The sequence below is a fragment of the Vreelandella titanicae BH1 genome, from assembly GCF_000336575.1.
Classification (GTDB): Bacteria; Pseudomonadota; Gammaproteobacteria; order Pseudomonadales; family Halomonadaceae; genus Vreelandella; species Vreelandella titanicae.
The window spans coordinates 57,672-114,236 of the sequence record NZ_AOPO01000004.1; the positions used below are offsets into that span (position 1 = coordinate 57,672).

Consider the following 56,565-nt stretch of genomic DNA (forward strand, 5'->3'; position numbering starts at 1 on the left):
TCTGCCCGGCCACGGTAATCGCGGTATCCAGGCCAATAACCTGTGCAGCGGCCTGGGCGGCTGACTCAGGAATAACAGGATTAACCTTCCCAGGCATAATTGAGCTACCGGGCTGTAACGCCTCGAGCTCAATCTCGCCCAGCCCCGCCAGCGGCCCCGAATTCATCCAGCGCAGGTCGTTGGCTATTTTCATAATCACGCAGGCTAAGCCTTTCAACTGCCCCGAGAGCTCTACCGCCGCATCCTGAGACGAGAGGCTGGCAAAGAAGCTGTCATTAGGGGTAAACATCAACCCGGTCTGTTCGCTCAGCTCTTGGGCGACCTGCTCAGCAAAACCGATAGGAGCGTTAATGCCGGTCCCCACGGCCGTGCCACCTTGAGCTAATCGGCACAGCCGTTTCATGGCACTATCAAAGCGCTCAATGGCCTGACCTAGTTGGCTAGACCAAGCACCCAGCTCTTGATCCATACGCAGCGGCATGGCGTCCATGAGGTGAGTACGACCGGTTTTTACCACATGGCTCAGCTCACTGGCCCGCTTGTCGATAGTGTCACGCAGGTGGACAAGGGCTGGGCGCAACGATTCGTGCACCGCGATGGCAGCCGACAGGTGAATGGCCGTGGGAATCACATCATTGCTGGACTGCCCCATATTGACGTGATCGTTCGGGGTTACCTCAACGCCTTCACGGCTTGCCAATGTAGCCAACACCTCGTTGACATTCATATTGGTGGAGGTACCTGAGCCAGTTTGAAACACATCGATAGGAAAGTGCTGGTCATGCTTGCCCGTTAACACTTCCCGCGCCGCTTTTTGAATCGCTTCCCCCCGCGCACTATCAAGCCCTCCTAGCGATTGATTAACCCGGGCTGCCGCTAGCTTGATACGCGTGACAGCGTGAATAAAGGCCGGGGGCATGGGCGAATGAGAGACAGGGAAGTTATTGATTGCCCGCTGGGTTTGTGCCCCATAAAGAGCCTCAGAAGGCACTTCCAACTCGCCCATGCTATCGCGTTCCATCCGTGTTGCCATTGCTCTTTCTCCCATCAGTAAGATTAATGGTGATGCTTATCTGAGCGCATAGCCGACCTATCGTTCACTCGCTAAAGCCACATCCACTGCCTTCAAGCTAGCTGGTTAGACCATAGGGGTAAACAGGCTCTTGCCCCGTGCACTTTAAAATGCCAAAAACCAAATGTTGCACTGCACAAAAACAGTTGCTATGCTGCACTGCAAGATAGCTTATAAATAAAGCTACCCAATTAAATAAGCAGCGCCAACCTCTGGATAGCTGCTTTTGGTAAGACTAACCCCAGGAGGGTATGACGATGCGTACATTAAATACTAACGAAATGACTCAGCAGTTTGACAACATGTTCATGGCGCCAGTACGCGCTTACATGGCGCTGAGCATCGATTACAGCGAAAAAATGATTAACGCTCAGATGGACGCCAGCAAAGCTTATGCCGACACCGGCATTGCGCAAATGCGCCAAATGATGGAAGTAAAAGACGCAGAGGGCCTGCGTAGTTACATGGAAGGCCAGCAAAAGGTAGCTAAAGAGTTGGCTGAGCGTGTTAAAGGCGATACCGATAAAGTCGTATCTCTGCAGCAGGACTTTATCCAGAAAAGCCAGAAAATTACCGAAGACAACGTTAAGCAGGCGCAAACCGCTGCTAGCAAGTTGAACAAAACCGCTTAATCGCTTATTGAAACAGTAAGCTAGCAAGCATGTTTTATAAAACGCCCCTCGTCGGCTCTTGCTGACAGGGGCGTTTTAGTCGTTGCCTTTAGCATTTCTGTACCAGCCGTTTCACCAACCGAGGGCGGATTTCACAAAGGGAATAGTAAGCTTGCGCTTGGCTGAGAGCGATGCTTTATCCAGAGTCTCCACCGCGCGACACAGCTCACCTAACTCGCGGGGGCCACGATGCAAGATATAGCGCCCAACATCATCGGGGAGCTGCATCCCTCTCACACTGGCGCGCAGCTTTAGCGCTGCCAAACGCTCTTCGTCATCCTCCAAAGGGTGAACATGAAACGTTACCCCCCAGGTCAGGCGCGAAGCCAAATCCGGTAGCACCACGTTTAATTGACGCGGTGAAGCACTGGCGGCAATCACTAATTTCTTGCCAGCATCTCTTAGCCGGTTAAAAGCATGGAACAGCGCTTCCTCCCAGCGCTTGCGACCAATCACACACTCCAGGTCATCAATGGCGACCAGATCCAGGCGCTCGATGTCTTCCAGCATTAATGGCGGAAAGTGGCCCAAGTCATCCAGGGGGAGATACAGTGCTCGTTTATCTGCATCGGACGCCGCATGACACGCCGCCTGTAAAAGATGGCTACGCCCTACCCCTGGCGCGCCCCACAGATAGAGGAACTGCTCCCCCTCCGGGGTAAGCTGCTGGGTAAGGTGTTCTACCAGCGGCGTATTTGCACGCGCCACATAATAATTATCAAAGGTCGCGTCATCACGCAGACCAATTCCCAAGGGAAGCTGTGCCGGTGCTCGGCTCATGGTGACTCCCGTCCATCATGATGGCCCAGCTCATCGTTATGTGAAGAGCTGACCTCAATGATTGGCGTATGTTTATCAGTATTTTGTTCGTCGTATAACTCGCTATGCTGATAGCGAACTTTTACTTCTTTTAGCAGCACTAGAATCACCGCGGCAACAGGCAGAGCCAACAACACCCCTGTTAGGCCAAACAGATTCCCCCCCGCCAGCACGGCGAATATAACCGCGACCGGATGCAGGCCAATCTTATCGCCCAACAATTTAGGCTGGAGAATCACACTCTCGGCCATTTGGCCAATACTAAACACCAGGATAACGCCTAACACCGCCCACCAGGTGGCGTACTGGAACAGCGCCACAACAAGGGCAATCACCAAGCCGACAATAAAACCCAGGAACGGGACAATGCTCACCAGTCCGGACACAAAGCCGATCAATAGGCCAAAGTTGAGCCCCATCAACGTTAAGCCCACCGCATAAATAATCCCTAAACAGAGCATTACCAGCAGCTGGCCGCGTAGAAACGATGACAACACTTCATCACAGCGACGCGCCAACCGGAAGGTATCATCCGCCCACTGGCGTGGCACGAGATTGGCAATATTGGTCAGCAGGCGGTTCCAGTCCAAAAGCAAATAGAAGGTCACCACAGGAATAAGTGCCACATAGGTGATCCAAGAGGCAAACGCCATACCGGAGCGGCCAATTTGGCCTAGCGCCTGGGCTAGGTAGCCACCAGCATCGCGCCAGTTTTCGACCAGCGTCTCGCGCGCGTTGGTTAACTCCGCGGTCAAGTCATAACCTGTCCACTCTTGTACCTGAGGAGCAAGCGTATTTTCTACCCAATTGAAGATACCCGGAATAGCTTCGCCCAGCTGTTTAAGCTGCTGAACAAGCAGCGGGATCAATATCAACAGGCTCGCCACGAGGACGACCAACAGTACTAAAAACACACTGCTCACCGCGAACGGCCGATTCATGCCCCAGCGCTGGAAACGGTTAGCCAGCGGGTCAGCTAAGTAAGCGAGAATCATCCCAGCAATAAAAGGCATCAGCGCCGCGTCTAACAAATAAATTAAACCGCCTATTACCACCAAAAATAGGACGCCCCACCAAGAATTCCGCATAGTTCCCTCTCAAACGTGGATTTAATCCGCTAAATATCACTTATCGTTACTATGGCACTGATCACGACACACTTTACTTATCACTACTAACTTTCACTCGCCACTACTAACTTTCATCCGCCACTACTATGCCGCAAATGAACGAAAGTCGCGCGTCTGCTTTTCATCCTGCGCGACGGCGGTGCGGCCAGCGTCGCTGAGTGTTACAATCCGCCAAAGTTAAGCCCAGCACTGGCCAATTCGCCAGCACTACCAGCACCGCTATTTGCTTCACAGGATCTGTCATGACCGAGACCTCTTCTTCTTCGGCTACTCCTTCCCTCAGCTATAAGGATGCAGGCGTCGATATCGATGCCGGTAACGCCCTTGTTGACCGCATTAAACACGTTGCCAAACGCACGACTCGCCCCGAAGTCATGGGCGGGCTTGGCGGCTTTGGCGCGCTATGCGAGATCCCCGCGGGCTATCGGCAGCCCGTGCTCGTCTCAGGTACCGATGGCGTCGGCACCAAGCTGCGCCTGGCAATGGATCTTGGCAAGCACGACACCATTGGTATTGATTTGGTCGCCATGTGTGTCAACGACCTTATCGTGGCTGGCGCCGAACCGCTGCTATTTCTTGACTACTATGCCACGGGTAAGCTCGATGTGGATATTGCTGCTGACGTTGTCACCGGCATTGGCGCTGGTTGCGAATTGGCTGGCTGCGCCCTGGTAGGCGGCGAAACCGCCGAAATGCCGGGTATGTACGAAGGCAGCGACTACGATTTAGCGGGCTTTTGCGTGGGCGTGGTTGAAAAAGCAAATATTTTAGATGGCAGCAAAGTGGCCGAAGGCGATGTCATATTGGGACTTGCCTCATCCGGGCCACACTCCAACGGCTACTCATTGATTCGTAAAATCCTTGAGGTTAGCGACGCTTCGCTAGAGACCGACATCGACGGTAAAACCCTTGGCGATGCGCTGATGGCCCCCACCCGTATCTATGTCAAATCACTGCTCTCCTTGATGCGCGGTAGCGAGATTGCCGTGCATGCGTTATCACACATCACCGGTGGCGGTTTGCTTGAAAACATTCCTCGCGTACTGCCGGACAACCTCGCTGCGCATATTGATATTGCCAGTTGGCAGCGACCAGCCGTGTTTGATTGGCTACAGGCCAATGGAAACGTGAATGAAACTGAAATGCACCGCGTGCTCAATTGCGGTATTGGGATGGTCGTTGTGGTGCCGCAGCATCAAGCAAAACAGGCAATGGCTCACCTGGAAGCCGAAGGCGAATCCGTTTATCGTCTAGGGCAGATCGTTGAACGCCAAGGGGACGCCGTTATTTTGGAGAACCTCTCGGCATGACCAATACGGACTACCAGAGCGATACCATTAAAGACGTAACACCAGAGCCTCTCGGTGCACGCCGCATTGTCGTGCTTATCTCTGGCAGCGGTAGCAATCTTCAGGCGCTGATTGATGCTCAGTCCCACGACCGCTTAGGCGGCGGTGAGATTGTCGCAGTGATTTCCAATATTGCTGACGCCTATGGTTTGAAACGCGCACACGAAGCGGGCATTGAAGCGGTTGCCCTCCCCCACAGGGAGTATGATAGTCGCGAAGCCTACGACGGCGCCTTGATCAAAGTCATTGAGCGTCACGAGCCGGATCTGATTGTACTGGCGGGCTTTATGCGCATTTTGACGCCTCGCTTTGTGCAGCGCTTCCTGGGCCGTATGCTGAATATCCATCCTTCATTGCTGCCAGACTACCAAGGGCTCAACACTCACGCCCGCGCCCTGGCAGACGGTGTTGCCAGCCACGGCTGTAGCGTTCACTTCGTCACCGAAGAGCTAGACGGTGGCCCAGTGGTACTGCAAGCGGAGCTGCTGGTCAACGCGGACGACACGGCTGAAACACTGCAAGAGAAGGTTCGCTCCCGGGAACACCTAATCTACCCGATTGCAGTGCAGTGGTTTTTGGAAGGCAGGCTGCAGTTCAGTGCCGAAGGCGCCAAAATGGACGGTCATCTGCTACCGGAACACGGTATGCGGCTTTCCCACGCTGATGCTGCAGAAGAGCTTGATGAGGAGCTCGACGAAGAGTCGCAGGATTAGCATGAAAACGTCATCATAAGCATTGAAAAGCGCCTTACGTTTTTGCCGTAAGGCGCTTTTTTGTAGCAATGTACTTCGTATAACTAGGTACGCGGCAAGGTTACCCCACGCTGCCCCATATACTTTCCGCCCCGGTCTTTATACGAGGTTTCGCATACTTCGTCGGACTCTAAGAACAACATCTGGGCGACGCCCTCATGAGCGTAGATTTTTGCCGGCAGGTTGGTGGTGTTAGAGAATTCCAGCGTAACGTGGCCCTCCCACTCGGGCTCCAGCGGCGTCACGTTGACAATAATGCCGCAGCGCGCGTAGGTGGATTTCCCCAGGCAAATAGTCAGCACGTTACGGGGAATACGGAAATACTCCACCGTGCGCGCCAGCGCAAAAGAGTTCGGCGGAATAATACAGACATCGCCTTTAATATCGACGAAGCTGTTCGCGTCAAACGCTTTGGGATCAACAATCGCTGAGTGAATATTGGTGAAGACTTTGAATTCGTCTGAGCAGCGCACATCGTAACCGTAGCTTGAGGTGCCGTAGGAAATCACGCGCTGTTCGTTCACGTAGCGCACTTGCTCGGCTTCAAACGGCTCAATCATCGCGTCGCTTTTGGCCATGCGACGAATCCAATTATCAGATTTGATACTCATTTATGTCGTTATCACTCACTAAAGGAAATAGTTGGGCCGTCGCCTTGATTCGCGCTAACCGCTTCAGCGACTTTTTGGGCAATAGTCGCAAAGGTTTGACTCACCGCCCCGTCAGGTTCGGATACCACACTCGGGCGTCCCGAATCTGTCAGCTCTCGGATGGAGAGCGTCAGCGGCAGGCGTCCAAGTACTTGGGTATCGTACTCCTGGGCGATATTATCGCCACCACCTGTGCCGAAAATAGCCGCTTCATGGCCGCACTTTTCGCAGTGGTAGAGGCTCATATTTTCCACCACGCCAAGCACCGGCACGTTGACCTTGCGGAACATTTCGATCCCTTTACGGGCATCTAACAGCGCAATATCCTGTGGGGTGGTCACAATCACCGCCCCTGCCACCGGCACTTTCTGGGCCAGGGTCAGTTGGATATCGCCAGTACCTGGGGGCATGTCGATCAATAGAAAATCGAGATTATCCCATTGGGTTTGCGTCAGCATCTGCTGAAACGCGCCCACTACCATCGGCCCGCGCCACACCATTGGCTCACGGGTATTGACCATAAATGCCATCGACATGGCCTGAATGCCATGGGCCTGGAGCGGAAGGAATTTGTCATTACTTGCCGCCTGGGGGCGCGTACCCTCTTTAACACCGAGCATTTGTGCCTGGCTGGGTCCATAGATATCCGCATCCAGGACACCCACGCGATAGCCCTGTGCTGCCAGCGCTAATGCCAAATTCACGGTGACGGTGGATTTTCCCACGCCTCCCTTGCCCGATGCCACTGCAATAATATGTTTAACCCCATCCATTCAATGGCACTCCTCGTTTTAAGCTCTTAATAACTGAATTAACGTTGAGTGAATGATACGCCTCACAGCCAAAATCATAAACCAACAACAAGTGGGCGGATGCCGGTTCCCCGACATCCGCCCTCACTTTTCTAACGCGAAAGGTGCGTTACAGCATTACTATCCCGCCACTTATTAGCCAGCGTTTTGCTGCGACTCTTCACTGCCACCATCGCTGTCATTGGCGCTCTCACTTGAAGAGTTCCCATCTGACGAGCCCCCATTCGACGAGCTATCAGAAGAGCTGCTCGGGGAAGATGATGCAGCCTCACCCGCTGACTCTTCTGCATCGGCCAAACGGCTGTCTAATGTCGACAGCTCATCGCGCCATTCACTTAACTGGCTCTCTAAACGCTCTAGCTGGCTTTCACGCTTTTCGATATCACTCTCAACGCTGGCCACTTCTTCACGCCCAATATCCAGGGCAACCATGACGTCATCCAGCTCACTGCGCACCTGACTCAAGCTCTGCTCTTCTTCTTCGCGCAGCGCCGTTAGCGAATCAACATCACTTTGCAGCTCATCGCGTTCGCTGGTGAGTGAGTCACGCTCATTTTTTAGCTCACCAAGCTCGCTCTGGACACTCGAAATTTCCTCTTCTAAGCCACTTAGCTGTTCATTTGACTGGCTAATCTGATCTTCCAGCGAGGACAACTCATCTTCGGTATTGCCCAGCTCTTCGATCGCTTGCTGACGCTGCTGCTCCGCTTCCTGACGGGCAGCCTCAGCCTCCTGGCGGGCTTCTTCAGCACTAGAACGCGCTTCTTCTACTTGCTGGAGGGCACTTTCCGCCTCATCCCGAGTGCTGGTGATTTGATCACGCTCTTCGCGCAACGCAGTCATCTCGCTTTCAGCGCTCTCTACCTGCTCATTAAGAGAGGCAATTTCTTCTTCCAGCGCATCGCGCTCGGACTCAAGCTCTTCTAAACGCGACTGCACATCGCTGACATTGCCTTGGGCACTCTCAAGCGACGAGCTGGCCTCTTGCTGTTGAGCCTCAAGGGACGCCATCTCCTCTTGCAGCGCGGCTAAATTGGTTTCAGCTTCCTCAATTTCGCTAATGCGCTGGCTCATTTGGCTATTTTCCTGCTCAGCGCTGGCGAGCTGCTCTTCTAAGCTATCGACACGATCCTGGCGAGAACCTGCATTAGACTGCGCCATAATGGCCCAGATAACGGCAATGGCGGCGATACCAGCAATCGCTTTTACCCGGTTATCTTGAAAGAGGGTTTTCATGTCCGACTTTTTAGCCGGTTCTGGCTTGTTGGCAGGCGACTGGTGATCCGAGTGGTTTGCTTCCGACATTATGCGTTCCTCTATGGTCTTAGCTAACGTTTGTCCAAGCTAACAACAATCAGTTGCGCGATGATCAAGTACATAGGTAATGCGCTAACCGTGAATGCTCTCCCCCTTCAGCATACACAGCTCACTGTATCTAGCCAGTCTGTTTGCAAAATCGTGTACAAATGTTGCTACTGCGTTACCAGACATGTAGGAACGATTATTATTTTAGCCAGAAGGAGGATGCTTTCCCTCATGAAAACCAGAGGCCTCTCCGCTCAGCACATCAAACCAATCCAGTGTGGTATGCAGTGACACTACGCTGCCCACTATTAGCAGCGTAGGCGGTTTAATGTGGCCCGCCAAGAAAGTATCTGGTAATCCAGATAACGTCCCCACGTGGGTACGCTGTCGGCGGGTCGTGCCCTGTTCAATCAGCGCCAGCGGTGTGTCTGGCGCTAAACCATGCTTAACCAGCGCCTGGCTGATCACCTTTACGGTGCCCAGCCCCATATAAAACACCAAGGTTTGCCCAGGCCGCGCTAACGCATCCCAATCAAGCTCACACTCCCCCTGCTGTAAATGCCCGGTGATGAAACGCACCGACTGGGCATGGTCGCGATGGGTCAAAGGAATGCCCGCATACGCCGCGCAGCCTGATGCCGCCGTCACCCCTGGGATGACTTCCACGCTCACTTGTGCTGCCACCAGCGCCTCAAGCTCCTCTCCGCCACGGCCAAAAATAAACGGATCACCACCTTTAAGGCGCACGACACGCTTACCCTGCTGAGCCCACTTTACAAGCGCTTGATTAATCCCCTCTTGAGGGACGCTGTGCAGAGAGCGTGCTTTACCCACATAAAATCGCTGCGCCTGTGGCGGTATAAAGGCGACTATTTCACCGCTAACCAAGCGGTCGTACAGCACCACTTCAGCGGACTGCAGTCGCTTATACGCTTTTAGCGTCAATAACTCCGGGTCGCCAGGGCCCGCGCCCACTAGACTTACCAAGCCGTATGGCTGAGCCGTTTGCTCTCGTCCTGCTTCCAAGAATCCACCCCAGGAATAAAAAAGTTTTTTAATATGCAAAAAAGTAATTAATTTTACCACTAAATGCCAATAACACCTTGTCTATTGCTTATAATGCAATCGAATATATATAAATAGAACATATATATTCTAAAAAAATATAGATAATAGCCATTTTGTCTGCAATGGCTTACATCCTGATTACGTATTTAGGGCTAATCTTCACGATCGAATTTAAATTGGCATATGTTTGGAGATTCACGCATGCCCGTGAATGATATAGACGCACCAGAGCGAGTCAGTGCAGACCACCTCGTACCCCACATACCAGGCGTTATCTTTCAGTTTCATCGCGCGCGCAATGGCCATATGCGGTTCCCCTACTTGGAGGGCGGCGGCGTGGCTCTCAAACATATTGACCGGGAACTGCTCGCCGAAAATGCAGGGCAGCTAGTTGAGCAACTGACCGGCAACGACCACCCCAAGATAATGTCCGCTATCGAACGCTCAGCCCGCTGGATGTTGCCTCTAACCACACGCTTTAGGCTACCGTTTCCACAAGACAAACCACACTGGATTGCGGTTAGCGCCAAACCCAAGCCCGTCGTCGATGGCGTGCAGTGGAACGGCATAATGATGGATATTAGCGATCAAGTCAGCGAAGAGCAGCGGCTGCGCAAACTATGCGATACAGACCCCCTGACTCAACTCCCCAATCGGCGCAAGCTCATGATGCACTTAACCCATGTTGCATCGCTTAGCGCCCGCCACGGCACACCGCTCTCCATCATGATGATCGATATTGATCACTTTAAGCGGCTTAATGATCGTTGGGGACATCTGCACGGGGATGATGTGCTTAAACAGTTGGCAACCTACGCCCAGTCGCTGCTGCGTTGCGAAGACATGGTGGCTCGGTTGGGAGGAGAAGAGTTTATGGTCGTGCTGCCGCTTACTCCGCTGCAGCAATGCCATGCACTTGCCGACCGCTTACGCCAGGCTATCAGTGTACGCGACTTCGGTATGGGGCCAGGCCAAGTGACGCTGAGTATTGGGGTTGCCGAATATCGCTGTGGCGAACCCCTCACGAGTCTGATCGAGCGGGCCGACCAGGCGCTGTATAGCGCCAAAGACGTTGGTCGTGACTGCGTTTGCCATCTACGCTGATAAGGCATACTCAATTGCAGGAGCCAAACAATGACAAGGCTAGCCGACGCCATTTGTGAACCGTGCAGCAAAGATGCTCAACCTTTAAGTAAAGATGAAGCCCAAGAGCGGCTAAAAAGCCTCAGCCAGTGGCAGATTGTCGAGCACGATGGCATCATGAAGCTGTCGCGAAGTTTTAAATTCCGTGACTTTGCCAGCGCATTGGCATTTACCCAAGGCGTTGGCGATATTGCAGAGCAGGCTGGCCATCACCCCGTTATCGTGACCGAGTGGGGCAAAGCCACCGTCACGTGGTGGTCTCACGCTATTAAAGGCCTGCATCTTAATGACTTCATTCTTGCCGCCAGAACCGACGAGGTAGCCGAATAAATGTTTGAGCATATTGAGCGAGTCCCAGGAGATGCCATTCTCGGGCTGATCGAAGCTTTCAAGAAAGATACCAATCCGCAAAAGGTGGATTTAGGTGTTGGTGTTTACCGCGATACCCAAGGCAATACGCCGGTAATGCGCGCCGTTAAGGAAGCAGAAGCTCGCCTGCTCAAGAATGAAACGACGAAAACCTATATCGGTTCTCACGGCGCGCCCAGCTATGGTGAAGTAGTACTTCCCATGGTTTTCGGTGCTGAGTCACCGGTACTCAAAGCCAACCGTGCCAGCGCTACCCAGTCGCCTGGCGGCACCGGCGCCCTGCGCCTAGCAGCCGACTTCATTTCCACTCAGTTGCCGGGCAAAGGTATCTGGGTAAGCGACCCAACATGGCCCAACCACCACGGTATTTTTACCGCCGCGGGTATTGAGCTGCACAAGTACCCCTACGTTGACCCCGACAACCGTCTCGACTTCGACGGTATGCGTACAGCGCTAAAAAGCATTCCAGAAGGCGATGTAGTCGTACTCCACGCCTGCTGTCATAACCCGACCGGGTTTGACCTTTCCCACGACCAGTGGCAGGAAGTATTAGAGATCGTCCGTGAGCGCAAGCTGCTGCCGCTGATCGACTTTGCCTATCAGGGCTTTGGCGAAGGGCTGGACGAGGATGCTTACGGCGTTCGCTTACTGGCGGAAAACCTCGACGAAGCGATCATCACCAGCTCCTGCTCCAAGAACTTCGGTATTTATTGTGAGCGTACCGGCTGCTTGATCATGGTGGCAAAAGACAGCGAGCAGATGGACAACATTCGCTCACAGGTCGCGATCGTGGCACGGGAAAACTACTCAAACCCGCCTGCGCACGGCGGCGCTATCGTCAGTGAGATCCTCCACGATCCAGAGCTGACTGCGCTATGGCGTGAAGAGCTCACCGAAATGCGTGACCGTATCAATACTCTGCGTCGCGATTTCGTTGAAGCACTGAAACCCTATGGCCTGGACGAGAAGTACGCCTGCGTAGCTGAACAGCGCGGTATGTTCTCCTACACAGGCTTAACGCCGGAACAGGTAGATCGGTTGCGCGATGAGTTTGGCATCTACATGGTACGCTCGGGTCGCGCTAACGTAGCGGGCTTCTCCCATGAGAACCTGCCCTACCTGGCCAAAGCGATTGCCGCTGTCAACGACTAGCTAGCAAGCATTGCCGCACTACAAACGCCCAGGCCTACCTGGGCGTTTTTGTGTGCCGAACACTTGACCGATTAGTCAACACTTCGGCACACTCAGCGTTGCCTTGTATACAACACACCATAATCAAGAGGCCTAACATGGCGGCTGCCAGCACCCACTACCCCTGGTACAAAAAAGAAGACACCGACGCGTTCTTCGCCCTGTTCCAAAACAATATTGCCAACTTTGTCATTATTGCCATCACCATGCTGGGCATGGGATTCCCCTCTTCCATTGTCTATGGGCAGGTGCTGCCAGGCGCGGCAGTAGCGGTCATGGTCGGTAATTTCTACTATGCCTGGAGCGCGGCAAGACTGGCCCGCAAAGAGAACCGTGCCGATGTAACGGCGCTCTCTTACGGTATCTCAACGCCGGTTATGTTTGTATTTCTATTCGGCGTACTGCTACCCGCCAAACAGCTCACCGGTGATGCAGAAATGGCCTGGAAAGTAGCCGTCGCCGCCTGCTTTATCAGCGGTGCCATCGAAGCCGCAATCAGCATAATTGGCCGCTGGGTGCAGTACCACCTACCGCGCGCTGCCATGCTGGGCGCCGTTGCGGGTGTCGCACTGACGTTTATCGCCGGTGAAATGCTGTTCAAAACGCTGGAAATGCCGATTATTGGTTTACTGGTGCTAGCGATCATTATTGTTGGGCTGGTCGCACGAGTGAGTATGCCGTTTCAACTCCCCACCTCACTATTCGCCATTATCGTCGGCACCACCATGGCCTATTTGATTGGCGACGCCGGCACCGAGCGCTTTAGCGATGCGTTCACGCACTTGGGCTTTTATCCATTACTTCCCAACCTAGCCTGGTTTGAAGGGCTGGGATTACTGTTGACCAGTATGCTGGCGGTACTCACCGTGGTGCTGCCGATTACGCTCTATAACGCCATTGAGACGATGAACAACGTCGAGGCGATGGAGGCCGCAGGCGATAAGTACGATGTGCGGGAGTGTCAGGCGGTTGATGGCGCAGGCACCATGATTGGCGCGCTGTTTGGCGGCGTCTTTCCTACCACGGTCTATATTGCCACCGTAGGGGCCAAGTGGATGGGCGCAGGCCGGGGCTACAGCCTTCTCAACGGCGCGGTATATGCGCTGGCTACCATGTTCGGCTTAATCGCTGCCCTAGCCGCAATCATTCCCGTTTCAGTAGTCGCACCGATTTTGGTCTTTGTCGGTATGTCGATGATTGCCACCGCGTTTCAGTCCAACGACACACGCTACTATCCTGCCGTGGCGTTGGCCATGCTACCCTACTTCGCCAACTACGTGATGACGCGCTTTAACCGCGGGGCTGGTGAGGTCGTCACCGATATATCCAGTGCCATTGTGGTGATGGGCCAAGGGGCTATGTTTATGGCCATTCTGTTGGGCGCTATGACGGTATCGGTGATTGATCACCAGTTCCGACGCGCGGCCGCCTTCGCTGCCATTGCCGCGGGCTTTTCCTTCGTTGGGCTGATGCACGCCCCCGAACTGTCATTCAATGCTGCCCCAGAGTTCGTGATGGGCTACTTAGGGATGGCGCTGCTGTTTATCTACTTCTCCTTTCAGGAAGCTGGGCGCCTGCGTTAATTAACGAATCCCGCCTGCCGATGCGGGCGGGAAAGAATGCGCCGCATGACTTGCCACGCCATCAATCCTGCCAGCAGGTTGCCTACGGCGGCGCCCGCCGCCAGCCCCCACCAACCGAAGAACTGTGAACCTAACCACAGGCAGGGTAAATAGCAGATAAACAGCCGTGCGCTGGATAGCAGCATCGCTCGCAGCGGCCAACCTAGAGCATTGCCCGCCGAAACCACTAACATACAAACGCCCAGCGCTGCGTAGCTTGGCAGCAGAAAGCGAATCAGCAGGGTCAGCTCGTTTTGTACCTCTGGATTGCCTGCTAAGGCCATGGCTAGCCAGGGAGCCCCCAGGGCCAGTAGCACGCCCAGACTAAGCTGCCAAACCAGCGCGACCTTTACCGCCAAACGCATAAGCTGCTGAATTTGCCCCCAATCTCCGGCACCATAGCAGCGTCCTAACCACGGCGGTAGCGACATGGTCATAGCCAGAATAACCATCAGGGAAAGCGTTTCCAAACGGCTCGCCAACCCCCAGGCCGCTACTTCACTTTCACCCAGACCCGCCACCACTGAGATTGCCAGCATCGCAGCCAAGGGCGGCATCAGTTGGCTGACCATCGCGGGGGCGGCAATGCCAGTAAACGGCCGCCACGACTGCCTCGCCTCTAGCCATAGGCCTTGCTGCGATGCCCACTGGCGTTTGAGCAGTTTACGTGTAGTGACCAACAGACCCACTGAGAAGGCAATTGCAGTTGCCCAGGCAGCACCGGGCAATCCCCAACCCTCCCAATCGCCGACACCAAAAATCAGTAGTGGATCGAGCACCAGGTTCACAACACTACTGAGAACCATCATTTTACCTGGTAAACGGGTATCGCCATGGGCACGGAAAATGCTGTAGCTGAAATAGAGCAGTGCTCCCAGCCAGGCGGACAACAGTTGCGGCCCCCAGTAAATATGGATATAGGAAAGCGTCGTTTCATCGGCGCCAAGGAGCTGAAAAACGGGCACATGGAACACCCACAAGGCAAACGCCAACAGACCAATCACTCCGCCACCTGCCATTAATACCAGGCTGCTCAAGCGCCTCGCTCGCTCCCCTTCCCCTGCGCCGAGCGCCCGGGAAATAAGTGCCGCAATGGCGATACCCATACCCACTTGAATGCCGATAATCAGAAATGACAGCGGAAAGGTGAACGACTGCGCCGCTAGCTGTGCGGTACCCAAACGGGCAATAAAGGCGCTATCAACAAGTTGAAAACCCAATAGCGCCAACACCCCGATGGCCATTGGCCAGGTTTGCCGCCATAGGGTTATCGCCAACTCGCGTTGCTGCATCACAATTGCCAAGCCAACTCTCCTTTTATTCGCCTTAAACGCAAAAACGCCACCACCCCTAGCGGGGTGATGGCGCTTAACTAAAAGTACTCTTTACTGACGAATGCCCTCAAACGTCACGTATAGATCAAGCTCATGCATGGATTCTGGAAAATCGTTCATATCAATGCCGTAATCGCCCAGGGTCAGCGTGGTGCTGCCTTCGAAACCAGCGCGGTAGTTACCCCAAGGGTCATCGCCTTCACCCATCAGCGTAACCGGCATTTCAATCTCTTGGGTTTCGCCATGCAGGGTCAGATCACCAGTCAAGACGCCTTCATTTTCACCCGTTGATTCAAAGCCTGTGGAGCTAAATGTGGCGGTAGGGAACTCACCGGCATTAAGGAAATCTTCGCTCAAGATATGGCGATCACGCTCGGCGTGATTGCTGGTCAGGCTATCAACCTGCACTTCGATTTCAGCAGAAGACGCGTCGAGATCTTCAGGATCATAGGCAAACTGACCATCGAACTCTTCAAAGCTGCCGAGAATGTAGGAGAAGCCCAGATGTGAAATTTTAAACTGGACAAAAGCGTGCTGACCTTCGGTATCAATCTGATAATCAGCTGCCTGCGCTTGGCTCAAAGGTACCAGCGCTACAGCGGCGATCGCGGATGCAAATGCTGTCTTCTTGAACATATTGAATTGCTCCTTGCTTTACTTAATAGGCACCGCGGGCAGTCAATTATCTTACCCGCAGTGTTTAGAAAAACGTGTATACAGACAACGTCATTAACTTGGTGCGTTTTAATTGCCAGCTTGGCTATGCGCTGGGTTTAACATGCGTACCAAGGTTTTATGCCGACCTAACCAATGGTGCTTAACAGCAGCAAGGGCGTGGCCCGCTGCCAGGATCATCAACGCCAGGGCGCTGTACCAGTGTACGGTGCCCGCCTGGCTTGCCTGATTGGGCAAGTCATATAGCAACGCCGGCACCTCAAACCAACCAAACACACTAATACCACGTCCATCAGCAGTAGAAATTAAATAACCGCTCACCATAACGACTATTAGAAGCACATAGAGCGCAATATGACCGAGATGGGCAGCAATAGTTTCTAATCGACTCCCCTCGGCGTAGGGCGTCGGCTGTACGAAGCGCCATACCAAACGCGCAAAGGTAGCAAACAATAGCAAGATGCCAATCGAGCGGTGTACCCACGGCCCCTGATTATACCAAGGGTCATAATAGCCCAGGTCAGTCATCCACCAGCCCAGTGCAAACAGACCAATAATGGCCAGCGCGCTTAGCCAATGAAACAGAATACTAATCAATCCCCAACCGTTGCGACTGTTACGCCACATTGTGCTATTCCTCATTTTATCTATGGCTGCTTCAACTTAGCCAACGCGCTTATCAGATCTTGGATTACGCTATTCGTCCACGCCCAGAACCTTACCGCTAGAAGCTAATAAAAACCGCTGAAAAAAGCAGGATATTTCATTCGTAAAAACCATTGAATAACCAGGTAACAATTTTTACGCAGTTCGTCTTTCTAAAAAGACAAAGCCAATCCATCCTATAAAATCGAACAAAAAAAGCAAATATAACCAATTTTATAATTTTGTTTGCACGCTTACTATTAATGCATGTCCTAAAGGACATCCAGCAATGACCGAAAAACGGTACATAAACTTTCTATTAGAGAGCGCCAATCATGAAAAAAATGACCCTTATCACCGCTATTGCCATGACATTGACTTCTGCTGCCGTTCTAGCTGAACAGGGATCTGGCGAGCTTAACCAGATTATTCAGCCTAGCTCTTCAGAGAATTACAGCACTGACAGCGTGCACCTGACACCAGCTGATTTGCCTTTGGTCAACGGCGATGCAAAGAACAACACCGTTGTTGCTCCGAGCTCTCACATCAATCACTCTTCCAGCAATGAAGACCAGGTTGCGCTGTCAGACCTGCCTCACCGCAACGCTTCTTGAAACAAATAAGGGTGCTTTGTTTGCACAGCATATGACCCATTAGGTTTCAAAAGTACGAAAAACCCACCTTTCAAAGGTGGGTTTTCGTGACTGTACAGTATTGCTTAACATCAATTAGCCAGCCAGAACATCCAAGCCACGAGCAAGATCGCGCTGGATATCCTGCTGACTCTCAAGCCCTACCGCCACGCGGATCAGCCCTGGCGCAATACCCGCCGCTTCTTTCTGAGCATCAGACAAACGCCCATGGGTAGTGGTGGCCGGATGAGTAATAGTGGATTTAACGTCACCCAAATTCCCTGTTATCGAAAGCATTCGGGTTGCATCGATCACCTGCCACGCACCCTCTTGTCCTCCTTTCACTTCAAAACCCAGCACCGCGCCAAACCCTTTCTGCTGCTGTTTAGCCAAAGCGTGCTGAGGATGATTCTCCAGGCCGCTATAAAACACATGCTTAACCGCCGAGTGGGCATCCAGCCAACGCGCCAGGGTCAAGGCGTTTTCACAGTGAGCTTTCATACGCAGCGACAGGGTTTCCAGGCCCTTGGTAAAAATCCACGCGTTGAAGGGGCTCAAGCAAGGCCCGCAGGTGCGCACCACGCCGAACACTTCCTCAAGCAGCGCATGACTACCTACCACGGCACCACCAACTGCACGGCCTTGGCCGTCCAAATACTTGGTCGCTGAGTGAATAACCAAGTCAGCACCTAACGCCAAGGGCTGCTGAAGTGCCGGGGTAAGGAAGCAGTTATCTATCGCCAGTAGCGCATCGTGACGTTTTGCCAACGCAGACAGGGCCGAAATATCGGCAATTTCTGACAGTGGATTTGAGGGCGTTTCGGCAAACAGTAGCCGCGTTTTGGGAGTAATCGCCGCTTCCCAGGCAGCAACGCTGGAAAGTTCCACATAGCGCGTGGTAATACCCAGCTTACCTAGATACTTATCGAACAGACTAACCGTCGAGCCAAATAGCGACCGGGAGGCCACAATCTCGTCCCCTGCGGAAAGCAGTGCCAGCGCAGTGGAGAGAATAGCGGACATACCCGAGCTGGTGGCCACACAACGCTCGCCACCTTCAAGGGCCGCCAGGCGGCGCTCAAAGGTATGCACTGTCGGGTTGGTAAAGCGCGAGTAGACGTTGCCCGGCTCCTGCCCACCAAATTTACGCGCCGCTTCTGCAGCGCTTTCGTAGACAAAGCTTGAGGTCGGAAAAATAGGCTCCGAGTGTTCTTGCTCGAAGGTGCGCTGATGGCCCGCACGGATAGCCAGTGTCTCTAATGACCACTCATCCTGGTGACCGTCTTCCTGATGATTATCATCATGCATAAGACTTCTCTCCTAATCGTCCAGGTCATCGTCCTGATTGTGCATATCGACCAGGGCATGATCACCGGCACTTTGATCCTTGGCGGAATCATTACGGCTAGCTTCCAAGGCGGCCAGGTAGGCGTCGTCGATATCACCAGTCACGTAATTGCCGTCAAACACCGAGCAATCAAACTCTTCCATTTCCGGGTTCACTTCGCGGCAGGCCGCTTTTAGATCCTCTAGGTTTTGATAGAAGATACGGTCAGCGCCAATCAAATCCCCTACTTCCTCTTCGCTGCGGCCATGAGCAATCAGCTCAGACGCTGCAGGCATATCGATGCCATACACGTTGGGGAAACGTACCGGGGGCGCCGCCGAGGCAAAATAGACCTTGCGTGCCCCGGCATCGCGGGCCATTTGAATGATCTGCTTACAGGTCGTGCCACGCACAATGGAGTCGTCCACCAACAAAACATTTTTGCCTTTAAACTCAACGTCTATCGCATTGAGCTTTTGGCGTACCGATTTTTTACGCTGAGTTTGCCCCGGCATAATAAAGGTACGGCCAATATAGCGGTTCTTCATGAACCCTTCGCGGTAGGTCACCCCGAGGTGCTGCGCCATTTCAAGGGCGGAGGTACGCGACGTATCAGGGATCGGGATGACCACGTCGATATCGTGATCCGGCCACTCGTTGAGGATGCGATCCCCCAGCTTGCGACCCATCTGCATACGGGTGCCGTAAACATAGGCGCCGTCCAACAGGGAATCGGGACGCGCTAGATAAACGTGCTCAAAGATACACGAACGTAGCTCGGGGCGGTCAGCACATACCTGGGTGTGAATATTGCCTTCGATATCGACAAAGATGGCTTCGCCGGGCGATAGGTCACGCTCCAGTTCAAAACCACCCACATCCAAGGCAACGGATTCGGAGGCAATCATCACCGCCTGCCCGTTCTCCTCTTCGCGGGTACCAAACACCACAGGGCGAATACCGAAGGGGTCACGAAATGCCACCATGCCAAAGCCGTTAATAATCGCGACAGCGGCATAACCACCCTTGCAGCGACGGTGAACGCGACGCACGGCGTCGAAGATATCTTCCGCTTCCAGGTGCAAACCCTGCTTGCCCAGCTCGTGAGCGAAGACGTTGAGCAGCACTTCAGAATCGGAGCTGGTGTTGATGTGACGCAGATCGGTAGAGAACAGCTCCTGCTTCAACTGCTCAGAGTTGGTCAGGTTGCCGTTATGCGCCAGCGCAATGCCGTAAGGAGAGTTAACATAGAACGGCTGTGACTCAGCTTCACTTGAAGAGCCTGCCGTCGGGTAACGCACGTGACCAATGCCTAGGTTACCTTTTAGACGGGCCATATGACGGGTGTGAAATACATCACGTACCAAGCCGTTACTCTTGCGCAGTAGGAAGCGTCCCTCGCTCCATGTCATCATGCCGGCAGCGTCCTGGCCACGATGCTGAAGTACGGTCAGGGCATCGTAGATTCCCTGATTTACCGCCTGCTTGCCCAGAAGGCCCACTATACCGCACATTCACGTTACCTCGCTTAATGCCATGGCTTACCTAAGTCACATACCTAAGAAAGCCCGAACGTTCGTAGAATCGACTTCAGTAGCAGGTCAATCACCTGCCGGGATAACCTCACGCTCCGTCGCACTAGGCAGACGCAGTTCAGGTAGAGAGATGTCGCGCAGCGACGATGGCGCCTCAGGCAGCTCACGATCCCACTGATCTAATTGGCTCACCGCCCAATCGCGCAGTTGAATAAAGGTCGGTCGCAGCTCGGCTTGTTGCCACGCCTGCAGTTCCGCCAGCGGTGTGAGGGTAATCAGCACGGTAGCAATAAGCAAAATAACCGCCCCACGAGCAACACCAAAAGCCGCCCCTGCCACGCGGTTCAAAAGCCCCATACCTACCCACTCAATCGCCGCATGCACCAAGCGAATGACTATGCCGCAAAGCAAAATAACGGCAAAGATCACCAGTATAAAAGCGAGCACTAGGCGGGCATCAAAGCTATCGATAAACCCACTCATCAGTTCGGCCACCGGTTCGGCGAGGACTCGGGCAACCATTAAGGCAACGACCCAGGCGGCCAACCCCAATGCCTCGCGAACAAATCCCCGGACGAATCCGGCTAGCATTGATAGCGCCAGCACGGCCAAGAACACCGCATCAATCCAGGTTAATGCCATCGTTTAGTCTCTTACCCGAACAAGCAGGCCCTGCACATTGGCCCGCTCTTTAATCGAGGACATGGCAGACTCCCCCTCCTCAGAAGTGGCATAAGGGCCCACAAAGACAGTGGTCATATTGTTATCGCGCTCACGCTGATAAACAGTAAACCCTTCACCCGAAAGCTGCTCGCTAAGGCGCTGCGCATTACCGGGCTCTCCAAAGCTGCCGACTTGCACCGCCCACTCTCCCTGAGCACTTGCTGAGGGGGTGGATGAGCTAGATGAGGAGCTTTGCGATGAACGTTGTGAAGAGCCCTGTGAAGAACCTTCACTGCTGTTTTGACCGCTGCCACTATTGCTAGCAATCAGGGCAGCAATAGGGTCGCTATCGGAGGTCGCCGGCCCTTCATCCGGTTCACTGGATCCCGCCGCCTCGGGACTCGAGGGCGACTGATTAGCAGCAGTAATTTGATCGGTTTCCGGCAACCTCGGATCGACGTCAATAGGCACATCGCCCTCTTCATTACGGGGTGCTGACGATAGCGATGGTTCGCCGATGGTTGAAGGTCTTTCCGGTGCAGGAACGTCACGGCGCTCCACTTCAACGGGTTGTTCGATCACAAAGTTCGGCTGGGGACGTTCTTCCCTAGGTGCGGGGTCGCTCATTAGCCACGGCACAAAGATCGCCAGTAGCGCGAGCAGAATCACAATACCGCTAATGCGTTCCGTTTTACCGTATTTCATTTCCGTCTCCATCAAGCGACGCTGCGCCTGTTGGCAGTGGCCGAGCTAACAGTGCCGCTACTGTAAAGAACGACCCGGTGGCCAAGACACGATCATTGGGCGTTAACATGTTAGCGAGCCAATCGACGCCTGCTTGCGGCGAATCAGCACTAAAATGCACCCGCCCTCCCTGAGCTATAATACGTTGCGACAACTCGCTTGCCTGGCAACCTCGCTCTCCGCTCAACGACACGCACACCCAATCACTAATGCGAGACGCTAACGTCTGTATGACACCGTCAATATCCTTATCATTCAACATGCCAATAAGGCCCCACTGCCGACCACCTTCCGGAGGTTGCGGCAAATGGCGAACGACATACTCGGCAGCATGAGGATTATGACCTACATCCAGGCACCAAGGCCCAATCCATTGCAGCCGCCCCGGCAACTGCACAGAACTCAACGCAGCTTGCACGCGCGCCGCTTCCAACCCAAGCCCTGCAAGCACAAGCGCCTGCAAAGCAGTGGCGGCGTTATCGATAGGCAGCCCCGGCTCGGGAAGCTCGTCAATAACAATGCGTTGACCATCCGGATGCTGCCCCTGCCAGCGCCATTGCGAAGGCTCAGAAGCCATCGTCTGATGGGCAAATTGCTGGCCCAAACAAAACATAGGCGCCGCCAGCACCTGAGCACATTCAGCGACACTGGAAGGTAACGTTTGGCTACCTAGCACGGCGGGACGATTGGCACGAAAAATACCGGCTTTTTCACGCCCAATCTGGGCTAAATCGGTGCCTAAAAAGTTAGCGTGATCCTGAGCAATAGTGGTAACAATGGCCACATCCGCATCAATAATATTGACTGCATCAAGGCGACCACCCAGCCCCACTTCTAGCACCGCAAGATCAAGCTTTGCATTGGCCAAGCACCACAGTCCGCACAGTGTCCCCGCTTCAAAATAGGTCAGGCTGATTTCACTGCCCTGCAATCGTGCCTGCTCAACCCGCTCAAAGCCTTGCACCAGCAGTTGGTCGTCGGCTTCCTGATCATCGATTTTAACGCGTTCGTTGTAGCGCAATAAATGGGGAGAAGTGTAGGTACCCACTCGCCAACCATGGGCACGGGCAACGCTATCAATCATGGCAAGGGTTGAGCCCTTGCCGTTGGTGCCTGCTACCGTAATAACGCGGGGGGCGATGGGGCTTGAAAGCAGCCCCATCCGTTTAGCCACCTGCGAGACCCGCTCCAGGCCCATATCAATCCCTACCGGATGCAGCGTTTCCAAATGCTGGAGCCACTGTTGCAAAGAGTAGAGCGGCAAAGAAGGTGTCTGCAGAGAGTCAGGCATTGCGCGAATGATCATCACTCTTAACGAAAGTGGTGTCCTTCTTAGGCGCCTCAACTTTCTCGAACGTTACGTCAGCGGTTTCCGCCAAGCTATCTTCCTCAACGATAGGCTCAACGACCTCAGCATCATCAGGATTGGTCGAACTCACCGGCGTTGCGTCGTGGTGGGTTAACTTACGCAGCACACTACCCACGCGGGCACGCATTTCATGACGATGAACGATCATGTCGACGGTACCGTGCTCAAGCAGAAACTCGCTGCGCTGGAACCCTTCTGGCAAGGTTTCACGCACCGTTTGCTCGATGACCCTGGGGCCTGCAAAACCAATCAAGGCATTGGGTTCGGCAATATTCAAGTCACCCAACATGGCTAGTGAGGCTGAAACACCGCCAAAGACGGGATCCGTAAGCACAGAAATATACGGCACACCCGCTTGTTTGAGCTTTTCAAGCGCGGCGGATGTTTTAGCCATCTGCATCAACGAGAAGAGCGCTTCCTGCATACGTGCCCCACCGGAGGCGGCAAAGCACACCAGCGGGATGTTCTCTTCCAGCGCCACGGTAGCGGCGCGAACAAATTTCTCGCCGACCACTGCCCCCATTGAGCCGCCCATAAAGGTGAACTCAAAGGCAACGGCAACGACCGGAAGACCATCCAACTCACCGCGCATAACGACCAGCGCATCTTTCTCGCCAGTATCTTTTTGCGCCGCAGTCAGGCGGTCTTTGTATTTTTTAGAGTCGCGAAACTTCAACCGATCATTGGGTTCGATTTCCGCCGCGATCTCTTCGCGTTCTGCTTTATCCAAGAACCAGTCCAAGCGTTTGCGTGCCGTCAAGCGCAGATGGTGATCGCACTTGGGACAGACGCTGTTATGTTTCTCTAGCTCAGGGAGGTAGAGAACCGCTTCGCACTTGGGACATTTACGCCAGAGGCCGTCGGGCACGCTAGCGCGACGGTCTTTACGCTGGATGCGACCCATGGAGGGTACGATCTTGTCTAACCAGCTCATATCAAAAAGGCTTCCGTTATACGTCAACGCCTGGCAGAACCAGGCTCGATGAGTGTCGTGAATCTATTCAGTATAGGCGATAAAGCAATTCGCTTTAGGCATCCATCGCCGTACGCATCTCTGCTAATACACTTTTCAACTGGCCCGCAATGGTTTCCGGCGCATCGACACTTTCAGCGATGCGGTTAACCAAAGCGCTACCTACAATCACACCATCGGCGACTTTAGCTACTTCAGCGGCCGTCACGCCATCGCGGATACCGAAACCAACACATAGCGGTAAATCGGTCATCCCCCGCAGCGGCGCCAAGTGCTCGGCCACATCGTCTGCGTTCAGGGTGGCGGCACCGGTCACGCCTTTCAGCGAAACGTAGTAGAGGTAGCCCTCGCCATGGGCGCATATTGTAGCGGCACGCTGGTTAGAAGTGGTAGGCGCAACCAAAAAAATCGCCGCTAAATCTCGCGATTTCAGCAGTGGCCCAATCTCTTCGGCCTCTTCAGGCGGCATATCCACTATCAGCACACCATCAACGCCCACGCTGGCAGCTTGATCGGCAAAGTTTTCGTAGCCAATTCGCTCAATCGGATTCAAGTAGCCCATCAACACAACCGGTGTGGTGGTATCGGTTTGGCGGAACTCTTTGACCATCTGCATAAGGTCAACCAGCCGCGTGCCCTGCTTTAACGCACGCTCACAGGCTTTTTGAATGACCGGGCCATCCGCCATGGGGTCGGAAAAAGGCACGCCTAGCTCAATCACATCGGCACCTGCTTCCACCAGAGCATGCATAAAACCAACGGTGTACTGAGGTGCTGGATCACCTGCGGTGATGTAAGGGATCAGGGCCTTGCGGCCCTGCTGCTTAAGTTCACTGAAACGCTGATCAATACGGTTCATGCTCGCCCTTAAAAAAAGCTGACCTTAAAATTCGATGCCATCAATCTTAGCAACGGTCATGATGTCTTTGTCGCCACGCCCGGAGAGGTTGACCACGATATGCTGGTCAGGACGCATGGTAGGCGCCAACACCTTGGCATGGGCCAGCGCATGGGCCGACTCAAGGGCCGGCATAATGCCTTCCATGTGGGTCAGTTCGCGAAACGCTTCGAGCACTTCTTTATCGTTAGCGGCCACATAGGAGACCCGACCCACGTCTTTCCAAAGCGCGTGTTCGGGGCCTACGCCAGGATAATCCAGGCCAGCTGAAATGGAGTGCGTATCCGACACCTGCCCGGCTTCATCTGACATTAAGTAGGTGCGATTGCCGTGGAGCACGCCACGCGGCGCATTGGATGCCAGCGGCGCCGCGTGGCGGCCGGTTTCGACGCCATCGCCACCGGCCTCCACGCCATACATGGCCACGTCGTCATCTTCCACAAAGGGGTAGAACAGACCCAAAGCATTAGAGCCACCGCCCACGCAGGCAATCAGCGCATCGGGAAGACGGCCGATCTGCTCCAGCGACTGGCGGCGCGCTTCACGCCCCACCACCGCGTTGAAATCGCGCACCAGCAGCGGATAAGGGTGCGGGCCCGCCACGGTACCGATGATATAGAAGGTGTTGTCAACGTTGGTGACCCAGTCACGCAGCGCTTCGTTCATGGCGTCTTTGAGGGTGCGGGTACCGGACTCTACCGGAATGACCCGAGCGCCCAGTAGGCGCATACGGTAAACGTTAAGCTTTTGGCGCTGTACGTCTTCAGCCCCCATATACACGTCGCACTCAAGCCCTAGGCGAGCAGCAACGGTCGCCGAGGCAACGCCATGCTGGCCCGCCCCGGTTTCAGCGATAATGCGTGGTTTGCCGGTTTTTTTGGCCAGCAGTGCCTGACCAATGGTGTTGTTTACCTTGTGAGCGCCGGTATGATTCAGATCTTCCCGTTTCAACCAAATCTGTGCGCCCCCAAGACTCGCCGACCAGCGTTTGGCGTGGTAGAGCGGCGATGGACGTCCCACATAGTGGGCAAGATCGTAGTCAAACTCGGCCTGAAAGTCAGGGTCATCACGCAGGCTTAAGTACGTCTTCTCCAACTCTTCCAACGCAAAGCTCAGGGTTTCTGACACAAACCGACCGCCGTAAGGGCCAAAATGACCACGGGCATCCGGCATTCGGGTCAGATCGCTGAACTTGGTTTTTGGTGTAGGCGTCGCAGAAACAGTCACAGGGATACCTCACAAGATCGCCAGAGCAGGCAAACAATAAATGAATCGACGTAAACACGTAGCTCGATAAAATACCCATAAGCAATACGCATAAATTACACAAAAACTAGGCTTACATAAACTTATGCGGGGAACGCTAGTGGGTGTCGGCTAACGCCACATGACGCACGAAAGACGCCATTTTGTCAGCATCTTTACAGCCGTGAGAGGCTTCAATACCACCGGACACATCCACTGCATAAGGCGCTACCTGACGCACAGCGTCAGCAATGTTATCAGCACTCAGCCCACCGGCGAGGATAACAGGTTTTGCAAGATTTGCGGGAATTCTAGACCAATCAAAGGTCTCCCCCGTGCCCCCCGGCGTCCCCGGTCGATACGCGTCTAGCAGCAGCGCCTGAGCATGATGATAGCGCTCTGCCTCATGGGTAAGATCTATCTCATCGCGCATGCGCAGCGCTTTCATCCAGGGTAGCGAAAAGCGCTGGCACTCATCGGGCGTTTCATTGCCATGAAACTGAAGCATATCGAGATAGGGCAAGCACTGCTCAATGAGCTCAGCAGGCTGGTCGACAAACAGCCCCACACGGGTCACAAAGGCAGGCACGCGGGCAGAGAGCGCCGCCAGTTGTTCGACATTCACGCTGCGCGCACTTTTTGGCCACATCACAAAACCCAAGGCATCCACGCCCAGCGCCACGGCGAGGCCAATATCCTCACCACGCGTAAAACCACAGAACTTGATTCGAGTGCGGGTTTGCGGAGAAGCACTCATGGCGACGCCTCCTGTTTCGGGGTAGCTGCCGGGTTACACAACGAGCGATTGCGTCGATAGGCCACCCGTGGCGTATCAGGAAGCTCGCGCTCTCCCGTCCACTCGCCAGTAAATGAGAGCAGATGCGGCCCCAACGGCTCTTTAGGCAAATCAAAGCGCTCATCGTAGACCGAATCGACAAAATGCAGCCCACAGGCGGGTGCCGTCACATCCCCTTTGCGACGGTTTTTAAGCGCTAAAAGTTCACCAATATAAGCTTCATCCTGGGCACCGCGTCCGACGCTTACCAGCGCCCCGGCAATGTTGCGAATCATGTGGTGTAAGAACGCGTTGCCTTGAATATCGATCATCACCAACTGGCCGTAGCGCTTTACGTCCACAAAGTGCATATGTCGCCAGGGGGTTTTGGACTGACACCCAGCGGCACGGAAGCTGGAAAAATCGTGCTCGCCTACCAGCGCCTGGGCGGCCCGGTGCATGGCATCGGCGTCTAACGGGTCACGGCACCAGGTCACATTGGCCCGCTCCAATACAGGGCGGCTGATCTGGTTCAACAGCACGTAGCGGTAGCGGCGCCCCAGGGCGCATAGGCGTGAATGAAAGTCATCGCCCACTGGTTTCACCCAGCGTACAGCAACGTCGCGGGGCAAATGGGTATTAGCGCCAAAGATCCAGGCTTTTTCGGAGCGCCCTACCGGCGGGTCAAAATGGACGATCTGACGGGTCGCATGCACCCCCGAATCGGTGCGCCCACTGGCATTCACCCGGACAGGCTCATTGGCCACCTTGGACAGCGCATCCTCTAACGATGCCTGAACCGATGCAGCATGGTTTAAGCGCTGAAAACCGCAGTAGCGGGTACCGTCGTACTCGATACCCATTGCCAAGCGGCCGGTAAGCGGAATTTTCTCATCGAAGTGATAGAACAGCGTCATCAAGCCACATCATTTTGAAGATTTTGAAGGATCGCTATTATCCAGGCCTCGAGGCTTGAATGCTACCTCTTCAATTTCCCATTCCTCTTCAACTGGCCTACGTGGCTGTTTCGCGGGAGGCACCGGTTCGGCATGCGACTCACTGAAGAACTCCACCGTGGGCTGCATTGGGGTCTCGGTGCGCTGACCATCATGGGTGGGTGAAGCGCTGTTTAAGATCGGCGGGTGGTAATCGATAAAGCGATGGTCTAGATCCTCAGCTGTTTCAGAAGGCTTGTCGGTTTGCTGCACATGAGCATTAGCAGCCGCAGGCTCAGAGGCAGGTATACCGGCACGGATAGAAGCTAGCAGTTGGCTCATGGGCATAGGACTCGGCGGCGGTGCTAAAGAGACATTTTGAGAACGGTCAGCGGAAACAGCGTGTAGCTTCAGCCTCCGCTGACGCCCCTGCTCAGCGAGTCCCGATGCCTGACTTTTTTCATAGCGAAGGGGGTCGTCTTGCGATGGCGTCTGCCCTTGATCGTCGACCAGCCACTGATCAGTATCTAATGTCGGCGCGGCGTTAGTGGCAAGAGCATCGTTCTCAGCCTTGGGGTCTACGCGAGGCGAAGCCGCTGGCTTAACCACGGGTTCAGCCAGCGGAATGTCTTCCCAGGTCTCCTCTCGGCGCTTACGTAACCATGCCAACAGCGCTAGCAGCAGTGTGATGGCGGCCAAAGCCAACGTCCACTGGTAGCGCTCAATTAAGCCAGCCACACCCGGGCTCTTCGTCTCATCCATGCTAGCAATGAGTGGCGCTGAAGGTGGCTCTTGAGCAGCCAACGTATCGCTTAGCGCCTGCGTTAGGGAGGCAACCTCACCACGCAGCTCATCAAGCTCAGCGCGCATCAACTCACGCTCTTCACGAACCTGCTGTAATGTCGCTTGGCTTAGGTGCAGTTGCTCGGTCAGCTCCGAACGCGTTATTGCTTCAGGCTCGTCGACTTCCTCTTCAACCCCAGCTTGGTCGGCGGCTATGGAGGTAGCAGAAACAGACGTGGCGGCTTCAACCTTCGGTAGCGCCACTGTTTGCAATGAGCCAGGGCGGCGTTGCTGCCAGGCTTCATTCATCGCTTTGATAGCAGCATCGGCATCACCGTGAGAGCGCGCCAGAATGCGTTCAGAATTAGGCACCCGAAGTGTTTGCTCTGCACGCATGTCATTTATATTGCCCGATGGAAAGACCTCAGAGTTGGCCTCCAGCAGCGCCAGCATCATCTGCTGTACGCTCACCTCGTCAGGTTTAATACGCTCGGCAACGCTCCATAGGGTATCGCCGCTCCCCACATAGGCACTCGATGGCGGCGTCGAACTGGGCTGAGCAAGCGGAGACGTGACGGCACTGCTTACTGCTGACGAGCTGGGGGCAGCATTTTGAGCAAGCGCTTGATTCTGAGCATAGCCTTGGGGATCAAACAGTAGTGTTATGTCGCGAAACTGCTGCCCGTCTGGCAACTCCACCGTTAACAGCAAATCAAGCCAGGGCTCCTGCATCGTTTTATCAGAGCTTAAGCGTACCTGTCGGCGCCCCTGCTGCTCTTGAATCTGGACGCGCACGCTGGCCGCTAATGGCGTCCATTCAAGGCCTGCTGAGGCAAAGGCTGGAGGCTCGGCAACGCTGATATGAATCTCGTCGAGGGCGTAATCACTGCTTTCGAGCAGAGGGATCGAAGCATCTAAAGGCGCATCCAGATATGAGCTGACACTCGCCTGCCCAAAACCAACGGCCAGCGCAATCGGACTTACTGCACTCAACGAGAGCCATGCAATCCATGTCAGTGATTTTTTCATGAATGTTCCCTGATCACCTACTTACTTTTAACGACTGATACCAAATAATTTTACTAAGTCTTTTTTGTCATAACTTAACGAAATAACGGTGTTATTCCCACTATCAAGATGACTAGCCGAAAAAAACGGGAAGCTGCGAACAGCTTCCCGTTTTCGACTGGCGTACAACAATAAACAATTACTGTTCGCGAAGAATCTTCAACATACGCTTCAGCGGCTCTGCGGCGCCCCACAGCAACTGGTCACCCACGCTAAATGCTGAGAGGTATTCGCCGCCCATTTGCAGTTTACGCAGTCGCCCAACCGGCACTTGCAGCGTGCCAGTGGCAGCCGCAGGCGTTAGACCAGCAATGGTGGCATCTTTGTCATTAGGAATCAGCTTGACCCACTCATTGTGCTTGGCGATGCGATCTTCGATCTCATCAAGCGGCACATCGTGCTTCAGCTTGATAGTGAACGCCTGGCTGTGCGAACGCATCGCGCCGATACGCACACACAGGCCATCAATGGGGATCGGGTTGTTGTCGAGCCCGAGAATCTTATTGGTCTCAACGCTGCCCTTCCACTCTTCGCGGCTCTGGCCGTTATCTAGCTTGGTATCGATCCACGGCAGCAAGCTACCTGCCAGCGGTGCGGCAAAGTTATCGGTCGGGAAGTCACCGCTGCGCATGGCAGCCGTTACTTTGCGGTCGATATCCAGAATCGCGCTTGACGGATCTTTTAGCTCTTCGCCGACGCTGTCGCGCAGTTGGCCCATTTGGTTGAGCAGCTCACGCATGTGCTTAGCGCCCGAACCAGAAGCCGCCTGGTAGGTCATGGAGGTCATCCACTCGACCATATCGGCTTCAAACAGACCGCCCAAGCCCATCAGCATTAGGCTCACGGTACAGTTGCCACCGACAAAGGTTTTGGCGCCTTTGGCTAGCTGGTCGTCGATCACCTTGCGGTTAACCGGATCCAGCACAATCGTCGCTTCATCTTCCATGCGCAGGGTACTGGCGGCGTCAATCCAGTAGCCCTTCCAACCTGCGCTGCGAAGATCTTTATAAACTGGCTTGGTGTAGTCACCGCCCTGGCAGGTGACAACAACATCCAACGCTTTGAGCGCTTCAATATCAAAGGCATCTTTCAGCGGAGGTACGTCGACACCGATGTCGGGGCCGGGCTGGCCTACCTGGGAGGTGGTGAAGAACACCGGCTCGATGCCGTTGAAGTCACCATCTTCCTGCATGCGCTGCATCAGCACTGAGCCCACCATGCCACGCCATCCCACGAAACCGACTTTCAACATATGAAGTCCTCCTGCAAAGAATGAGTACTCACATTATACACACTTCTTTACGGTGATTTTGAAGCCGCACTGAACAACGGCTCAATGATAATGGCTGAGTAAATAAGGGCGCGGGGGTAGCCCGACGACTTTACTCACTGCTTAGCAAACGCCGCTAACACCGCATCGCCCATGGCATCAGTGCCGATGGTCTGCATACCTTCAGAGGCGATATCCGCAGTGCGCAGACCGTCATCCAGCACGCTGCCGACGGCGGCTTCAATACGCTCCGCCATGGCATTTTCACCCAACGAATAACGCAGCATCATGGCTACCGAAAGCATCATGGCCAGTGGGTTAGCTACATTCTGGCCGGCGATATCCGGCGCGCTACCGTGGCATGGCTCGTACATGCCCTGCCCGCTTTCGTTTAGCGAAGCAGAAGGCAGCATACCGATGGAGCCGGTCAGCATAGCGGCAGCGTCAGAGAGAATGTCGCCAAACATATTGCCAGTCACCACCACGTCAAACTGCTTGGGTGCGCGCACCAGCTGCATGGCGGCGTTATCGACGTACATATGGGAAAGCTCAACGTCCGGGTATTCCGGCGCTAAACGCTCCATCACTTCACGCCACAAGATGGTCACTTCCAGCACGTTAGCTTTATCTACTGAGCAAAGTTTCTTGCCACGCTTCTGGGCCATTTCAAAGGCGACGCGGCCAATGCGCTCAATTTCGCTTTCAGAATAAATATAGGTGTTAAAACCGACCCGCTCGCCATTTCGTACTTCAATGCCACGGGGCTGGCCGAAGTAAATGCCGCCGGTGAGTTCGCGAACGATCATAATATCCAGCCCGGCCACCAGTTCTGGCTTCAGGCTCGAGGCGCTGGCCAACTGCGGGTAGAGCATTGCCGGGCGCAGATTGCCGAACAATCCAAGGTTTTTACGCAGCCCCAGCAGGCCTTTTTCCGGACGCTTGGAGAGGTCTTCAATTTTGTCCCACTTTGGGCCACCCACGGCACCCAGCAAAATAGCGCTAGCGGCTTTGGCTTTTTCCAGGGTTTCTGCGGGCAGAGGCTCGCCGTGGACATCATAGGCAGAGCCGCCCACCAAGCCCTCTTCTACTTCAATATCCAAGCCCGCTTCCTGGCATGCCTTCAACAAACGTGCCGCCTGGGCGGCAATCTCGGGGCCAATACCGTCACCCGGCAGCAGTAATACCTTATGAGTCATGCTGATTCCTTAACATGTTATCGAGCGACTTTGGCCGCTTTGCGCATTGCAATGGGGTTGCAACGCGCTATCAAACTTACTGTGAAAACTGGAAAGCGTTTAGGCAGACTGCCGGAACAACCAGGGGCGCGCAGCTTTATGCTTCTGCTCAAAAGCACGAATGGCGTCTTCGTCTTTTAGCGTCAGACCAATATCGTCCAGCCCTTCCAGCAGGCAGTGTTTGCGGAACTCATCCACTTCAAACTCTAAAATCTCACCGCTCGGGGTAATGACCCGCTGGTTCTCCAAGTCCACATCCAACTGGTAGCCTTCATTGGCATCCACCTCGGCAAACAGGCGATCTATTACGTCTTCTGGGAAGGTAATCAGCAAAATGCCGTTCTTGAACGAGTTGTTGTAGAAGATATCGGCAAAGCTAGGCGCAATCACTACCTTGAAACCGAAATCTTCCAGCGCCCAAGGCGCGTGTTCACGAGAGCTGCCGCAGCCAAAATTGCGCCGAGCAAGTAGCACTTCCGCGCCTTTGAAACGCGGCTGGTTCAAGACGAAATCAGGATTCAGCGGGCGCTGTGAGCAGTCCTGCCCCGGCTGGCCTTCATCCAAGTAACGCAGTTCGTCAAACAGGTTAACGCCAAAGCCGGTGCGCTTGATCGACTTCAAAAACTGCTTCGGGATAATCAAGTCGGTGTCGACGTTGGCGCGGTCAAGGGGTGCTACCACGCCTTCAAAACGTTCAAATTTTTTCATGGTTTAGGCCTCCTGAGCGTGAGTGGCGTCGTTAGCGGGCAAGCTGCGAACATCAACAAAGTGACCGGCAATCGCCGCTGCCGCTGCCATGGCTGGACTGACCAAGTGCGTGCGGCCACCGTAACCCTGGCGCCCTTCAAAGTTTCGGTTAGAAGTAGAGGCGCAGTGTTCACCGGCACCCAGCTTATCCGCGTTCATGGCCAAACACATGGAGCAGCCCGGCTCGCGCCACTCAAAGCCTGCTTCAATAAAGATCTTATCCAAACCTTCCGCTTCAGCTTGGCGCTTCACCAAGCCAGAACCCGGCACCACCATGGCCAGCTTGATGGAATCAGCCACTTTCTTACCTTTGGCGACTTTGGCGGCTTCGCGTAAATCTTCAATGCGCGAGTTGGTGCAGGAGCCAATAAAGATTTTATCCAGCTTGATATCAGTGATTTTCTGATTGGCGTGAAGGCCCATGTACTCTAAGGCACGAGTGTGGCTGCGCTGAACGGTTTCATCCAGCGCAGCGCTGGGATCGGGCACTTGGCCGGAAATACCGGTGACCATTTCCGGGCTGGTGCCCCAGCTCACCTGTGGCTCGATCTCTTCAGCCTGCAAAGTAACCACTTTATCGAACTGCGCATCGTCATCAGAAACTAGGTTGCGCCAGTCCGCCACGGCGGCTTCCCACTGCTCTGCCGTGGGCGCGAAAGGGCGCTTGGCAAGGTAATCAATCGTGGTGTCGTCAACGGCGATCAAACCAACCCGTGCGCCCGCTTCAATGGCCATGTTGCACACGGTCATGCGCCCTTCCATAGAGAGCGAAGCAATCGCGCTACCGGCAAATTCAATGGCATAACCGGTACCGCCAGCGGTGCCAATCTTGCCGATAATCGCCAGCACCACATCTTTTGCTGTTACGCCCAGGCCAAGCTCACCTTCCACGCGCACCTGCATATTCTTCATTTTTTGCGCCAGCAAGCACTGGGTCGCCATTACATGCTCGACTTCCGAGGTACCAATACCGTGGGCCAAAGCGCCAAAGGCACCGTGGGTCGCGGTGTGGGAGTCGCCACACACCACGGTCATTCCTGGCAGTGTTGCGCCCTGTTCGGGGCCAACTACGTGCACGATGCCCTGGCGCGGGTCGTTGATTTTGAACTCTTCGATGCCGTACTCAAGGCAGTTGTCGTCCAGGGTTTGCACTTGAATCAGCGACACTGGGTCTTTAATACCGCTGTTTCCCTCGGCGCGCTCTTTAATGGTCGTCGGCACGTTATGGTCAGGCGTGGCCAAGTTGGCATCCAAACGCCACGGCTTACGATTAGCTAAACGCAGGCCTTCGAACGCTTGAGGCGAAGTCACCTCGTGAAGCAGCTGGCGGTCGATATAGATCAAGGCAGTACCGTCGTCGCGCTGCTTGACCAAGTGCTGATTCCAGAGTTTGTCGTAAAGGGTTTGACCTGACATGTGGCTCTCCTGGGCAGTGCCCTGCTAGTTCGGTATGGCAGCCTCTTCGTGCTGCTTATATGGCGATAGCACGAGTGTTACGCGACTCGCGCATAAAAGCAATTCATGTTATTCATAGATTAGATTCCAAACAGGAATACTTATTCAAGGATTCGTAAGTGGATACCCAAAGCCTACAAGCCTTTCTGGCTGTCGCCGATACGCAAAGTTTCTCCCGCGCGGCGGAGCAGCTTTATCTTACCCAGCCCGCCGTTAGCAAACGCATCGCTACCTTGGAGTCTCAGGTAGGTGCACGGCTGTTTGACCGCATTGGTCGGCGTATTGCGCTAACCGAAGCCGGTAATGTCTTACTGCCCCAAGCGAGGCGCATCCTGTTTACCGTTGAGGACAGCCGCCGGGCACTAGCCAACCTGTCTGGCCAAGTGGGCGGCAAGCTTACCCTGGCCACCAGCCACCATATTGGCCTGCACCGCTTACCACCACTATTAAAGCAGTACACTCAGCGCCATCCGGAAGTCGAACTCGACCTGCGCTTTCTGGATTCTGAGCAGGCTTACCAGGGGGTGCTGGATGGCACTCTGGAAATGGCGGTGGTGACTCTCGCCCCCCACCCTCATGAACAACTGCAGGTCGTAGAGCTTTGGCGTGATCGGCTCTGTTTTACCTGTGCGATTGACCACCCACTTGCCAACCAAGACCCGGCACCTCAAAGCCTCCGGTCATTGGCCGACCTGTGTGAATTCAACTGTGTAATGCCGGGGGCGAAGACCTTTACAGGGTCACTTATTGCGAAACGTTTTAACGAAGCTGGACTTCAATTGCCTGTAAGCATGGCGACCAACTATTTAGAAACGCTAAAAATGATGTGCAGCGTAGGATTAGGCTGGAGCCTGCTGCCGGAAAAGATGATCGACAGCGAACTGGTAGAGCTAAAGGTAGACACCCCGCCTATTTACCGACCGCTGGGCTATTTGGTGCATACCAATCGAACGCTTTCTAATGCAGCGCGCCGAATGATTGAAGAACTGGAGAATACGCGGCGTGATAGTGCTATAAAATAGGCTCAAGTGCACCCGCGGCAGCGCAGCAGTGCTAAAGCTGCCCCCTAAGCAGAAGCTGCACCTCCACTCAGCTCTCATGCATGCGTCATGCTAAACAATTGGCGCTACAGCTAGTCTACTGGATCAATGGTTAAGCGTTGAGCCAGAGCTTGGTGGAGGGTATGCCGGGCTGCTTCGTCGAACAGCACAAAGCGGATCAGGCGCACTTTATGCAAGCTGGGCAGTATGGCTTCGAGGGTAGCCGCACACACCTGAGCGGCTTCTTCCGCCGGGTAGCCGAAAGCACCGGTAGACAGTGCCGGGAAAGCAAGCCGTTCAATACCGTGCTCGTCGGCCAGTTTCAGCGCATTGCGGTAACAGTCCGCCAGCAGTTGATCCTCCGGCTTGTCGACGCAGTATGCCGGGCCCAGGCAGTGAATCACCCAGCGGTTGGGCAGATTATGACCGCCGGTGAGTACCGCTTGGCCCGGGTTGATGGGCGCCATTGACTGCCCCTCTTCGGCCAAGCCGGACCCAGCAGCGCGATGAAGTGCCCCGGCAACGCCCCCACCGGTTCTCAATTGTGCATTGGCGGCATTAACCACGGCATCTACATCGGACTGTCGAGCGATATCGCCCACCACGCACTGCAAGCTGATTCTGCTCTTGTCGCTCATAAGCTCCCCCGTCGATTACCACGCATTACGTAGCGCCCGCTGATGAAGGCTCTCTCTCCTTGCCAAGTGCTGCCGGTTATAACCCTCATCTTGGCAAACCCAAGCTCCGGTGCAAGCCAGCATTAGTAAGAGAGCGGAATTGGTGCACCATGAACTGAGCCTCTACTGCTCCCCAAATTGGGCAAACACTTCTTCCCCGGTCAGCTGCTTGGTTTTTTCTGCTAGTGAATAGTAAGGGGGCTTTTGGTCGATAAATATCTGTTCGGTTATTTTCCAATCATCCGCGCTATCAAGAAGGCCAACGGGAAGCGCGTAATGCCCACCCTGCTTTAAGCGATAGAAGAGGTGGGTGCCACACTGTTGGCAGAAACCACGCTCAGCCCATTCTGAGGAACTGAAGGTAGTTATATGCTCCGAGCCGTTAAAATCCACATCACCGGCAAACTCCACCGCAAACAGCGGCCCCCCACCCCACTTTCTGCACATTGAGCAGTGACAAACGCCGACATGGTTGCTTTTGGTGGTAACGGTGACGCTGACAATCCCGCATAGACAAGCCCCATGAAGCTCCGTGTTGGTTACCATGTGTCTCTCCTTCAGTTCTGATCGTGTTTAACCGTCAAAAGCTAAAATAGCTACGAGGTTTCTCAGCAACATCCACCAAGATAGCTCAAAATTAGACTCTCCATTTAAGGCATGGGCGCACAGCTAGTTTGTTGGATCGATGGTTTAAACGTTGAGCCAGGGCTTGGTGGAGGGGGTATAGGCCCGCTGCGTCAAACGTTTGTCGAGAAAGTAACTCTCGGTCTTCTCAAGCTCGTTAACCACCAGCACATGTTGGGTTGCTTTTACCTCAAACACTTACGACTCCTTTTACCCATATGGATACTTATAATGCCAAGCACTGAGGCGCGAGTTTAGAAGCGTTCGGAGGTTGCAAGCCACGTACCGTTTCGCTTTGTTAAGCTTCGTCAGGCCATACTTCAAACTCATTATCATTTACGACAATTGCTTGTGTATTGCTGATTGGACAAAGGCCTATTTTCTCTTTATAACTGGAGATTATACTCTCAACGGATTCTTTGAATGGAAAGTTGGTATGGTGTGGGACTGGATAAAAAGCAACTAGACCTAGCGAGGAAAAAGAGCCTAAGTTAGGTGCTACCGTGAAATCGTCCATGTCCTTAACATACTCAATATCGCGCGACACAACAATAGAACCGGCTGACTCACCTATATATATCTTCCCTGAATTTATTTGTTCTATTATGACTTTACCTGCATCTGTTCTTTTTAGCTCTTGAAGTAAAAAGAAAGTGTTTCCACCAGTGATATAGATATAATCATTTTTTTGAAGCTTGCTTTCTATTTCATCTTTAGACGCCGTTGAAATTTCAAGTTCATCAACGATAACACCTAGCTTTTCGAGGGCTTCCTTGCCAGCGGACACATAAAACCTCACCTCTTCCACGAGGCTCGCCGTGGGAATGAAGGTAGCCGTTTTGCCAGCGCATTTCCCCCCGGTAAATTTTAAAAATAGATCCGCCACATCCGCAAACGATGAAGTTAGAAACATTTTCTTCATTAACGATCCTTATTACCTGAAAACTGTGACTCTAGAAACTTAATTTGAAGCAAAGCGATGCTCTTCAAAGACGCCCGTTGGCTGCAAGTGTGCACCGCTGCGCATTGTTATGATCAGAAGGTAGTATCCGCAACGGCATACATTTTCCATCCATCGGCCGTCTTGGTAAAAGCATAGAACCCATGAACACTCTCAATTTTTGAACCATCTTTTCTGCATCTGACAGCAGAGGCAACTGCATGAGCTTCACTATCATTGACAGCTGTCACCTCGAATCTCCAATCGACAGAATGATCCCAACCCTTTTCTTTTTTAAGGCTTTTGGGGTCTATCGGATAGGAATCACACATTATCACCGAGCCATTTTTAATATATGCGATTGGATATTTGACCATTTTATCGATCAGCGTTACGTCGTTGCTCTTAAAACCAGCAACATAGTATTCCATGTAAGTTTTATGCACTTCAGACCGTAACTCTTCGAACGACATACCACCTCCTCAACACGTACCATAACACCTGAATAAACGGATCCAGTCATGCTTGTATGGCGTTTAAGCATGCATATAGCGACACTACAAAGCCTTGATCGACTAAGCCACGACGCTTTCCTCACTACGCACGGGGTCGGCTCAACAGATAGTCGAGATGCGCACGCACCTCTGACCATTCGCCCTTGTGCAGGCTATACATCACCGTATCGCGAATAGTACCGTCTCGGCGCAACACGTTGCCACGGATCACGCCGTCCTTTTTCGCGCCTAGGCGCTCAATTGCACGCTGGCTGGCAAAATTGAAGTTGTCAGTACGCCAGCCGACCACATTACAGCCCAACGTCTCGAAAGCGTGTGTCAATAGCAGCAGCTTGCAAGTGGTGTTGACATGCGTGTGCTGCACTCGCTTGGCGTACCACGTGTAGCCAATTTCCACTCTTTTTACGTCAGGCAAAATATCATGGTAACTCGTAGAGCCAAGCACCGTACCACTGGCCTCTTCAATGACGGTAAAGGCAAAGCGGTGGCCTTCCTCTCGGGCTTTCAAAGCAGTATCAATATAGCGGTGCGTCTCGTCAGGCGCTGGTACCGATGTAATGCGCAGGTTCCATAGCTCCCCGTCCGCTGCGGCAGCGCGCAGACCGGCTTCGTGGTTGAGTGTAAGCGGCACGATTTTTACGCCGCGCGCAGAGAGGGTGACGGGTTCAATAAAGGCCATATGTGTACTCAAATATCTTCTGTAGGTGGTCAAGGGAGAAGCTTAACGATGAGCGTAAACAGCTGGATTTAAAGCAGCCAGGTCGCATTGACGTTTTTATTAGCCAAAGAGGCCAAACATTGGGAGGCCTTAAAGAATCCTCGCCTGCTTGCAGGATTACAGCTTGAGTTTCATTCCTTCGTGAGATGCGACGAAGCCGAAGCCCTCATAAAAGCGTAATGCATCCGGCCTCAGCTTGTCAGTTGTGAGCTGAACCAGAACACACCCTCTTTCTTTAGCGCGATTTATGGCCCACTCAAACATAGCGCGACCAATTCCAGATGACCGGATTTCCTTGGATACGCGAACGCCCTCTATCTGAGCTCGCCATCCCCCCTGGTAGGTTAGATATGGAATGAAGGTGATTTGAAGCACGCCCACAATATGATGACCTGTAACTGCAACTACCAACTCATTGTTAGGATCAGCATCGATAGCTTCGAAGGCCATATGATAGGAACGAGACAGAGGACTTGAAGGATCTTCACGCTTTAGACCAAGGCTATCATCGGCGAGCATCTGAACGATAGCTTGCAGATCGTGGTGGGTGGCCACGCGAAACGAAACGCTTTTCTCTAGAGTCTCGCACATCTCAATTCCTCCTTTTAATGGCTAGGGCGAAGCGCACCAGAGGTCTTTATAGAGCAAAAGGAAGACAAGGCGACCCTCGTGCCGCGTATTGTTATGCTCTGTTAGGCATCACGCCGCAGCCCAATGCAAAGCAGCGCAGTAGGGTCCAAGTCCGCAGGCAATCTCAATACTTCTTTCACCCTTGGATCGTCGAAACCTGCCACTAGAACACAACCAACTCCGAGAGCAGTGCTCTGAAGGTGGACATTTTGTGCTAGAGCACCAGTTTCCATATATACATAGCGAGCGCCGCGCGCTCCCTGGGGTGGCTGAGCTTCAAAGTGCTGAATTGCCTCTCCCAGTTTCGCGGCAACTCCGATGACGAGAGCCGCTTCTTTCAACCATGGTTGATCGCCAATCCCTAGCGCTTGCACTGCCCCTTCCGGAACACGGTTCCCAGTTAACTTTAACGAATGGTTGTCAGCCTGATACTCATAGATACCAGGCTCAAGTTCCGATACCCGCTGCACCAATATTTTTAGGTGCAGCGGGTATAATCCACCTGCCGATGGCGTTGCTCTTTTTGTATCCGGCCCTGTTACGCCCTGGGCCGACCAAAGCAATTGAGACAAAACACCGATAGGGAGTGGTGCATTCGTGTACTCCCTCACGCTGCGCCGAGCCGCAATACTGCCAACCAATGACTTGGAGTCTTGCTGCTCTGGTGCAGGTAAGTCGAAGACCATACGTTTACTCCCTATCCATAACAGTGATTATGCGATGCTAATCGACGACGAACAACGTAGCTCCCTGCTCCGTCGAAGAACGATGAAGTTCTGCATTGTCGGCAACTTAATAGCTCGAACCAGGCGTGAGAACAAAACAACGACCATCGTCTAGCTCAGTATGAAGCTCACCTTCGAGGCAGAGCAATATGTGCCCTTTAGCACACCAATGATCGTATATGGCATTATTAACTCGGACTGTTGCGCACCAAGAGAGCGCTAGCACCGATCATCAAACTGCCTGTAACCCAATCCCACCACTGCCGAATGCGCGGCCTGCGTAATGCCTGCGCTACGCGCTCCATAAGTATGACAACGCCCCACCACCAAGCGACGCCAATCAGTACATCAAGCACACCGAGTATCAAAATTTGCCGAGCGGCACTAACCGTGGGATCGATGAACTGGGGTAAGACACTGAGGAAAAAGATGACCGCCTTAGGGTTGAGCAAATTGCACAAAAAGCCATTGGCAAAAGCACGGCTACGGCTAGTGGCATCAATGTTTTCTTGCACGTCTGCCTGTGCACTACGGTGCTGGCTACGACTGCTGTACAGAACTGCTAGCCCCATCCAGATTAAATAAGCCGCACCTGCCCAGCGAATCAGCATAAACAGCTCAGCGGAGCGAGCCGCAATGGCCGAAAGGCCCAGAGCGGCCGTCAGCATGTGTATACAGAGTCCGCTCTGAGCACCCAGCGCAGCAGCTAAACCGAGTCGACGATGCTTTACCGCATATCGGCTGACTAGCAGAAAATCCGGACCGGGAATAAGGTATGCCAGCAATACGACTGCGATAAAGCCAATAAGCTCAATACCCATTTACCTTCCTTCTATTATTATACCCCCCCTGGGATGGAGCTAACGGCGACGGGCGGCAATCAGCAGGTGTGACAGACCGCTTCTGTCAGACTCACATCGTACTCATCGCGGCGACGAACCCAGTCCATGATTTCCTTCTCGTTGCGGCCCTTCGGCGTGATATCGAGATAAACGAAGGCGCCAATAACCTCTTCATTGCCACGGGCGTAGCTGGAGTAGGTATGGAACACAGCGCCACTTTCATCCCTGTAGAAAACGCTAAGACCGGGCAATTCTTCGCTGAAGTATTTCGGATCCTCGATAGTTTGATAATTGTAGTGGAGCCGACCAGCCTCAAGATCCTCCCGTGCGAAAGAGACCTGAAAGTCAAAATTGAAATCGCTGCCCTGGGAGGATACCCAGTTGGCTGTCCAGCCCATGCGCCTCCGGTAGGCTTCCAGCTTTTCCAACGGCGCGCGGGATACACGAACATAACTGACATCGTGATTGGCGAGGTGGACGATGGCGCCCTCGGCATGATCCGCCTCCAGCGAGCAGCTCGGGCAGCCCGCCTCCCAGTCAGGGCCGAACATGAAATGGTGAATGACCAATTGACTGTTTGTGCCAAATAGCTCGGCAAGCGTCTTCTTCCCTTCCAGCGTGTCGAAGACGTATTCTTTCTCCAGCTTAACCCATGGCAACTCACGCCGTTCACGGGCGACCAGGTCGCGCATACGCGTGAGCGCCTTCTCGTTCTTTAGATGGGCTTTGCGTGCCCGAAACCATTCCTCTTTGGAGACAACTCTCGGTGATTCAATCTGGCTCATGACGGACCTCCTCGCGTAAATTCAGCCTTGCTCCGGCTTGCAGCACCGGAATAATGCGTTCTGCATAGAGTAGTCGTTCGCCACTGATCAAAATCGACAACACCACCGCAATTAATGACGAGGGGCATCGGAGCTAACATATACATCCCCGGGAGAATGGGCGTCCATTTAACTACCGAGTATGCTCAACACAACCATGAAGATTATAATCACGGACTAAGCCATACCCTCTCGACAATTGAACGCCAAGCCTCGGGCCTATTACTGTGAACAACCACCATGAAAGTGAAAAAAGCCCAGCCAAGCCTGTTCGTAAAGGCCTGCACCCGAAGAATCTACACAACCAAGGCTATGACTTCCCAGTGCTCGTAAAGAGCCACCCACCACTAGCCCCCTATGTGAAGCCGAACGCTTATGGCGAACTTTCCATCGATTTCGCAGACCCACTGGCAGTAAAAACGCTCAACGCCGCGTTATTAAACCGATACTACAATATTGTCGATTGGGATATTCCAGAGGGCGCGCTTTGCCCCCCGATCCCAGGCAGAGCCGACTATATTCATCACATGGCGGATTTATTGGAGTTTGGGCTTGGACATGAACAGCCCAGCATCAAGCTGCTCGATATAGGGACAGGAGCCAATGGCATCTACCCACTACTGGCCTGCCAAATTTACGGCTGGCAGTGTGTTGGTAGTGACATTAACCCTCAATCGCTTGAGAACGTCGCCACAATTATTACCAACAACCCCAAGCTCAAGGATCGCTTCACGCTACGCACACAGCACGATAAAAACCATATTTTTGAAGGGATCATTCAAGATGGGGAGTTTTTTGACGTCAGTGTATGCAACCCACCCTTTCACGCCTCGCTCGATGAAGCACTTAAAGGTAGCCAGCGTAAATTCAATAACCTTGCTCGTAGTCGCGGCGAACTAAAAGCCACAACCCAATCGCCTACGCTGAACTTTGGCGGGATGGGCGCAGAGCTCTGGTGTAAGGGGGGCGAACAGCTGTTTCTTAAAAAGCTAATAAGAGAAAGCCAGGAGTATGCAACTCAATGCCGCTGGTTTAGCAGCCTGGTTTCAAAAGCTGACAATGTTAAGCCTGCCAAGAAGCTGATTCGTAAGCTCGGTGCGGTTGATGTACGGGAAATAGAGATGAAGCAGGGAAATAAGATCACGAGGATATTGGCCTGGACATTCATGTGAGCCGTTCCCGAGATGGCGCATGATTATGCGAAGTCTACCGTGACATTGTGGGCTCTAGCTCAGGAATAGGCAGCTATGCTACGGCCGCTTTCAGATCCCACCGCCGCCACGAAAGGCGCTACCCGCCCTATGCAAGGGCGGTTTTGCTGACCAGCACGACACCGAAGGCGATCAGCATCAGCAACACCACTTTGCGGAAGGTGTCGGCATCCATCCGCTGGCGCACGATACCGCCGATCTTGGTGCCGACGTAGACGGGTATTAACCCCAACAGCGAGATCCAAATCGATTCGACCGTCATGAGTCCCAGCTTCGCCAGGCCCACGGCCATGATCAGGCTCGAAAGGGTAAAGGAGATATTGATCGCCTGGATAAACCGCTTGGGATCGAGTTGAAGCGCCAGCAGGAACGGCAAGACCGGCATGACTTGCGATCCGGTCATGCCATTCACCAGACCGGTGAGAAAACCGGAAACCGGCGCAAGTTTGCGGCCCAGGCTCTCCGACATCGGTTGGCCAGGGCGAAGCAGCGTGAAAGCGCCGTAGCCGATAAGCACCAGGCCCAGTATCGCGCCGGCGACCAGGCTATCGATCAGATCCAGCACGGCGAGGCCAATCAGCAGGCCGGGAATGGTGGCGAGAAACATCGGCCAGAAGCGCTGCACCGTCTCCCCAAAGTGCCCTGCCTGCATCATCACGATGGCGTTACTCACCAGCGAGGGAATGATGACCAGCGGTATGGCGGATTTGAGGCCCAGCCCAAGCGCGAGGATGGGTAGCGCGGATGTTGAGAACCCCAGACCGGTCGCCCCTTTGACGAAGGCAGCCACAAGATAGGCACAGGCGATGATCAGAATCGTCTCGAAATTCACGGTGCATCCATACGGTAACTCTCACAGATTGGTCTTAGACCGGCTTCGCTTCCTGCCGGCTGGTTTTCCGGCGGTCCATCGCCGCGGCAATGTCCTCTTCGTGCTCTTCGCCCCAGCCGCAAAGCGGCTCCATGGCCCGCACCAGACTTGCCCCGAAGGTCGTCAGCGAGTAGTCGACGCGCAGCGGGATCTCTCCATAGTCGGTGCGCTGGACAATACCGTCGGACTCCAGCTCCTTTAGCTGCTGGATCAACATTTTGTCGCTCACGCCCCGGACGCTTCGCTTGAGCTCGCCGTAACGCGTCGGGCCCTTGTTCAAAAAGAACAGAATCAACGGCTTCCACTTACCAGAGATCACGTGCAGCGTCGCATGCAGGCCACAAATGAAACGTGGGTTTTCTGAGTTTTCTTTCGCCATAACGGGTACTTACCAAAAGGTGCATACTTGAACATTTGTAAGCGGTTTATATATCGTGAAAGCGAATCGAGTCAACACACACGGAGACCCAACCATGAGTCGGCTAAACGGTAAAATCGCACTAATCACAGGCGGAGCCAGCGGCATCGGCCTGGCCTCGGCCCAACGCCTCATCGACGAAGGCACCTTCGTCTTCATTGTCGGACGGCGCCAGGACGTCCTCGACAACGCGGCTGAGGCACTGGGATCTAACGCCCGGGGTCTCCAGGCGGATGTGACGAAGCCGGAGGATCTCGACCGCGTATTCGAGACAGTGCAGAAAGAGAAAGGCCGCCTGGACATACTGGTGGCCAACGCGGGCGTAGGCGAATTCGCCAGCCTAGGACAGATCACCGAGGAACACTACGACTATATCTTTGACATCAACGTCAAAGGCACCCTCTTCACCGTCCAGAAGGCCCTCCCCCTGATGACGAACGGCGGCTCCATCATCCTCACCGGTTCCACGGTCGGCAGCATGGGCACCCCCGCTATGAGCATCTACAGCGCCTCCAAGGCGGCCATCCGAAACCTGGTGCGCAGTTGGGCCCATGATCTTAGGGGCACCGGCATTCGCGTGAACGTCATGTCTCCTGGCCCAACCAAAACAGACAAGTTAATCGAATTGCTCCCATCCGACGCCCTGAGCGAGATGAAACGGAGCGTACCCCTTGAGCGTCTGGGCGATCCCCAAGAAACCGCAGGCGCGGTGGCGTTCCTGGCGTCCGACGATAGCAGCTTTATGACAGGGAGCGAGGTATTCGTTGACGGGGGCTACGCGCAGGTTTAGGGGTTAGGCGGAGAACGGGAGGCAATGAACCAAAAGGGGTCAGATAGATTTTAGATCAGTCAGCTTGGTTAAAAATAAATCAACCTGCCTCATTAAGTGATCACAATAAACTCGATCTGCCCCCTTTAATTTTGGCTTCCCTTACACATAACACGGAGCACAGCGGCGGCCAGTCAGGGACGTCCGGCGGCTGCAAGCCGCGTACTGCTGCGAATTGTTATAAATCAGTTACTTTGGTGCTCATGAGAGCACTATTTCCAGAGAAGCCAAACTTCTCGTACAACCCTTGAGCATCGCGGGTTTGCAACACCATTTGAGTTCCCTTTATGGCCGGGTGCGTAACCAAGCATTCCATGATCCACTGCCCTAAACCGGCACCCCGATACTCGGGCTCAATCACAATATCCGCTACCCAGGTAAACGTAGCACTATCGGTGACTGCCCGCCCAAAACCTATCTGCGTGGCACCCCGGTAAAGACTGAAGCAGATGGAACCAGCAACCATGCGCTCTACGGTTTCTCGGGGACGGCGGTCACCCCAATAGGTTGCAGCAAGCAAGCGGTGGACAATATCCAGTTGCACTTTGGACTTGTCGTCAGTGATTAGGTAATCGTCCTTACGCCATTCCATCGATGGCTACTCCCTGATTTATAACGCCCCGCTAAACGGCGAGCGTTAGAGAGTCCGGTGGAGGCCACGCCTTTTGTGGCCGGAACGAATTTGAGCGGCTTGTTATGTTTAATCATCGATCTCAACAAGCTTACCCTCAGCATTTCTCTCGAATGCCGAACCATATGGAGCATCAAGAAATTCGACTATGTCAGGACTGTAATTAGCAATTGTGTTTACGTCATATATTTCGTGATTGCTTGGATCATCCATGTATTTCTCCGACTCCTTACCCCACATGAAACACCAGCCACTATCCATATCGTTTCGCGGCTCATCACGATACATGTAGCCCACCTTTTTTCCATGGACGGTAATCATATCCGTTGCTATACATCCGCCGTACCCTTTGGCAACATCCTTGATTTCATCAGCTCTCAACTTGAATTTTTTGGACATGACTCAGAACTCTCCAAAAAACATAACGCAAAGCTTTGGGGCGGCTGGAGCGCATCGTAAGCCGTCCCAGCCACGATAGTGTGGACTTCCCCCAATAAAATGGACACGCCCCATCAGTTGACTCCTTCGAACTCTAGCGGAGTCCGGTAACCAAGGCCACTGTGCAGCCGTTGGGTATTATAAAAGCCTTCAATATAGGCTTTTATATGTTTCCGTAATTGGCGCATCGTCACGAAGCTGGTGGCGTGCAGCAATTCTCCCTTGAGGGTCTTGAAGAACGATTCAACCTCGGCATTGTCGGTACACTGACCAGGTCGGTTCATGCTGTGTTTTACTTGGTACTGCTTCAGCAGCGCTTGTGTCTTATGAGCTCGGTATTCGATGCCGCGATCCGTATGGAACAACAGGCCAGAATCCGGCTTACGGCTTGTGAAGACCTCCCGCAACGTTGCTCTGGCAAAGTTTGCGCTCAGACTCGCCCCCAAGCGCCAACTGATGATGCGGCGTGAGTACAGGTCCAACACTACCGCCAGGAACACGTACTTCTTGCCAAGCTTGATATACGTGACGTCACTGCTCCACTGCTGGTTTTCCGCAGTCGGCCTCGCTGCCTCAAGTCGATAATTTGGCAGGGCTTTCAGATCATTCCTGAGCTTCCTCAATCGGCGGTACACATGAGCAGAGCGGGCCTTCATGCCCCACTCCCGCATAATTTTCGCGACCCGATTCTCTCCGACCACCAAGCCTTCTCGGCGCAGCGTCTGGTAAACGCGAGGACTACCATAACGGCCTTTACTGTTGTCGTAGATCTTCCTGATCTTCAACAACAAGTCTGCCTTGTCAGTGGCTCTCTTGCTGGGCTCCCGGTTGGCCCAGGCATAGTATCCAGACCACGACACCTTCAGATGTCTGCACAGCGCTTTTACACTGTAGTCTCGTCGGTGTTTCCAGATGAACCGGAACGCTTCCGTCGTTCCTCGGCCTGAAAACGTTGAAACTTTTTTAGAATGTCGTTTTCCTCCTGAAGCTCCGATATCCGGCGTTTCAGGCGGGCAACCTCATCCTGTTCCTGGATCTTCTTCTTGGCGTCTGCTGGCGCTTTCTTTACCCGTTTCATGGCGAACTTTCCCTATCGGTATTCCTTACGCCAGCGTGACAGCATGAAAGGGTGAATATCCAGCGCTTCGGCGACGCTTTTCACACTCCGGTGGGCCTGGTGACTCCACTCCACCGCTTTGACCTTGAACTCAGTGCTGTACTGCTGAGTTTTCTTCCCCGTGATCATCTCCGGCATCGTATTTCTCCTCCTGCGGAGTTATCGATGCGTGTCCACTGAACTGGGGGAAGTCCATGTCCGAGTTAATTTGCATTGTTATGTAATTCTTCATGCAGTGAATCATATTTTGCATAGATATGATTTGCCAGATGATATTGAAACTCAACTATTTCATCCTCATCATGATCCCATGGAGTAGCAGCCATAACCTCAAGCTCATGCACTTTATCAATTAGGTCTTTATCTGCATATTGAGGGTTCAACTCAATTATTGATTTTATTTTATCACTGGGAAATTGTGTATCACATTCAATTGATACTGATTCGCCTTTGTCCGATATCGCTTTAAAAAATGACATAAATTTTGCCTTGTAATGTTTCTTGTCATTGAACTCACTAAATGCATGGGCAAATCTTTGGCGGAATCTTGGGTAACCTATTGAGCTATATGTTACAAATCTTGTATTAGTCAGCTCTACTCTAAGTGGGGCATATATCTTATTGTATGAATCACTCTTTCTTTGAAATGCAATATTTGCCTCCGATGAAATCCGGCCTTTTTTAAAGCTCCTTTTATAAAAGGCATAGACTGAAGCCAATATTGCAAGCACAGCCGCAATCCCTCCAGCAATAGTTGCTGCATCAGTCAATTTCACTACATCTCCATTTTTTAAATAACGCCTCGCTCACAGGCACATGCTGCGGAGGGCGTTTTTGTGTATGATTGAGCGCCAGCGAAAGACACAAAAATGATCGGAGTAGTATGTGTCCTTGTGGAGCGAATTGTTATGCCAATTTCTAATGAGTGATATAGTAGATCTATAAAGACCTTTTGATTTCATGCGGAGATCTTATAACAACTCGCTCCGGGTTACCTAACTGAAGATATTTTAAACATTCTGGAAGAACCAACTCCTCATCAATAATTCTTTGTACTTCTTCAGGACTAATATTAGTTTCATTAGAGATTAAAGAAACAATTTCAGAATGAAAATTTTCGCTTACTGGGTCGATCATCATTCCGCACCTAGGAATAAGATTATATTTTTTATCTGATTCAATCACCCCTTTTTCTATCAAAAAATCAATCAATTCAGTATAGAATGTCCTTCTGATCATACCTGACATAAACGAAGACCATCGAAGGCTTTTTTTCTCTTTATTGATAACAATTGGTAAGAATTCTTTCAGCCTTATCATCAAGCGAACAATAAAAGTAGAAGCCTCCTTGCTCAAAATAGGCAAAGCGCTTGCAAGGACTGTTTTTGCCCCGCCAGACAAAAATCCGTTAGCTACAGAGAAATGATTTCTATCTATAGGGCTTGTGTCACAAGAACTAAGCACCACAATAGGTGGGATTTTGGCATCTTGAACTAGATCATAGACAGAAACTGCTTCATTTTTTAAATGAATAAGACCCTCGCCACTTTCTTGATGACCACCGTGAAGATCAAATACAACCATTGGGCTACAGGAGTCGTTTAAAACTGAAACCAATTCTCTGTAAGTAGAAGGTCTAGTCAGTTTCGCTCTTACATCAAAAACACTTTGGCTCCCAAGAGCTGCCAGCTTGCCATTATTAAAAGACTCAAGCTTAGAAAAAAGATGATCTTTTATTAAATCTTCATCTTTGAAAGAGCTAATTACTAAAACATCACTAAACCCTTCCATATCAATAAATATATTTCTAGAATCTATCAGCAACTTGGTTGTTATCCAGCCTGGCGAAACAGGTAAACGACTGACATTATGCGCCAGCATAATAGGAAGCCCATTATGAGAAGACCACTCAATGGGCAAGTTCGATACTATTTTAACTTCTGAAGGTCGGCTTTCATTCAAGTACTCGAATGAGCCTGATGTCTTTTTATTAATAAAATCTCTAAATTTTTTGAATTTATTTTTTAAGCTTTTTTGATTATCACTTCTATCATTAATGCCAATATCTTTAAGAAAACCATACAAGTCGCTATTAGATATATTAATCTTGGCACTTGGAATCAGGCTAGAGCATGAATACAAACCAATTAATGTTTCCACAAGCAACCTTTCGCTGTATGCTTCATTAAAATATTTCGTTTTTTCAGTCCCTTCGTAAAATCCATTTCGCAAAATCAACTTAATCGCCTTTTCTAGCGACCTGGGATCCTCAACTCCTGTGTTCTGTAAAGAATTCTGAGAATATTCATTTTTATTTATTTGAAAGTCAAGATTAGCAGAGAAGTCCGATAAGACTATCTGAATTGCTGGTAGCGCTAAATTCAGTTTAAAATTTTCAGCAATATTATTTCTAATATAATTAATTAGGTTTATTGTCTGGAAAACATCTTCGTCATTACACTCATATCTAAACACCTCATAACTCGCATTTAGTTTTGCAGACTTTAGAACTAATATATTGGCTTCGGTAGATATTGACCTATTCAGATCGCAATCAGTTTCTATATACTCATTAGAGTTATCGTTAAAGTAGCTTGCTTTTAATTCTGATACAATATTCATTTCCTCTAAATTAAATCTAGGAGAAAGCTTATTCAGATAGGAAAGCAAAACACCTTTCTCAAGATCTTTCAAGCAAACACAATCTATATCATCTATCCCACCCAAAGAGCCAGAGACGTAAATTGCTTCAGGAAAATCTATGTCTTGAAAAACTCGACCATCCAAAAATACAACTTTTATTGCAGCCTCTACCTCTTCTACTTCAGAAAGGTCGCCACAAAATACTACTCTGTAACCATCAAAAAAACCTGTCATCCTATGCTGTATTAAAACTTCTTTTTTGCAAAAAAACTCACATAGATCTTTAGGTAATTCAGCAATTTTTCTAAAAATATCAATTTTCTTTAACAAGCTTGACGGATAATTATTAAAGTAAGTAAAGCTATCATCTTTTTTATCTATCATTACGATGTACGCAATACTTAAAAAATTATTTTGATTCACTCTCAAACTCTTACTCCATTACAATGATTACAAGCCCGAGGAATAACGCTGTTTTGGAGCACTGCGGAAAAACAGTCCGGCAACATGCGCTTGTTATACGATCTTCACAGGCCAATTTGATTTTCAATATATGACTGAAGAACACCTGTAGTCACATCACCAATTTTACTGCCAGCCGAAATCAAAAAACCTTTCAGCCGATGTTTTGCTGTCATTCTATCTTCAGTTTTTGCACTTTCATCAGAAAGCTCATGCACTGACGATGCAAGAATTGCCTTATCTTTACCGGCATATTGGTCAATAATTTCTAGTAACTTCTTTGCATCAGTTCCTAAATGCTGATCCCCTATGATTTGTTGCGCAACAACACCATTTACAGCCTCAATTATTTGGGGATTAATATTAACTGTTAAATTATTATTTGGCGTAGGCTGTACTTTCATATCGATGGTTAGCGCGGAAGAAACACCTCCAGCAGAAGGCACGCTAGCTTCAACAATTCTTCCAATAACCTCCCAGTCATGATCAGTTCTAACATATTCGGAAAGCTCACTTTCTAAACCATGCCTAATGGCAAGAATTTTCCTTTCCCTTTCTTGCTTGATATCTATATGTAATCTTCTAGCTTCTTTGCTGTACCGCTCTACGAGGTTAATTATCTCAGTCTTGTTTAGATCTTTAGATTCCAATAAAGCCTGAGCGGCTTCTGGGTTTGAAACGCATGACTCCATAAAGCTTGAGAATTCATCAAATTTCTCAGGGAGCAAGTTTGGCTCAACGCCATCACCGCCAAAGAATTCGTATACAACTCCCTGGTTGGTTCTATATTGATCCTGCCTAACATTAAGACCGGATACTTTATGTAAATATTCTCTAAATAGCTGCAATAACTTTTCAGCCTCATTTACCCACATTCTTTCTGAAGGGACATAGATTCTAAAAATCAAGTTGCTTTCATTTTTATCTATGAATGAAGATGCTATCAGGATCATCTCCACATTTTTCTGATAAGGAATTATTGATATGTCATGTCGTTCAAAGAGCGAGAGCACCTCACCGACAATTTGGGAATCTGGCGGTTGAAATATATCATCATAATGAGATCTCAAAAATTGATAGTCTTCATCAAGCTCTGGGTCATAGTCGTTTAACTGCGCAATATACTCCCCATAATCATTACCTTTTTCTCCGGTAATTAGAGATTCATGAGAAAGAAACAAATTGGGTTTCGTAGATATAAGACCTAATAACTCTTCCCTCAAGTCCTTATATTCTTCATCAAACAAAATATAAAAGGATGTGTTAGTCAATTTAACGACCACTGAAGTGACTTCGAACTCACTAAAAATGTCTATGATTTTTTTCCAGTTCTCCAGACTAGATTCAAGCATCTTTCTTTTATACAGAGTTCCTACCGCTTTCAGCTTGGCAGTAACCCCTTCGCGATCAGCATTCCCCAAAAAGAGAACAATTTTTTGCTTTTCTAACATCTCATTTCCAATGTTTGGTGTGGCGTATTTTCGTATAACGCCGCAATTACGCGCTTGTCGCGTGCATTGCCTTGTTAAGCTTTGCTGCCAATTACCTAAAACACTTAAAAGATTCATCGAAGGCAATCCGTTCAGAGGCGTCTAGGATATTAGAAAGTCCTTCAATAGTTCTATTGCAAATCTTCTCTGCGCAATAGTATAGCTCTTGATTCTCATCCTTCCTGAAAAGATGGAAGTACTTCTTTAATGCATCATTTATCTGAAAATTTAATCGTTCTACTGTATGAGGCATAAACCTCTTATTTTCAAACCCTGAAACCTCAATCAAGATAGCCTTTCTATGGATAATATCTCCACGATACTCATGAAGCTTAGTAAACCACTCACGGTGTTCCTTGGCTAGCAGAGAGCCGAAATCCTTTCCTGCATAAACATCATTGGTTTTGTTGACGAAGCCACTCCACTTCAAGGTCTGAAACTTTGGCCCGTATAGATACAAACCTAGATAATTTCCAAAGTAATCTGACAATGACCCCAGGTTGAATAGGAGATTATCAAAACAATAGCTTAGTTGGTTTATAGCGTTGAATGTGAGATCCAGCTGCTCTCCGGTATCTCCGTTATTCCCTTCGTACTTCTTTATATGTATATCTATAAATTGTCTAAGAATAGACATCTGCTGAAATGTGGCCCCGAGTCGATGCAGAACATAGTCCCGGCGCGTGGCGCACTCTTTAGAATGAGGGAACATTAGGTTCTGCCCGTACTTGTTTAGGGCAAGCTGAGAGTTATTCTTGAGCAGCTTTCTGTCAAATTCTCTAAACGTCTGCACGAATGCCTCTCGAAAAGCTTAACGCAAAGCGCACCGGTGGTCTTTACATAGCGAAGCGGCGTAAAGGGCATCCGTGTGACGCGCCTTGATACTCATTGAGCCTTCTCCCCCAGCTCAGCCTGTTTGGCTAAGCTGAAAAGGCGACCAAACCTAACAGGAGAAGACTCAATAAACTTTTACAATAGCACTCACCGTCACTACTGTGGAATTGATCTGCATGCCCGTAGCCTGTATGTCTGTATCTTGGATCAGCAGGGCGACACCCTTCTGCATAAAGAGATTCCAGCCAAACCAGAACCTTTGCTCCATCTGATCGAACCCTACCTGGACGAGCTGATCATCGGCGTCGAATGCATGCACTGCTGGTACTGGATCGCCGATTTCTGTGAAGACCAGGGCATTGCTTTCATTCTCGGTCATGCCCTTTATATGAAGGCCATTCATGGCGGTAAAACAAAGAATGACCGCGTGGATTCTTACAAGATTGCGGCGCTTATCCGCGGTGGCAACTTTCCCCTCGCGTATGCCTACCCTCGTCGCATGCGAGCAACACGGGATTTACTTCGTCGTCGCACTGGACTCGTTCGACACGGTGCGGATCTCAAAGCTCATGTGGTCAACACCACGAGTCAGTACAATCTGCCACCCAACAAGGTCAATTTGAAAAATGTCAGTGCCAGAGAGCAACTGGGCAGAACCTTTGATGACCCGCTCGTTCAGCGCAATATCGATTTAGATATGGCCGTTTTAGAGTGCTACCACCGGGAACTAAGCCAGGTGGAATGGCTATTGGAAAAGCAGGCTAAAAAGCATCAGCCGACCTACTACCACTTATTAACCACCATTCCCGGCGTTGGCCGTATTTTAGCGCTCACTATTCTGTATGAAGTCGGTGATATTCGGCGTTTTGAATCTGTCCAGAAGTTTGCCTCCTACTCCCGACTAATCAAGTGCAAAGCCGAATCGGCTGGTAAGACCTATGGCACCCAGGGCAACAAGATTGGTAATGCCCATCTGAAGTGGGCTTTTTCTGAGGCTGCGGTGCTTTATCTGCGCGGCAATCCAGGTGCACAAAAGCTGCTGCAACGCTTCCAGAAACGCATGAGTAAAGCCAAAGCTTTATCGGCTCTGGCCCACAAGCTGGGGCGTGCGGTCTATTTCATGTTAAAGAACGAAAAGGTGTTTGATGAACAACGCTTTTTAACGAGTTAGTCACGCAGCAGGATGATGATCAATGTCTAACTGGATCATCACGGAGTGTGCTGAAACCGGGTGTCTGCTGACTGATTTTTATATCTAAAACCCGACGTCTACACCCAACTAGAAGCCCGTCGCTTTGATTATCCATCCTGCTGGCGTGCACCAATACCCTGAGCGAGTGGGCTTACACCGGCGCTGAACCTGAAACTAACTGGGACTATAAAGTAACCCGCTTTTTGAATAGGACAGATGCTGGTTAACCGATGAATGTCTAGTGCCCCAGACCCACCTGCAAGGAGCAACCCGGTTTGGCAGTGGTGAACCACCACGTTAGAGAGCCTCAATAGGTGTTTGCTGTAAGCCACCAACCGCCAACGATGACAGATGAAGTAGGATCACTGGCTCAGGGACTTGATATTGACCGCTTACGCGGCCAATAAAAAATACTGCGGCTTATTGACAGGCAGAAGGCTCATAGGTGTTATGAATTTTCCACGGAAATCCCTGCACGATTTAAATACTCATCCACGTTATCCAAGGTATCGTGTATTTTTGCGACCTTGTAGGCGAAAGGGCTAATCGTCATTGTCGTCAGGTCAGGCGGAGGAAGGTCCACCCTCGCTCCATCTACCGACACAAGTATGAACCTATCAAGGAATGCTCCATCGTAATAAAGCTCATACCAGTACCCTGTGGCTCTTTTGTCTGGAAAACCATTTGCCCATTGTTCCTTGAAATCTTCGCACTGAATTCCGTCATCTATAAATTTCGCCCTGAATCGAAGTCGGGGATCTTCTCTCAAAAACCGTTCGCTGGCCCAATCTCTGGAAATGCCATGCCAATCATCTTTCGGATGAGTTGTAGGTATAAAGTCTAGGATTTCTTCAAAAGTCATTTCTCGAACAGGCTTGCGCTCAGGTAGAAAATACTCTGCGATCGAAGGGCTGGCCAAGAAAAGTGAACTTAACAGTCCGAAGACGAAAGCTATGGGCTCAATATCAAAGCCTGCGATCCAGAACCCTCCAGCAATAAGAGCAAAGCAGAAAAATAAGCCGCCTATAACCCGCAATGCGTGCTTGTACCGTTTAATCCACAGCCAAAGAAACTTCAATTTCCAATTTACTCCCAGATTCTTATTCATAACGCCTCGCGCAGCGGGCAAATTGTAGCGACGAAGGAGCGGAAATTTGATCCGCCAGCCGCGGCTTATTATGTGTTTTTGCTGATCTCACTTTCCCAGCTCTCTTCTACGTTAGCCAATATCTCGCAATCACAGTTGCCTCCCTGCTCTTCGAGCCATGGAAGCACTTGGTTTGGATCGAGGCCTTTTTGGGATAGGAACAATTGGGTAGCCCTTGGAGAATGGTCGCACCCTTCTTGCTCAAGGGTCTCATCAAGGTAATCGAATAGTTCGCCAAGTACTGCAAGCGAAAGAGGCATATTCTCGATGGCTTCTTTGGTATCTTCGGCCACCATGGCTTCGACCAGTGCGGCCCTGCGCCTTTTCTCTTGCTTAGATGCCACGATCTCTCCTACACATAACGCCCCAAGCAGGGGAATATTTTTGCGTTTTGAGCGCAGCGAAGCAAAATATTTCCGCTGCCTTGGTTTGTTAACTGCCATTGCCAGAACCCACAGTTTCAGTTGCTGGTAATAGCTGGTGTGTGCTTTCAAAGCACCTGCCTCCAGGCCACCGAACATCAACTTGATCGTGCGGCATCTCAAAGGGCGGCTCGACGATTTGTCCGACACCTACACCGCGGCCCCAAGAGTCGAAGTCATTCGGCTGCCAAGTTATTGGGTTTTTCTTTACGTATTCCCCAACTTTGAATTCCATAAATCAGTCCGAATACTGGGTGCCAGTTAACGCCGCCAGCACGCGCGCCGCTGTTTGGCGTCGCTTGCCTGGCCTTGTTAGCAGCCCTCACCGGACTTGCGCGGCTTGCCGCACTGGCAAACCTGAACAGCAGCACGGCTGCTTATATTAAAAACTACACCAGCCAGCTGCGATACGGCGAGCCAACCGGAACCTGTAAAACTATTGAGCGAAGCCAAGAACGCTACCGCCTCCACCGTTTGCAGCAAACCCGCAAACTGGCGAACTTTACCTTTTGGCGCCGCTGCTAAGAAAACGAAACGCGAGCAATGCCGAACAAAACTACTGACTAAAACAGAAAAAACCCGAACACCTGCTAACAGGTATTAGACGGCGCGTCCTATGATTGGATGAACGTGCCAGCATGTTTACTTAGCAAATGTAGCCTACCTTTTCGTGCATAACCACATGATTTTAAATTAAATTAATATTAATTAGGCTCTAGTTGCAGAATTCGCATTCTTGCGCATTTTGCAAATCCCAATAACACTGTATGCATATATACCATCAGGAGATAGAAACCAAATGGATATGCAAAGCAGGCCTCCTAAACTAATGGATCGTGTGAAAGCTGTTATGCGGGTAAAACGCTATAGCCCGCGTACTTAAAAAAACATACTGTTACTGGATACGTTACTTCATTCGCTATCATGGGGTGCGACACCCTGCCAGTATGGGCCCTTCTGAAGTCCAAGCTTTTCTGGAGCACCTTGCCGGAGAACGATATGTGGCTGCAGCTACACAAAACCAAGCGCTTAATGCTTTAGTATTTCTGTATCGCCATATCCTT

62 protein-coding genes (2 of these 62 running past the window's edge) are annotated in these 56,565 nt (G+C 51.9%); 13 read left to right on the top strand and 49 right to left on the bottom strand.

The window, feature by feature from the left end; genetic code table 11:
• A protein-coding gene (locus tag HALTITAN_RS09290; RefSeq protein WP_039859038.1) for a class II fumarate hydratase crosses the window boundary here: on the bottom strand, positions 1-1,033 show its 5' portion. The gene continues 344 nt to the left of window position 1, outside the view; 1,033 of the gene's 1,377 nt are visible here — the first part of the coding sequence; the start codon lies at positions 1,031-1,033; the stop codon falls past the left edge of the window.
• Between the two features lie 296 nt (positions 1,034-1,329).
• Here HALTITAN_RS09290 and HALTITAN_RS09295 point away from each other — a divergent pair, with 296 nt between their 5' ends.
• Positions 1,330-1,704, top strand: coding sequence for a phasin family protein (locus HALTITAN_RS09295; RefSeq protein ID WP_039859040.1), 375 nt, complete (start codon positions 1,330-1,332; stop codon positions 1,702-1,704).
• A gap of 111 nt (positions 1,705-1,815) precedes the next feature.
• On the opposite strand, the gene hda is transcribed toward HALTITAN_RS09295, so the two are convergent.
• The 3 genes from hda to HALTITAN_RS26210 form a co-directional block, all read right to left on the bottom strand.
• Positions 1,816-2,523: a DnaA regulatory inactivator Hda gene (gene hda / locus HALTITAN_RS09300; RefSeq protein ID WP_009286940.1), complete on the bottom strand. Its 708-nt coding sequence runs from the start codon at positions 2,521-2,523 to the stop codon at positions 1,816-1,818.
• Positions 2,520-3,650, bottom strand: coding sequence for an AI-2E family transporter (locus HALTITAN_RS09305; RefSeq protein WP_009286941.1), 1,131 nt, complete (start codon positions 3,648-3,650; stop codon positions 2,520-2,522). Before HALTITAN_RS09305 ends, hda begins: the two co-directional genes overlap by 4 nt.
• A 163-nt stretch (positions 3,651-3,813) precedes the next feature.
• On the bottom strand, positions 3,814-3,936 hold the full coding sequence (locus tag HALTITAN_RS26210; protein WP_255200381.1) for a hypothetical protein: 123 nt from the start codon (positions 3,934-3,936) through the stop codon (positions 3,814-3,816).
• On the opposite strand from HALTITAN_RS26210, the gene purM reads away from it, so the two are divergent.
• Together purM and purN are read left to right on the top strand one after the other, a co-directional pair.
• Positions 3,935-5,002, top strand: coding sequence for a phosphoribosylformylglycinamidine cyclo-ligase (gene purM / locus HALTITAN_RS09310; RefSeq protein WP_022523235.1), 1,068 nt, complete (start codon positions 3,935-3,937; stop codon positions 5,000-5,002). The two genes, HALTITAN_RS26210 and purM, sit on opposite strands and share 2 nt — an antisense overlap.
• The gene (gene purN / locus HALTITAN_RS09315) at positions 4,999-5,754 is read left to right on the top strand and encodes a phosphoribosylglycinamide formyltransferase (protein WP_009286943.1); all 756 of its coding nucleotides are present in this window, start codon (positions 4,999-5,001) and stop codon (positions 5,752-5,754) included. The genes purM and purN overlap by 4 nt, the downstream gene beginning before the upstream one ends.
• An 83-nt stretch (positions 5,755-5,837) precedes the next feature.
• Here purN and dcd read toward each other — a convergent pair whose 3' ends face one another.
• From dcd to cobA, 4 genes are all read right to left on the bottom strand, one after another.
• Positions 5,838-6,404: a dCTP deaminase gene (gene dcd / locus HALTITAN_RS09320; RefSeq protein WP_009286944.1), complete on the bottom strand. Its 567-nt coding sequence runs from the start codon at positions 6,402-6,404 to the stop codon at positions 5,838-5,840.
• An 11-nt stretch (positions 6,405-6,415) separates the two neighbouring features.
• On the bottom strand, positions 6,416-7,216 hold the full coding sequence (apbC, locus tag HALTITAN_RS09325) for an iron-sulfur cluster carrier protein ApbC (RefSeq protein ID WP_009286945.1): 801 nt from the start codon (positions 7,214-7,216) through the stop codon (positions 6,416-6,418).
• A 174-nt stretch (positions 7,217-7,390) separates the two neighbouring features.
• Positions 7,391-8,560: a coiled-coil domain-containing protein gene (locus HALTITAN_RS09330; protein ID WP_009286946.1), complete on the bottom strand. Its 1,170-nt coding sequence runs from the start codon at positions 8,558-8,560 to the stop codon at positions 7,391-7,393.
• A 204-nt stretch (positions 8,561-8,764) separates the two neighbouring features.
• Complete coding sequence (gene cobA / locus HALTITAN_RS09335) at positions 8,765-9,586, bottom strand: uroporphyrinogen-III C-methyltransferase (RefSeq protein ID WP_051051990.1); 822 nt, start codon at positions 9,584-9,586, stop codon at positions 8,765-8,767.
• 243 nt (positions 9,587-9,829) lie between these two features.
• Between cobA and HALTITAN_RS09340 the strand changes: the two genes are divergently transcribed.
• From HALTITAN_RS09340 to HALTITAN_RS09355, 4 genes are all read left to right on the top strand, one after another.
• Positions 9,830-10,732, top strand: a complete 903-nt coding sequence (locus tag HALTITAN_RS09340; protein WP_022523231.1) for a GGDEF domain-containing protein — start codon at positions 9,830-9,832, stop codon at positions 10,730-10,732.
• Positions 10,733-10,762: 30 nt separating this feature from the next.
• Positions 10,763-11,101: a 4a-hydroxytetrahydrobiopterin dehydratase gene (locus HALTITAN_RS09345; protein WP_022523230.1), complete on the top strand. Its 339-nt coding sequence runs from the start codon at positions 10,763-10,765 to the stop codon at positions 11,099-11,101.
• On the top strand, positions 11,102-12,292 hold the full coding sequence (locus tag HALTITAN_RS09350; RefSeq protein ID WP_009286948.1) for an amino acid aminotransferase: 1,191 nt from the start codon (positions 11,102-11,104) through the stop codon (positions 12,290-12,292).
• A 137-nt stretch (positions 12,293-12,429) separates the two neighbouring features.
• A complete protein-coding gene (locus HALTITAN_RS09355; RefSeq protein ID WP_039859042.1) occupies positions 12,430-13,914 on the top strand; it encodes a uracil permease in 1,485 nt (494 codons plus the stop codon).
• On the opposite strand, the gene HALTITAN_RS09360 is transcribed toward HALTITAN_RS09355, so the two are convergent.
• The 3 genes from HALTITAN_RS09360 to HALTITAN_RS09370 all read right to left on the bottom strand — a co-directional run bounded on the left by HALTITAN_RS09360 (position 13,911) and on the right by HALTITAN_RS09370 (position 16,589).
• Positions 13,911-15,245, bottom strand: a complete 1,335-nt coding sequence (locus tag HALTITAN_RS09360) for an MATE family efflux transporter (protein ID WP_039859217.1) — start codon at positions 15,243-15,245, stop codon at positions 13,911-13,913. The two genes, HALTITAN_RS09355 and HALTITAN_RS09360, sit on opposite strands and share 4 nt — an antisense overlap.
• A gap of 93 nt (positions 15,246-15,338) precedes the next feature.
• Positions 15,339-15,923, bottom strand: coding sequence for a YceI family protein (locus HALTITAN_RS09365; RefSeq protein ID WP_039859044.1), 585 nt, complete (start codon positions 15,921-15,923; stop codon positions 15,339-15,341).
• A 108-nt stretch (positions 15,924-16,031) separates the two neighbouring features.
• Positions 16,032-16,589, bottom strand: a complete 558-nt coding sequence (locus tag HALTITAN_RS09370; protein ID WP_022523226.1) for a cytochrome b — start codon at positions 16,587-16,589, stop codon at positions 16,032-16,034.
• A 353-nt stretch (positions 16,590-16,942) separates the two neighbouring features.
• On the opposite strand from HALTITAN_RS09370, the gene HALTITAN_RS09375 reads away from it, so the two are divergent.
• Positions 16,943-17,221, top strand: coding sequence for a hypothetical protein (locus tag HALTITAN_RS09375; protein WP_039859046.1), 279 nt, complete (start codon positions 16,943-16,945; stop codon positions 17,219-17,221).
• A 114-nt stretch (positions 17,222-17,335) separates the two neighbouring features.
• On the opposite strand, the gene HALTITAN_RS09380 is transcribed toward HALTITAN_RS09375, so the two are convergent.
• From HALTITAN_RS09380 to leuC, 15 genes are all read right to left on the bottom strand, one after another.
• The gene (locus HALTITAN_RS09380) at positions 17,336-18,547 is read right to left on the bottom strand and encodes an O-succinylhomoserine sulfhydrylase (RefSeq protein ID WP_009286951.1); all 1,212 of its coding nucleotides are present in this window, start codon (positions 18,545-18,547) and stop codon (positions 17,336-17,338) included.
• 12 nt (positions 18,548-18,559) lie between these two features.
• The gene (purF, locus tag HALTITAN_RS09385; protein WP_009286952.1) at positions 18,560-20,080 is read right to left on the bottom strand and encodes an amidophosphoribosyltransferase; all 1,521 of its coding nucleotides are present in this window, start codon (positions 20,078-20,080) and stop codon (positions 18,560-18,562) included.
• A gap of 87 nt (positions 20,081-20,167) precedes the next feature.
• A complete protein-coding gene (locus HALTITAN_RS09390; RefSeq protein WP_009286953.1) occupies positions 20,168-20,743 on the bottom strand; it encodes a CvpA family protein in 576 nt (191 codons plus the stop codon).
• A gap of 3 nt (positions 20,744-20,746) precedes the next feature.
• Complete coding sequence (locus tag HALTITAN_RS09395) at positions 20,747-21,469, bottom strand: SPOR domain-containing protein (RefSeq protein ID WP_039859048.1); 723 nt, start codon at positions 21,467-21,469, stop codon at positions 20,747-20,749.
• Positions 21,456-22,799, bottom strand: coding sequence for a bifunctional tetrahydrofolate synthase/dihydrofolate synthase (folC, locus tag HALTITAN_RS09400; protein ID WP_039859218.1), 1,344 nt, complete (start codon positions 22,797-22,799; stop codon positions 21,456-21,458). Before folC ends, HALTITAN_RS09395 begins: the two co-directional genes overlap by 14 nt.
• Positions 22,792-23,811 (bottom strand): acetyl-CoA carboxylase, carboxyltransferase subunit beta, encoded by a 1,020-nt coding sequence (accD, locus tag HALTITAN_RS09405; RefSeq protein WP_039859050.1) that lies wholly within the window; start codon positions 23,809-23,811, stop codon positions 22,792-22,794. Before accD ends, folC begins: the two co-directional genes overlap by 8 nt.
• Positions 23,812-23,905: 94 nt before the next feature.
• Entirely contained in the window at positions 23,906-24,709 is an 804-nt protein-coding gene (gene trpA / locus HALTITAN_RS09410; protein WP_009286954.1) for a tryptophan synthase subunit alpha, read from the bottom strand.
• A 24-nt stretch (positions 24,710-24,733) separates the two neighbouring features.
• Positions 24,734-25,921 (bottom strand): tryptophan synthase subunit beta, encoded by a 1,188-nt coding sequence (trpB, locus tag HALTITAN_RS09415; protein WP_171051224.1) that lies wholly within the window; start codon positions 25,919-25,921, stop codon positions 24,734-24,736.
• Positions 25,922-26,111: 190 nt separating this feature from the next.
• Positions 26,112-26,750, bottom strand: a complete 639-nt coding sequence (locus HALTITAN_RS09420) for a phosphoribosylanthranilate isomerase (RefSeq protein WP_009286956.1) — start codon at positions 26,748-26,750, stop codon at positions 26,112-26,114.
• Positions 26,747-27,685 (bottom strand): tRNA pseudouridine(38-40) synthase TruA, encoded by a 939-nt coding sequence (gene truA / locus HALTITAN_RS09425; protein WP_039859055.1) that lies wholly within the window; start codon positions 27,683-27,685, stop codon positions 26,747-26,749. The genes HALTITAN_RS09420 and truA overlap by 4 nt, the downstream gene beginning before the upstream one ends.
• Positions 27,686-27,694: 9 nt before the next feature.
• The gene (locus HALTITAN_RS09430) at positions 27,695-29,515 is read right to left on the bottom strand and encodes a type IV pilus assembly protein FimV (RefSeq protein ID WP_039859057.1); all 1,821 of its coding nucleotides are present in this window, start codon (positions 29,513-29,515) and stop codon (positions 27,695-27,697) included.
• 178 nt (positions 29,516-29,693) lie between these two features.
• Positions 29,694-30,806, bottom strand: coding sequence for an aspartate-semialdehyde dehydrogenase (gene asd, locus HALTITAN_RS09435; RefSeq protein WP_022523215.1), 1,113 nt, complete (start codon positions 30,804-30,806; stop codon positions 29,694-29,696).
• A 134-nt stretch (positions 30,807-30,940) separates the two neighbouring features.
• Complete coding sequence (gene leuB, locus HALTITAN_RS09440) at positions 30,941-32,020, bottom strand: 3-isopropylmalate dehydrogenase (protein ID WP_039859060.1); 1,080 nt, start codon at positions 32,018-32,020, stop codon at positions 30,941-30,943.
• Positions 32,021-32,119: 99 nt separating this feature from the next.
• Positions 32,120-32,767: a 3-isopropylmalate dehydratase small subunit gene (gene leuD, locus HALTITAN_RS09445; RefSeq protein WP_009286958.1), complete on the bottom strand. Its 648-nt coding sequence runs from the start codon at positions 32,765-32,767 to the stop codon at positions 32,120-32,122.
• Between the two features lie 3 nt (positions 32,768-32,770).
• Positions 32,771-34,222: a 3-isopropylmalate dehydratase large subunit gene (gene leuC / locus HALTITAN_RS09450; protein ID WP_009286959.1), complete on the bottom strand. Its 1,452-nt coding sequence runs from the start codon at positions 34,220-34,222 to the stop codon at positions 32,771-32,773.
• Between the two features lie 158 nt (positions 34,223-34,380).
• Here leuC and HALTITAN_RS09455 point away from each other — a divergent pair, with 158 nt between their 5' ends.
• On the top strand, positions 34,381-35,283 hold the full coding sequence (locus tag HALTITAN_RS09455) for a LysR family transcriptional regulator (protein ID WP_009286960.1): 903 nt from the start codon (positions 34,381-34,383) through the stop codon (positions 35,281-35,283).
• A 110-nt stretch (positions 35,284-35,393) separates the two neighbouring features.
• On the opposite strand, the gene HALTITAN_RS09460 is transcribed toward HALTITAN_RS09455, so the two are convergent.
• The 10 genes from HALTITAN_RS09460 to HALTITAN_RS09500 form a co-directional block, all read right to left on the bottom strand.
• Positions 35,394-35,939 carry a macro domain-containing protein gene (locus tag HALTITAN_RS09460; RefSeq protein ID WP_009286961.1) on the bottom strand — a complete coding sequence of 182 codons (546 nt, stop codon included), beginning with the start codon at positions 35,937-35,939 and terminating at the stop codon, positions 35,394-35,396.
• Positions 35,940-36,101: 162 nt separating this feature from the next.
• The gene (locus HALTITAN_RS09465) at positions 36,102-36,524 is read right to left on the bottom strand and encodes a GFA family protein (RefSeq protein WP_022523210.1); all 423 of its coding nucleotides are present in this window, start codon (positions 36,522-36,524) and stop codon (positions 36,102-36,104) included.
• A gap of 144 nt (positions 36,525-36,668) precedes the next feature.
• Positions 36,669-36,800: a hypothetical protein gene (locus HALTITAN_RS26215; protein ID WP_255200382.1), complete on the bottom strand. Its 132-nt coding sequence runs from the start codon at positions 36,798-36,800 to the stop codon at positions 36,669-36,671.
• A gap of 100 nt (positions 36,801-36,900) precedes the next feature.
• Positions 36,901-37,524 carry a peptidase E gene (locus tag HALTITAN_RS09470; RefSeq protein WP_009286962.1) on the bottom strand — a complete coding sequence of 208 codons (624 nt, stop codon included), beginning with the start codon at positions 37,522-37,524 and terminating at the stop codon, positions 36,901-36,903.
• A gap of 113 nt (positions 37,525-37,637) precedes the next feature.
• Positions 37,638-38,015, bottom strand: coding sequence for a hypothetical protein (locus HALTITAN_RS09475; protein WP_039859062.1), 378 nt, complete (start codon positions 38,013-38,015; stop codon positions 37,638-37,640).
• Between the two features lie 124 nt (positions 38,016-38,139).
• Positions 38,140-38,736, bottom strand: a complete 597-nt coding sequence (locus tag HALTITAN_RS09480; RefSeq protein WP_022523207.1) for a GNAT family N-acetyltransferase — start codon at positions 38,734-38,736, stop codon at positions 38,140-38,142.
• A gap of 156 nt (positions 38,737-38,892) precedes the next feature.
• The gene (locus HALTITAN_RS09485) at positions 38,893-39,366 is read right to left on the bottom strand and encodes a GNAT family N-acetyltransferase (RefSeq protein ID WP_009286964.1); all 474 of its coding nucleotides are present in this window, start codon (positions 39,364-39,366) and stop codon (positions 38,893-38,895) included.
• 101 nt (positions 39,367-39,467) lie between these two features.
• Positions 39,468-40,091, bottom strand: a complete 624-nt coding sequence (locus HALTITAN_RS09490) for a SagB/ThcOx family dehydrogenase (protein WP_039859064.1) — start codon at positions 40,089-40,091, stop codon at positions 39,468-39,470.
• Positions 40,092-40,318: 227 nt separating this feature from the next.
• On the bottom strand, positions 40,319-40,951 hold the full coding sequence (locus HALTITAN_RS09495; RefSeq protein ID WP_009286965.1) for a LysE family translocator: 633 nt from the start codon (positions 40,949-40,951) through the stop codon (positions 40,319-40,321).
• 59 nt (positions 40,952-41,010) lie between these two features.
• Positions 41,011-41,757: a DUF899 domain-containing protein gene (locus tag HALTITAN_RS09500; protein ID WP_039859066.1), complete on the bottom strand. Its 747-nt coding sequence runs from the start codon at positions 41,755-41,757 to the stop codon at positions 41,011-41,013.
• Positions 41,758-42,023: 266 nt separating this feature from the next.
• Here HALTITAN_RS09500 and rlmF point away from each other — a divergent pair, with 266 nt between their 5' ends.
• Positions 42,024-42,968, top strand: coding sequence for a 23S rRNA (adenine(1618)-N(6))-methyltransferase RlmF (gene rlmF, locus HALTITAN_RS09505; RefSeq protein WP_009286966.1), 945 nt, complete (start codon positions 42,024-42,026; stop codon positions 42,966-42,968).
• Positions 42,969-43,095: 127 nt separating this feature from the next.
• Here rlmF and HALTITAN_RS09510 read toward each other — a convergent pair whose 3' ends face one another.
• Both HALTITAN_RS09510 and HALTITAN_RS09515 read right to left on the bottom strand, forming a co-directional pair.
• Positions 43,096-43,839 (bottom strand): sulfite exporter TauE/SafE family protein, encoded by a 744-nt coding sequence (locus tag HALTITAN_RS09510; protein ID WP_009286967.1) that lies wholly within the window; start codon positions 43,837-43,839, stop codon positions 43,096-43,098.
• Between the two features lie 34 nt (positions 43,840-43,873).
• Entirely contained in the window at positions 43,874-44,257 is a 384-nt protein-coding gene (locus tag HALTITAN_RS09515; protein WP_039859069.1) for a winged helix-turn-helix transcriptional regulator, read from the bottom strand.
• 94 nt (positions 44,258-44,351) lie between these two features.
• Between HALTITAN_RS09515 and HALTITAN_RS09520 the strand changes: the two genes are divergently transcribed.
• A complete protein-coding gene (locus tag HALTITAN_RS09520) occupies positions 44,352-45,086 on the top strand; it encodes an SDR family NAD(P)-dependent oxidoreductase (protein ID WP_039859072.1) in 735 nt (244 codons plus the stop codon).
• Positions 45,087-45,303: 217 nt separating this feature from the next.
• Here the strand turns inward: HALTITAN_RS09520 and HALTITAN_RS09525 are convergent, their stop codons facing one another.
• The 9 genes from HALTITAN_RS09525 to HALTITAN_RS09560 all read right to left on the bottom strand — a co-directional run bounded on the left by HALTITAN_RS09525 (position 45,304) and on the right by HALTITAN_RS09560 (position 52,699).
• Positions 45,304-45,717, bottom strand: a complete 414-nt coding sequence (locus tag HALTITAN_RS09525; protein ID WP_009286968.1) for a GNAT family N-acetyltransferase — start codon at positions 45,715-45,717, stop codon at positions 45,304-45,306.
• 108 nt (positions 45,718-45,825) lie between these two features.
• A complete protein-coding gene (locus HALTITAN_RS09530; RefSeq protein ID WP_039859075.1) occupies positions 45,826-46,155 on the bottom strand; it encodes a DUF2185 domain-containing protein in 330 nt (109 codons plus the stop codon).
• A 113-nt stretch (positions 46,156-46,268) separates the two neighbouring features.
• Positions 46,269-47,108, bottom strand: a complete 840-nt coding sequence (locus HALTITAN_RS09535) for an IS3 family transposase (RefSeq protein WP_051051970.1) — start codon at positions 47,106-47,108, stop codon at positions 46,269-46,271.
• Positions 47,078-47,272 carry a hypothetical protein gene (locus HALTITAN_RS26010; RefSeq protein WP_083868769.1) on the bottom strand — a complete coding sequence of 65 codons (195 nt, stop codon included), beginning with the start codon at positions 47,270-47,272 and terminating at the stop codon, positions 47,078-47,080. The genes HALTITAN_RS09535 and HALTITAN_RS26010 overlap by 31 nt, the downstream gene beginning before the upstream one ends.
• A 12-nt stretch (positions 47,273-47,284) precedes the next feature.
• Positions 47,285-47,449 (bottom strand): transposase, encoded by a 165-nt coding sequence (locus HALTITAN_RS24805; protein WP_083868771.1) that lies wholly within the window; start codon positions 47,447-47,449, stop codon positions 47,285-47,287.
• 65 nt (positions 47,450-47,514) lie between these two features.
• On the bottom strand, positions 47,515-48,087 hold the full coding sequence (locus HALTITAN_RS09545; RefSeq protein ID WP_009286970.1) for a hypothetical protein: 573 nt from the start codon (positions 48,085-48,087) through the stop codon (positions 47,515-47,517).
• A 163-nt stretch (positions 48,088-48,250) separates the two neighbouring features.
• Positions 48,251-50,377, bottom strand: a complete 2,127-nt coding sequence (locus HALTITAN_RS09550) for a hypothetical protein (RefSeq protein ID WP_201764684.1) — start codon at positions 50,375-50,377, stop codon at positions 48,251-48,253.
• 104 nt (positions 50,378-50,481) lie between these two features.
• Positions 50,482-51,984, bottom strand: coding sequence for a hypothetical protein (locus HALTITAN_RS09555; RefSeq protein ID WP_152419257.1), 1,503 nt, complete (start codon positions 51,982-51,984; stop codon positions 50,482-50,484).
• Complete coding sequence (locus tag HALTITAN_RS09560) at positions 51,959-52,699, bottom strand: hypothetical protein (RefSeq protein ID WP_039859084.1); 741 nt, start codon at positions 52,697-52,699, stop codon at positions 51,959-51,961. Before HALTITAN_RS09560 ends, HALTITAN_RS09555 begins: the two co-directional genes overlap by 26 nt.
• Positions 52,700-52,867: 168 nt before the next feature.
• Between HALTITAN_RS09560 and HALTITAN_RS09565 the strand changes: the two genes are divergently transcribed.
• The gene (locus HALTITAN_RS09565) at positions 52,868-53,911 is read left to right on the top strand and encodes an IS110 family RNA-guided transposase (protein WP_039859219.1); all 1,044 of its coding nucleotides are present in this window, start codon (positions 52,868-52,870) and stop codon (positions 53,909-53,911) included.
• A 469-nt stretch (positions 53,912-54,380) separates the two neighbouring features.
• On the opposite strand, the gene HALTITAN_RS09570 is transcribed toward HALTITAN_RS09565, so the two are convergent.
• Both HALTITAN_RS09570 and HALTITAN_RS25125 read right to left on the bottom strand, forming a co-directional pair.
• Entirely contained in the window at positions 54,381-55,040 is a 660-nt protein-coding gene (locus HALTITAN_RS09570) for a hypothetical protein (protein WP_039859086.1), read from the bottom strand.
• Between the two features lie 68 nt (positions 55,041-55,108).
• Positions 55,109-55,600, bottom strand: coding sequence for a DUF2695 domain-containing protein (locus HALTITAN_RS25125; RefSeq protein WP_085947151.1), 492 nt, complete (start codon positions 55,598-55,600; stop codon positions 55,109-55,111).
• Positions 55,601-56,430: 830 nt separating this feature from the next.
• Here HALTITAN_RS25125 and HALTITAN_RS26340 point away from each other — a divergent pair.
• A protein-coding gene (locus HALTITAN_RS26340; protein ID WP_411572201.1) for a phage integrase N-terminal SAM-like domain-containing protein crosses the window boundary here: on the top strand, positions 56,431-56,565 show its 5' portion. 78 nt of this gene lie beyond the right edge of the window; 135 of the gene's 213 nt are visible here — the first part of the coding sequence; it begins with the start codon at positions 56,431-56,433; its stop codon lies off the right edge, out of view.

Coding starts and splice junctions, on each gene's coding strand:
- purN (WP_009286943.1), top strand. CDS start 4,999: ATGACCAATACGGACTACCAGAGCGATACCATTAAAGACGTAACACCA.
- trpA (WP_009286954.1), bottom strand. CDS start 24,709: ATGAACCGTATTGATCAGCGTTTCAGTGAACTTAAGCAGCAGGGCCGC.
- HALTITAN_RS09360 (WP_039859217.1), bottom strand. CDS start 15,245: ATGCAGCAACGCGAGTTGGCGATAACCCTATGGCGGCAAACCTGGCCA.
- HALTITAN_RS09500 (WP_039859066.1), bottom strand. CDS start 41,757: ATGAGCCAGATTGAATCACCGAGAGTTGTCTCCAAAGAGGAATGGTTT.
- HALTITAN_RS09490 (WP_039859064.1), bottom strand. CDS start 40,091: ATGGTCTTCGACTTACCTGCACCAGAGCAGCAAGACTCCAAGTCATTG.
- HALTITAN_RS09375 (WP_039859046.1), top strand. CDS start 16,943: ATGAAAAAAATGACCCTTATCACCGCTATTGCCATGACATTGACTTCT.
- HALTITAN_RS09530 (WP_039859075.1), bottom strand. CDS start 46,155: ATGTCCAAAAAATTCAAGTTGAGAGCTGATGAAATCAAGGATGTTGCC.
- HALTITAN_RS09370 (WP_022523226.1), bottom strand. CDS start 16,589: ATGTGGCGTAACAGTCGCAACGGTTGGGGATTGATTAGTATTCTGTTT.
- HALTITAN_RS09470 (WP_009286962.1), bottom strand. CDS start 37,524: ATGAAGAAAATGTTTCTAACTTCATCGTTTGCGGATGTGGCGGATCTA.
- HALTITAN_RS26010 (WP_083868769.1), bottom strand. CDS start 47,272: ATGAAACGGGTAAAGAAAGCGCCAGCAGACGCCAAGAAGAAGATCCAG.
- asd (WP_022523215.1), bottom strand. CDS start 30,806: ATGTTGAAAGTCGGTTTCGTGGGATGGCGTGGCATGGTGGGCTCAGTG.
- hda (WP_009286940.1), bottom strand. CDS start 2,523: ATGAGCCGAGCACCGGCACAGCTTCCCTTGGGAATTGGTCTGCGTGAT.
- HALTITAN_RS25125 (WP_085947151.1), bottom strand. CDS start 55,600: ATGTTCGGTGGCCTGGAGGCAGGTGCTTTGAAAGCACACACCAGCTAT.
- accD (WP_039859050.1), bottom strand. CDS start 23,811: ATGAGCTGGTTAGACAAGATCGTACCCTCCATGGGTCGCATCCAGCGT.
- HALTITAN_RS09350 (WP_009286948.1), top strand. CDS start 11,102: ATGTTTGAGCATATTGAGCGAGTCCCAGGAGATGCCATTCTCGGGCTG.
- leuD (WP_009286958.1), bottom strand. CDS start 32,767: ATGAAAAAATTTGAACGTTTTGAAGGCGTGGTAGCACCCCTTGACCGC.
- HALTITAN_RS09420 (WP_009286956.1), bottom strand. CDS start 26,750: ATGAGTGCTTCTCCGCAAACCCGCACTCGAATCAAGTTCTGTGGTTTT.
- HALTITAN_RS09390 (WP_009286953.1), bottom strand. CDS start 20,743: ATGGCATTAACCTGGATTGATGCGGTGTTCTTGGCCGTGCTGGCGCTA.
- HALTITAN_RS09395 (WP_039859048.1), bottom strand. CDS start 21,469: ATGAAATACGGTAAAACGGAACGCATTAGCGGTATTGTGATTCTGCTC.
- leuB (WP_039859060.1), bottom strand. CDS start 32,020: ATGACTCATAAGGTATTACTGCTGCCGGGTGACGGTATTGGCCCCGAG.
- HALTITAN_RS09380 (WP_009286951.1), bottom strand. CDS start 18,547: ATGCATGATGATAATCATCAGGAAGACGGTCACCAGGATGAGTGGTCA.
- folC (WP_039859218.1), bottom strand. CDS start 22,799: ATGCCTGACTCTCTGCAGACACCTTCTTTGCCGCTCTACTCTTTGCAA.
- apbC (WP_009286945.1), bottom strand. CDS start 7,216: ATGGATGGGGTTAAACATATTATTGCAGTGGCATCGGGCAAGGGAGGC.
- dcd (WP_009286944.1), bottom strand. CDS start 6,404: ATGAGTATCAAATCTGATAATTGGATTCGTCGCATGGCCAAAAGCGAC.
- HALTITAN_RS09515 (WP_039859069.1), bottom strand. CDS start 44,257: ATGGCGAAAGAAAACTCAGAAAACCCACGTTTCATTTGTGGCCTGCAT.
- HALTITAN_RS09525 (WP_009286968.1), bottom strand. CDS start 45,717: ATGGAATGGCGTAAGGACGATTACCTAATCACTGACGACAAGTCCAAA.
- purM (WP_022523235.1), top strand. CDS start 3,935: ATGACCGAGACCTCTTCTTCTTCGGCTACTCCTTCCCTCAGCTATAAG.
- HALTITAN_RS09305 (WP_009286941.1), bottom strand. CDS start 3,650: ATGCGGAATTCTTGGTGGGGCGTCCTATTTTTGGTGGTAATAGGCGGT.
- HALTITAN_RS09345 (WP_022523230.1), top strand. CDS start 10,763: ATGACAAGGCTAGCCGACGCCATTTGTGAACCGTGCAGCAAAGATGCT.
- HALTITAN_RS09495 (WP_009286965.1), bottom strand. CDS start 40,951: ATGGGTATTGAGCTTATTGGCTTTATCGCAGTCGTATTGCTGGCATAC.
- HALTITAN_RS09295 (WP_039859040.1), top strand. CDS start 1,330: ATGCGTACATTAAATACTAACGAAATGACTCAGCAGTTTGACAACATG.
- HALTITAN_RS09460 (WP_009286961.1), bottom strand. CDS start 35,939: ATGAGCGACAAGAGCAGAATCAGCTTGCAGTGCGTGGTGGGCGATATC.
- HALTITAN_RS09480 (WP_022523207.1), bottom strand. CDS start 38,736: ATGGCCTTTATTGAACCCGTCACCCTCTCTGCGCGCGGCGTAAAAATC.
- HALTITAN_RS09485 (WP_009286964.1), bottom strand. CDS start 39,366: ATGTGCGAGACTCTAGAGAAAAGCGTTTCGTTTCGCGTGGCCACCCAC.
- purF (WP_009286952.1), bottom strand. CDS start 20,080: ATGTGCGGTATAGTGGGCCTTCTGGGCAAGCAGGCGGTAAATCAGGGA.
- HALTITAN_RS09340 (WP_022523231.1), top strand. CDS start 9,830: ATGCCCGTGAATGATATAGACGCACCAGAGCGAGTCAGTGCAGACCAC.
- HALTITAN_RS09475 (WP_039859062.1), bottom strand. CDS start 38,015: ATGTCGTTCGAAGAGTTACGGTCTGAAGTGCATAAAACTTACATGGAA.
- HALTITAN_RS09365 (WP_039859044.1), bottom strand. CDS start 15,923: ATGTTCAAGAAGACAGCATTTGCATCCGCGATCGCCGCTGTAGCGCTG.
- HALTITAN_RS09555 (WP_152419257.1), bottom strand. CDS start 51,984: ATGAATCTTTTAAGTGTTTTAGGTAATTGGCAGCAAAGCTTAACAAGG.
- HALTITAN_RS26210 (WP_255200381.1), bottom strand. CDS start 3,936: ATGACAGATCCTGTGAAGCAAATAGCGGTGCTGGTAGTGCTGGCGAAT.
- HALTITAN_RS09520 (WP_039859072.1), top strand. CDS start 44,352: ATGAGTCGGCTAAACGGTAAAATCGCACTAATCACAGGCGGAGCCAGC.
- trpB (WP_171051224.1), bottom strand. CDS start 25,921: ATGCCGGATGCCCGTGGTCATTTTGGCCCTTACGGCGGTCGGTTTGTG.
- truA (WP_039859055.1), bottom strand. CDS start 27,685: ATGACGCTGTTCTATCACTTCGATGAGAAAATTCCGCTTACCGGCCGC.
- HALTITAN_RS09330 (WP_009286946.1), bottom strand. CDS start 8,560: ATGTCGGAAGCAAACCACTCGGATCACCAGTCGCCTGCCAACAAGCCA.
- HALTITAN_RS09570 (WP_039859086.1), bottom strand. CDS start 55,040: ATGAATAAGAATCTGGGAGTAAATTGGAAATTGAAGTTTCTTTGGCTG.
- HALTITAN_RS09355 (WP_039859042.1), top strand. CDS start 12,430: ATGGCGGCTGCCAGCACCCACTACCCCTGGTACAAAAAAGAAGACACC.
- HALTITAN_RS09430 (WP_039859057.1), bottom strand. CDS start 29,515: ATGAAAAAATCACTGACATGGATTGCATGGCTCTCGTTGAGTGCAGTA.
- leuC (WP_009286959.1), bottom strand. CDS start 34,222: ATGTCAGGTCAAACCCTTTACGACAAACTCTGGAATCAGCACTTGGTC.
- HALTITAN_RS24805 (WP_083868771.1), bottom strand. CDS start 47,449: ATGCCGGAGATGATCACGGGGAAGAAAACTCAGCAGTACAGCACTGAG.
- HALTITAN_RS09465 (WP_022523210.1), bottom strand. CDS start 36,524: ATGGTAACCAACACGGAGCTTCATGGGGCTTGTCTATGCGGGATTGTC.